The following is a 57,671-nucleotide window of genomic DNA, read 5'->3' on the forward strand; positions in this document are numbered from 1 at the left end:
TGGCTGATAACATTTTACAACGGCAATTTAAAGCAAATCGGCCAAATCAGAAATGGGCAACTGATGTAACGGAATTTAATGTGAATGGTGAAAAACTTTACCTATCCCCAATTATAGATTTATTTAATGGGGAAATTATTACGTTCCGAATCCAACGCAAACTCAATTATGAGTTAGTAAAAGAGATGCTCATTCATGCTTTGGCTAAACTTAAGCGACATGAAAAACCAATTCTCCATTCCGATCAAGGATGGCAATATCAAATGGCCCATTACCAGCAGCAATTAAAGCAACATGGTTTAATTCAGAGTATGTCTCGTAAGGGAAATTGTTTGGATAATGCTGTAATAGAAAGCTTCTTTGGAATATTAAAATCGGAATGCTTTCATGGTGAAAAATTTCAATCAATTGATGAATTAGAGAAAACTGTAAAAGAGTACATTCATTATTATAATCATGAGAGAATCAAAGTGAAGCTACAAGGTTTATCCCCTGTACAATATAGAAATCAGTTTTTAAAAACTGCTTAATTAACTGTCCAACTTTATGGGGTCAGATCACCCTACCGCTACGAAGGGGGACGAACGAGTTCGCCACCAAAAAATTGCTTTTTTGATGTGCTATACGCTCTCGGTCTGCTAAAACCGGCTGGCGATGTAGGCCAGCAGGCAAAGAATAATCGGCAGGGTTTAGAGTGTCAATGTGATATTGGCTAGAAATTGGTTAAATAATTATTGTTTTTCATTTAATTAGATACTTTAACTAATCATTAATTAAGCTGAATGTTAGTTCTGCTAAACATTTAAAAAAAATTTATTTTAAGATGCATATTTAACTGTATTTTTTATTTATTACAAGGCAGCATATTGCTGATTTTGATGGTTTTAAATAAATGGTAGCAGAGCAAAAGAGGGTTGACAGACTGGTTAGACTCCAGCACGCACAAGGCGTCCCTCTTCTACCCTACCATAACGAATATGAATTATATACATTTTAAAGTTTTAGAGTACCTCCATGAAAAATATTAATATTTTCAAATTTATAAACCTTGTGCTGGCCTTTTTATGGTTTTATCAAGGTCTCGTTCCTAAATTTCTTTTTCTTAATTCTGATGAAATCTTTGTGTGGCAATGGGTGGGATTGTCTTTAGAACATGCGAAACTTGCAGGCCACGCAAGTGGTATTGCCGAAATGATTTTTGGTTTATGTTTTCTCTTTACTGCACATAAATATATTCACTATTTAAGTATTTTGGGTTTGCTTGGACTGCTTCTTTTAATTGGTTTTTTAATACCCTCTACCCTGATCTTGCCCTACAACCCTATCGTAATGAATCTTTCGATGATAAGTTTATCTATTGTCTATCTCATCTTATTAAGTGAGCAAAATTAACTTACAGCCATTCATGTAACTATTTTTTTAAAGATTTTATATAGAGAGTGCAATGAGTTTACCCAAAACTGAAGTTTGCAGTGTGGTCATTACAGGCAGTACAAAAGGTATTGGTTTAGCCCTTGCCCATGCTTTTTTAGATCTTGGATGTTCTGTTGTCATTGCTGGACGTAACCCAGAGCACCTTAAGCATGCGCTTTCTCATTTAGAAACTCATTTCAATAAAGAAAAATTCATTGGTCTGTGTTGCGATGTGACTCAAGTGTCTGATATGCAAATCCTATGGGATGGTGCAATTGAGCATTTTGGGCAAGTCAATGTCTGGGTGAATAATGCAGGAAGCTGTCACCCAACCAAAGAGTTTGTTGACCTTCAACCAGAAGAGTTAAACGCGGCTGTTTCAACTAATATTTTAGGCACGATGTTGGGCTCACAAGTGGCTCTAAAGGGAATGCTTAAACAAGGTTATGGTCAAATCTTTAATATGGAAGGTTGGGGAAGCAACGGCGAATGGAGTGCAGGCATGACGCCTTATGCAACCACAAAACGGGCCGTAAGTTATTTTAGTAAAGCGCTTTATAAAGAGACAAAATCGACGCCCATTTTAACTGGCACACTCAGCCCCGGCATGGTTGCAACAGACCTTTTAGTTTCTTCGTGGACCAATGGAAACATCCAAAACTGGAAAAAGATGAAACGGTTATTTTTCTTTGTGATTGACCCGCCAGAAATTGTTTGTAGTTATTTAGCAAAACAAATGATTCAAAATAAAAAAGCCAACCGACGCATCGCTTGGATCACGCCGTGGAAGCTTTTTCTTAGATTTTTGCAGCCTTATTACTGGCGTAGAAACCCAGTTAAAGGCACAGCTTTAGAGCATTTGTAGTCGGGCTTATAATGTGACTAAAAATCTAATCTCACTCAGTTAAGATGGTTTGATTGATAGGCGCATCAGGTTTATTGTTCAGTAGAAGTTCTTCTAAACAGAACTTCTACTGAACTTTATACTCATCAAGAATCGTTATCTGAGCTATCTTCTTTATTTAAAATCCGCCCTTCCCGTTTTGGTCGAATCAATGGTGCTGTTGGTCGGGGATGCGTATGTGTATATTGCATACCAACTCCCGCATTTACGTCATCTGCTGCGATTTCAGTTTCAAAGCGTTCATTATCAAGATCTCGAATTTCTTCGGTAATTCTTTCTACTTCATCTTCATCCACACCAAGTTCTTGTAAAATAACACCACCAAACTTAATCGCAGATTCAAACGTTTCACGGATCATAAAGTCTACTTTTTGTTTGACTAAATGCAGTGAGTGCTCGCGATCATATGAACGGACTAATAATTTCGCTAAAGGAAATTCATGAGTGACGAGTTCTACAATTCTATTGGTTGTCTCTTTACTGTCTACACACACCACAATCGCTTGTGCTGTTGCAGCCCCAGAAGCATGCAAAATATCTAAACGACAGCCATCGCCATAATAAATTTTAAAACCAAATTTTTCAGCGTTTCGAATCATGTCCGTATTATTATCAATAATGGTGACATCTACCCCTCTTGCCAATAATAATTGACTGGTGACCTGTCCAAAGCGTCCAAATCCAATCATTAAAACGCTACCACTTAATCCCTCGGCAATATTGACGTTTTCTAATGAAACATTCGCTTTAAATTGAGTAAACCGTTTAAAAATAATACCGACAATTGGAGTCAACACCATTGAAAGCACAACAATAGCGGTAAGATTAGATTTAATTGTACCGTCAATGACTTGGGCACTTAGCGCGGCAGAGAAAAGTACAAAGGCAAACTCTCCGCCTTGAGCCATGAGTAAGGCGCGGTCCAACGCTTCAGTATGAGGACTTTTCGTTATTCGGGCGACAATATAAATCATAAGCGCTTTGGCAAACATTAGAGCAACTACACCACTGACAATGAGCTGCCAGTTTTGAGCAACCACTGATAAATCCAAGGACATGCCAACCCCAAGAAAAAACAGGCCCAGTAAAATTCCTCGGAATGGTTCAATATCAGCTTCAATTTGATGTCTAAAAGTCGATTCAGATAAAAGCACACCCGCTAAGAAAGCACCCATCGCCATAGACAAACCGCTGACTTGCATGAGTAACGCTGCACCCAACACCACCAATAATGCGGCAGCAGTCATTACTTCTCGGGCTTTAGCAGCCGCCAAGAGTCTAAATAATGGATTAAGTAACCAATAACCTGCGGCAATAAGACCTGCAATTGCGACTAAACCAATTCCTATATTTTCTAAACGTACAGATGTGCTTTCGACAACATGGTTAGGCGCCATAAAAGCGACAATAGCGAGCAATGGTACAATCAGTAAATCTTCAAATAATAAGATGGCTACAATTTTTTGCCCACGAGGCTGAGTCAAGTCACCCCGATCGCCCAATAACTGCATCACAATAGCAGTCGACGTTAATACAAATCCTGCTGCACCAATAAAAGCAACTTGCCACGTAAAGCCAAATAACAGTCCGACGCCAGTCAAAGCCAGTGCACAAATGATGATCTGTAGTGTGCCAAGGCCAAAAATCTCGCGTCTAAGGCTCCATAAATGTGACGGCTGCATTTCCAAACCAATCAGAAATAGGTACATCACAATTCCCAACTCGGCAATATGTAAAATTGCGGCAGAATCTTGAAAAAAAGCAAAACCGAATGGGCCAATAATTAGGCCTGCAATTAAATAACCTAATACCGAACCTAAACCAATACGTTTAAAAATAGGAACTGCAATTACAGCAGCCGCCAATAAAACCACGGGAGCAACTAAGCTAATTGAATGCGCTTCTGAGCTCATACATTTCTCATTTTATTTATCTGCAATTTATTCTATGTGAAACCATGTTTAAGGGCGATTATTAGTTTTGAGAAAAAGCATCCTAAAAATAAAAATTGAGCCTATATGTATGAACGAGATACCTCTTTATCTTAATACTCATAAATAGGCACTCATAAAAAAAGCCCTTACGGGCTTTTTTTGATTAAACAACGAATTTCAACATCAGCTGAATGACTGTCGCATTAATTAAATCGACAAAGAATGCACCACAAAGCGGAACAATTAAAAACGCCTTATGTGACGGTCCATACATGTTAGTAATGGCTTGCATATTTGCAACCGCCGTTGGCGTTGCCCCCATACCAAAACCGCAATGCCCTGCTGATAACACCGCTGCATCATAGTTTTTGCCCATCACACGGAAAGTCACAAATGCCGCATATAACGCCATTGTAATGGTTTGAGCACCCAAAATCACCACAAGAGGCCCAGCCAAATCTGCAAGTTGCCAAAGCTTTAATGAAAGCAATGCCATTGCTAAATAAAGTGACAATGAAGCGTTACCAAATACATCAATCGCACGGTCGAAAATATCAACTTTCAACACGCTTTCTAAGATGTTTCTTAAAATTACCCCGCCACCCAGCGCCCAGACGAAGGTTGGTAACTCAAACCAAGTTCCCTTACTAAAGCCTGTCATAAATTCAGCAAATGCCAAACACGCTGCAAACATACCTAGTGTAGTAATTGCATTATCGGCTGTAATTAAACGAACTTGATGTGGATTTTCAAACGGAGCAAGGTCATCAGAATTTTGCTCAACATGACCATCACGCTGTTGAATTTCAGCATTGGTTTTTGGTTGTGCAAGGCTATAACGATTAATGAGTAATTTCGCTAATGGACCACCAATCACACCACCAATAATCAAACCAAAAGTCGCACTCGCCATTCCTAAAGCTAGAGCACCCTGAATACCATGCTGAGTTTCTAGAATTTCCCCCCAAGCTCCTGCTGTACCATGACCACCTGTTAAGGTAATTGAACCCGCAATCAAGCCAATAAGTGGGTCAAGGCCAAGCAAAGTCGCAAGACTCATGCCTACCGCATTTTGCACAACAATGAAGGATGCTACACAGACTAAGAAGATAACCAAAGCCATACCGCCTTCTTTAAGCTTCATAAAATTGGCACTTAAGCCAATAGAAGCAAAGAATACGAGCATAAAACTGGTTTGTAATTCGCTACTAAAAACAATGCTATATCCCCATATGGTATGGACAAGTAGCGAGACGACCGCAGCAACTAAACCGCCTGCTACAGGTTCTGGAATATTGTAGCGTTTTAAAAAATCAATTCGATTAACAAGGAAGCGGCCCAATAAAAGGACAATGACCGCGGAAATTAGTGTATAAAAACCATTAAATACAAATTCCATATATACTACTTTCCAATTACATTCCCAAAGAATTGTAAAATAATTATATTTTATTTTTTAATATGTAAAAAAAACACAAACAAACTTTACAAAATTACTCTACCAATAAATTTTCACTATTCTTTTAAAAAGCTTAATTTTTTAAATATTTTATATAAAATGATTCAATAAAATTAATTTAATTATTAATTTCAAATATTTAACCTTAAATATTCTTAATTAGAAATAATTACCCCTTGATACCTTAAACAGAAAATCCTGTCTTTTAAGTCACTGAACTTAGCTGTCATTCCATTTAATATCCTTAAAAGACCAGCTCGTTATTGTTCTGGGCAACATCTTTATAGGTTTTATATTCAATGAGTTTATTGCTTAAAGTTCGACAGAACGTTCCACAGCTACAGTCCATTAAAAAATCTCTTCAGACAGGTGCTGGTCAAAAAATACCTCACATGCTGATTAATGCATCGGATCTATTTTTTAGAGGTCCTCAAATTGCCTTGTCAGGAAAAACGCCATTTGATGTGATTCATCAGCATGAAATTATTAGCTTAAGACATTATAGAAATGAGACGAATACTTCTGCGCAAAAACATCGCGTACCACTAGTTATTGTTCCGCCGTTAGCAGTCAACATGCTCATTTATGATTTGTTTCCTACGCGTAGTTTTGTCCGATTCTTTTTGGAGCAAGGGTTTGATGTCTATTTGATTGACTGGGGCATCCCCACCCGACATCAAGCAAAATACAATTTCGGCACCTACATTAAAGTTTTTATGCCTGAAATGTTAAAAGAGGTCCGCGCGCACAGTGGTCAACAACAGCTTTCTTTACATGGTTGGAGTTTGGGTGGTGCACTTTCGCTCTGCTATACCGCATTATTTAAAGATAAAGATATCAAAAACCTAATTATTTTAGCTTCCCCTATTGATACACATAAAGCTGGTTATATGGGTAAACTCTATGGCAGCTTAACCAAACCTGCACAATGGGTTCGCAAACATACGCCGTTTCGTATTCGCCACCATGTGCCAAGTAAGGCGTTTCATATTCATGGATGGCAAAACACTCTAGGCTTTAAATTAACCGATCCAATTGGAAATCTAAAAACGTATTGGGAACTTTTTAAAAATCTCGATAACCGAGAATTTATTGTCGACCATGCAACCGCAAGTTCATTTATCGATAACATGCTGGCTTATCCGGGTGGAGTCATGCGTGACATCATCCTTCGTTTCTGGATTGATAATGAACTATCGAATGGTATAGTGAAATTTGGTGAACTTACAGCCTATCTAAAAGATATTAAATGTTCGGTGTTAGCGCTGGGTGGTAGTACTGATATTATTGTGACCACTGAAGCGGTTAAACCTCTCATGGATTTAATTAGCAGCCAAGACAAAACGTTTAAGGTCGTACCAGGTGGTCACATGGGTGTCGTTTCTGGAAGCCAAGCACCTACGGCGGTCTGGCCTGAAATAAGTCATTGGTTAGTTGAGCGTTCAGGTTAGTTCGTTTAAATAATATTGAAGACCAGCGTAGCAAGCCATACGCTGGTTTTTATTATTGTGGTGATTAACTCTTAAACTTTAAATTAATAATTCCATATTCAAAGATGTTAAATATCCAGAACCAACTTATCCGAACGAGGCAAACTGTTACAGGTGGTAATTCGTAAATCTGGTTGTGCCTTGTATTGATCTAAAGTAGTAACGCCTTGTAGCTTATTACAGACACAAGCACGGCATAACCCTCTTTCACATCCCGATGGAATATTAACACCAGCCAAACGTGCAGCTTCTAATAACGTCGTTCCTCCATCAACCACAATATCAATACCACTCCGTGCAAAGTGGATAACATGATCTTTACCATCAGTTGGGTGCTCAACTACGGGAGGGGTAAAACTCTCTGTATGAAATTGGATTTCAGGTAATCCTAAATCCAGTAACATAGATTTTGAGGCAGCAATAAATCCTGATGGAGCACAAACATACACTTCATGTGCTGTTATGTCTGGAACAACTTTAGATAGTAACTCAGCACTTAGTTTCGCCTGATACATCTGCCCTGAAATTGGATAATTAGGGTCTATCTCATTACATATAAAATGCACATCAAAACCAGATAACTTGGCAACTTCACGTAATTCATGTTCAAAAATAATAGATCTCTCATTACGGTTAAAATAAAGTAACTTAACTTGACTATGTGGAGCTTCACGTCGTGCCTTACGTAACATACTCAAAATTGGTGTAATACCAACACCGCCCGCAAGAAAAACGATCTGTTTAGGTACTTCTTTCATTATAAAATCGGGAGAGGCCTGCGGTACTCCTACCAAAATCATATGTGAATTTTTCTTAATATGATCATTGATATAATTTGAAACACGTCCCGCCTCTACACGTTTGACGGCAATTTCCAAACAATGATCAGCCTCGTGACTGTCTCTTAACAAACTATATTGTCGAACCAGACTTTCATCTTCGACGTCAACCCGTACAGAAATAAATGCACCAGCTTCCCAAGTTACGCTCTCCCATCCTTGAGGTTTTTCAAAACGTATCATTAATGCCTGATTTCCTGCTTGCGGAAACGCAGCTAAAACCTTAACAGGTACATTGTAAAACTGAGGTTTAGTTAAATACGTCATGTTATCTGGCAGTTTATATTGGGCTCCATATACGACTCGACGTAATAATTCCTTAGGATTTTTTAGTATTTTTAAAAAATTTCCATTTTCTTGCTCGCCTACAGGACTCGCCAATTTGAGCACATTGACCATCATCTCTGGCACAACATCTTCAAGAGACATAACATTGTAAGGCAAGCCATGCTGCAAACAGATTTCTTTAACAAAGGGCTGGATTTCTCTTTGACGATTACATGGTAAATCTGGAAACAAATGATGCTCTAAGTGCGTGTCCAATCCACCATAAAACACATCAAATGCAGGTGGATTATCAAATTCAACCTCCTCTTCCAACAATGTTTTAAAATAATGATCAAGTTGGGCATAAGGCGTAAAATTACTTGTCGCTAAAATTTGACGGCGAAAATATTCTTCTTCTGTTTCACTCAATCCCGGGTCACTAAATAATTCAACATTGGGTGAATGGTGTTCCAAAAATAAGACTGCAACCGTCAAATCATAGCCCAAAACTGTACTCAGATAATTACCAAAAAATGTCGGCAATATCCGATGAGGAGAGACCGAAAGAGGATCTTTCCAAAAATGCTGAGCAATATATTTTTTTGTCAGTTTTAAAGTTTGTTCAATGGCTGTTCGACTAAATACTTTACGACCTTCTGTTTTAGCAGCTGATGCTCCAGTAAAAAGAGAAAATACAAGATTAGGTGCTGTCAATAATAAGCCCCACAACAGTGGAAGTTGCAGAGTATGGTGTCCATACCATGGCTGACCTGGCTTAATACGTAAAAAGGAATATCCCAAATCATGGTCTACGCCAACGATATTCGTAAAAGGATGGTGATTTTGATGGTGCATCACACGCCATTCATAAGGATCTACCATAAAATTCCAAACCCAACGTTCAGAATGGAAAGAACCTGCATTTGGCAAATGATCATAACTACCATGCATGATGTTATGACCAAGTTCAGAAAACTCAAGTAATGTATGCAATGCACCTAATATCGCGCCACGCATTATGGCGTTAGGTTTTCCACCTTGCTGGATCAACTCATTACTACGCGCCTTAATAGCTTGAGAGTAAGCGGCAACATTTCTGATATGTGCTAGGTCTGCATCACCAACTTTTGCTTTAGTTTGATCATATAAAGCTTTTAAGGCTGCCGTTAAACTTTCGTGTTTGCTATCTTTATCATTTAGCATTTTATATATCCCTATCGGATGTGACCTTATCCGAAAAGATATAAAGTTTTGAACATCAGCAGAATGACTTTATACTAACAAACTTGACATTTGATGACACCTAAAGCATGTCCATACAATTATATTGGGATTTCCCTCGTAGTCTTAGTGCTATTCGCATATTGCTTATGGTGGGTCAACAACATGGCCTAACGCCTGAGGTCTGTATAGAAAACACACATATTTCTTTAAATGATTTATCGCAACCTCACTTTGAGGTAAAAGCAGAACAAGAATTTTTAGTGATTCGAAATTTACTTAAATTGCTAGACCCTACACTTCCTCTAAGTATAGAAGCAGGTCTAAGGCACCATACAACCACATTTGGTGCATGGGGTTTTGCCATTCTTAGTAGTCAGACCATGAAAGAAGCCTTACATTTTGCTATGCGATACTTTCAACTTAGTTCCATTTTTTGCAATTTAGAAGTTATTCAGGAAGGTATCTATACGTTACTGATTTTTGACCATAGTCAATTACCTGATGACTTAGCCTGTTTTCTAGTTGAAAGAGATCTTATAACTGTTATATCAATTCAACGAGATGTCTTGCCTATCCAGTTTCCTGTAATGAGCATTAATGTTGCTTTACCAGCACCTGTGTATGCCGATAAATTTCCCGAATTGGCAGGTTATCCCATTCAATTTAATCAACCGCGTAGCTGCATTATCTTTGAAAGCCGTTTGCTTGATTTACCATTACCTCAAGCAGACCCATTTATTCGTGCACGATATGAAGAAGAATGCCAACAGCTTTGGACGCGAAGAAGTTCTCTAGGCAGCTACAGCCAAAAGATCAGGAATATTTTACTCCTACAACCCTCTCAAATGCCTAAAATTGATGAAATGGCAGCACATCTTAAGGTCAACCTTAGAACCTTACAACGCCATCTCGCAATTGAAGGAATTACCTATGAACAGCTTATTGACGACATTCGTAAAGACTTAGCCGAAGACCTACTCAAAACAACCAATTTAACCGTTGAAGAAGTTGCTATTCAATTGGGTTATTCCGAAGTTTCAGCATTTTCCAGAGCCTTTAAACGCTGGAAAGGCGTCTCACCACGAAATTTTAGGCTGCAAAAATAAGTTTAGATTCAATATTCTAACGTTTATCTACACCAGCTTCGGCAAGCAAACTGGTCGCAAAATTCATAATTAACAAGACTAAATTATTTGCTTTTTCTTCTGATTCAGCTAAGCGCCCTTCTAATAAAAGATGGGAAAGGCCATGCACAAGGCTGCAACTTAACATTGCTAATACTTCAACTTGAGCATCATTTTCATCTACACCTAATATTGAAGCGGTTAATTGATGTAATTGAGTATATGTACTATCTACGGCTTCTTTTAACTCAAGTCCTTCATTCTTTTGTAATTCAGGATTAAACATCAAAGCGAAAAGATTTCGATTATTTTTTGCAAAGTTGATATAGGCCAAACCAAATAGTTTCAAAGCCTCGGGCTGAGAATTAGCATATTGCAACGTTTGGCTTTGCTCCGTTTCTAATCTCTGAAACCCTTTTGCAGCCAGCGCTGTCAGAAAGCTATCTTTGTTTTCAAAATGCCGATATACCGCATTGGCACTTACTCCAATTTGTCTCGCCATTTCCCGAAAACTAAGACTCTCGGCATCATTATCTTTTAAGTGAACTAGTCCTGCATTTAATAATTCTTCACGTACATTTCCATGATGATAATTTGACTTTTGAGATTGTATAGACGACATGTTGACACCGCGCACATATTATAAGCATAATGTGTGCACTGAACACATTATGCTTTTACTGTAGTTTTATCCTCCCCAGAAGATAAATCCTATTTTTGTTCAGTAAGAATGCTTAAACAAAACAATTACCTAGAATCACACTCAAACAATAAGGCTGTGAAGCAAAGGATACTGGGCTCATAAAGTAAATTTTTAACTTTTCTCTTGAGCCTAATTATCTTTAAGCAAAGGAACTGATATGAACAATCTTAGAAGTATAAAACAGGCTTTGTTATTTACAATACCATTGATGTTGGTCAGTTCTCTTGTAAACGCCGAACTTAATCGCTTAGATGACAAAAGTTTATCTGGTGTAACGGGCCAAGCATTATTTAATCTAACCAATATTGCAGCTAATCAAAATGGTAATCCAAATACAGATGTAGGTTTTTATCGTCTCGGAATGGAAGCACAAGTAGAGTTAAATGCAAATATTAAACGTTTACAGCTAGGTTGCGGTGGGACTAAAGGAGTGGGTTGTGACATTGATATTGAAAATATTAGTTTAGCAGGTGTCCTCCCCGTAAATGGTAGCTATGCAGGATCAGATGCCGTTATTACTAATCCTTTTATCGAGTTTGCTATAAAATCGCCGAACAGTGCTTCTACTCGAGAAATTGTTGGCTTTCGCCTTGGAGCATTAGGAATATTAGGCAAACTTGGATTGGGATCAAATACAGATTTAACAACATTAGCTGATGACACAGCAGGAATTAACTCTTTATCTGGTGATTTGAATTTAACGCTTACTAATACTGTTCTGAAGAATGTAGTGATTGCAAATGGATTGATCTCTACAGAAGCACATATTAATGATTATAACAAACAGCTTATTCTTAACCGCGCTACATCAGCAACGCTGGATAATGTAGTAGCTAAAACTGGTCCTCTAAGTGTATTAGGTATCTTAGATCTACCTTTAGGTTTAACTCTAAGTAATGCCACATTAAAAGATTATCCTCTATCTGGTTTCCATGAAATTTTATTAGCCCAAGATGCAGCAGGAACAATCCCTACTAGTGACGCATCATTGTCCTTACAAAAAGAGGCCATCCGTTGGCAAAAAATAAGTACAGGAACTTTCGACAATACTGTAGCCGCTCAACCTGGATGGTGGCTTTCCTTACCTAAAGTTTTACTCACGGATATCGAAACACAACAGCGGATTGATGTAGGACTTGGCGAGGCACTCGGAGGGTTAGTTGGTAGAGAGTTAATTATTAATCCTATTGACTCTGGACAGATAGGTATTAAAAACTGCTACGGAAACCTGAAATTTTGTTAAGCAAAAAGTTTCATATAAAGCTTGATATGAGGCTTAAATTAAAACAACTCATGATTTTTATACCATTATTAGCAGGGCTGAATACATCCCAAGCTACTACAGTCTATAGGTCAATAAATATGTGCTCAGCTTCTGTTAAACATATACCTGATAATATCCAGAGTTCTATTTCTAAACTTAAAGTGGGCTCAATAGACTCAAATACTTCAAATATTTCTTTTATTCTTGCTTCAGCAGTTGCTGTAAAACACAATAAACCAATAGATATAGAACGTATTGCTGTTTATTTGCAAGCTCAACGAAATCAGCAAAATTTCTATTATTCATTACTTGATATCAAGAAAACTTTTGAAAATTTCAATATATCTGTTGAGGCCAAGAAAAATGCTTCACCTTTTGATATGTTAAAATTAACCAATGAAATTCTTATTGGTATTGATCAGCAAGATCAACTTTTTGCATTAGTTGGTTCATCACAAGAATATGTCTATTTAATTTATGGAATCATGAATCGAAAAGCATTAATCTGCCCTCTAAAAAAATCTTTATTTATTCAAAATTTTACGACCAATAAGTTTTTAATTCTTAGATAGTTACCACCAAATCCATTAAATAAAGGAATTTTTATTAATTCCAACAATTAGGCTTATTTAATCATTATAAAAAAATAAGCCTTTATATTGTTAAAATTAAGTTTTAGAAAATAATTCTTAAAAATTAATCGACTATTGGATTTAAATTTCGATTCATTTGCACAATATCCTGATGCGTTGGATTGGCTCCTAAGCTTGAGAAGAGTTCAGGTAAACGATCACGCTTTTTTTGAGCCTCTCCTTTTTGAGCAATAGTGAGTCCTTTACTCATCATTTGCTGATCATAATCACAGCAATATGCTGGCGTACATGGTTGTTGTCTCCAAGAATCCTCTAAATTCCCTGCATCTACAGAGTCAAAACCTATGTCGTTAACAAGGCTCATAACAATATTTTTTGAAGAGACACTATCTCCAGCAACCGCTATCGCTAATCTATTTTCACTTCCTTCAACTTGGCCTAATTCTGCAAGTGAATAAGCTAAAATATTATTAAAAGCTTTAATAACAGGACGATTAATCTGCTTAGATACCCAAACACTTTCTGTCATTCCATCACCAATTTCTTTAATATGCGGATCACGGAAATCAGGATAATAATTACTCGTATCTATAATGATTTTATCTGTAGGCGCTGAGTAAAATAAATCTGCCGGCAATTCTTTTATAGCTGGGAGAGGAATTGATAAAATAACAACATCTGAAGAATTAACAGCTCCATATATATCGACTGCTTCTACGTTTATTTCATCCGCAATTTTTCTTACACCGTCCACACCTTTAGAATTCGCAACATATATAGTATGGCCTGCTTCTTTTAAAAGACGTGCAAGGGTCTTTCCAATATTACCCACACCAATCATACCTATTTTCATATAACAACCTTTTTAGAAGTTTAATACAGTTAATACTTTTAAGTTTAAAGATAAGCTGAGATAATAGGAAGTACACACAAAAAAGTAAGTATATTCCTAAAAGGTAAGTATGAAAGCAGAACGTGACTGGAATTGTGAAGATCCTCAACAGCGGCTAGTATGGGCAAAAATCACCACTGAAGCCCTTAAAGCTATTGAAGGAAAATGGAAAATAATTATCCTTTGTCAACTTTTTGCAGCAAAACAACCCCTACGTTTCTCTGCATTAGAAAAACTTATCGAAGGCGTTAATCAAAAAATGCTGATTCAGCAACTTAAACAATTAGAACAGGATGGGATCATTAAACGGACCGTCTATCCACAAGTCCCCCCTAAAGTTGAATATGAACTTACTGAAATAGGGTTAGCACTAGGCCCTTCAATGGAAGCACTTATTGAATGGGCAGAATTTAAAAATCAAAAATTAAATAGCGACTCAAAATAATAAAAACTAAGCATAAAATTTATGCTTAGTTTTTATAAGATAAAAATAAGTTATTTCAAACCAAAAGTTTTTCTAATGCTTTTATCAACAGGGCCACTTGGCATGAAGCGACGTAACTTACTTAATAAAGATGCTTGTCCAGATGGTGTACGGCGCATTTGCCAATCATTCAGTGCCGCTGTAACGATCGTATCGGCAACACCATCCGGTTGGGAGGCATGATTAATCTGATTCGATATGGCCTGTGTAGCTAAGTTACGTTCATTGTCATATTCAGGAATTTTTGCACTTATCAACGGCGCATTTTTATCCAGATTGGTTTTAGTGAAAGAAGGTTGGACAACTGTCACGCGAATTCCAAATTGACGAAGTTCATGATCTAGAGATTCAGATAACCCTTCAACGGCATGTTTGGTTGCCGAATATAGCCCCATATAAGGTGAAGGAAGAAAACCCAATACCGAACTAATATTTATAATTCTTCCATAATGCTGTACTCGCATATAAGGCAATACCGCTTGTATGGTACGAAGAATACTAAATACATTCGTATTAAATAAAAATTCTGCTTCTTTTATCGAGGTTTCTTCTACTGCACCGATCAGGCTTGCTCCAGCATTATTAATTAAAATATCAATACGCCCAGCCTTATCAATAATAGAATGAATCCCAAGCTGGACAGAGTCTTCATCAGACACATCCATTTCAACGAGCTCAACCCCTTCTATAGGTTGGGCTTTTACTTTATTTCTGACTGTTCCAAATACTTTATGGCCTTTTTTAGCAAATTTTTCTGCTGTGACTTGACCAATTCCTGATGAAACACCGGTAATTACCACTACTTGTGAGTTTGACATACGAACTCCAATAATTTTTAAATTTGAGAATCTGACCATTAAACCGTTGGTTTAGTTCCGATTTTGAACCAGATCGAATACATAGCTGGCAGGAAAACTAACGTTAAAATCGTTCCAGCAAGCGTTCCACCAATCAGTGTGTAAGCCAGCGTTCCCCAAAACACTGAATGAGTCAGAGGAATGAAAGCCAAAATAGCAGCCAAGGCCGTTAATATGACGGGTCTGGCACGTTGTACTGTGGCCTCCACAACTGCATTAAACGGATCTAGTCCAGATTGTTTGTTATGTTGAATTTGCCCAATCAAAATGAGTGTGTTGCGCATCAAAATTCCAGACAATGCAATCAACCCAACCAATGCATTGATCCCAAATGGCTGCTGAAATAAAAGAAGTGTCGGTACTACACCGATTAATCCCAACGGGCTGGTGAGAAACACCATAATCATTGCAGCGATAGATCTCACTTGAAGAATGATAATGAGCAGAGTCATTGCCAACATGATCGGGAAAATAGGAAGCATCGCTTTAGTGGCTTTACCCGACTCTTCAATAGAACCTGCTTCAATAATGCGATAACCCTTCGGTAGATTTTTCATAACGGATTCAAGCTGTTTGGTAATTGCTGTAGATACATCTGGTGGTTGCAACCCTTCAGCAATATCTCCCCGAACAGTAATGGTTGGGACCCGATCTCGACGGCGTATGACAGGTTCTTCCATCCGTACTTCGATCTTGCCAATTTGTGCAAGTGGAATACGTTGTCCATTTGCCCCAGTGAGTGTGAAATCACCAATTTTTGCAGGATCCAGTCTTATATCACCTGCAGAACGGGCAACGACTTGTACTGTACGAATATCTTCGCGCACAGAGGTAATCGGAATACCTGTTAACAAAAACTGTAGTTGCTGTGCCACTGAGCTTGATGTCAGACCAACTGCTTGTAAGCGGTCTTGCTCCAAGGTGAAATGAAGTGCTGGTACACGTGTTCCCCAGTCGGTATTTACAGTTCTCATCATTGGGCTAGCATTCATAACATGCTGAACCTGAGCTGCAATTACACGTAATTTTTCTGGATCAGGACCTGAAACTCGGTAAGCCACTGGATATGGCGAATATGGCCCAAAGACAAGTTGTGTTACACGTAGCTGTGCTTCTGAAGCAAGTCCATTCGAAATAGCTTGTCTTAAACGATGTTTTAAGGCTTCACGTTCCTCTTGCGTATCAGTTCGTATCACAACCTTGGCAAAGGATGGGTCTGGTAACTCAGGTCCCATTGAGAAATAAAAACGAGGTGCACCTTGACCAATATACGAAGTCACGATCTTTGCTTCATTTTGCTTAGCTAACCAAGCTTCAACTTTGGCTGTAGCAGCGCTAGTCTGTGTAATGGACGTGCCATAAGGCATTTGTACTTCAACAAGGACTTCAGGACGGTCAGAGATTGGGAAAAATTGTTTTTTCACCAATGCCATTCCACCTACTGACAAAACAAATAATCCTATAACACTGCCGGCAACAAGCCATTTACGAGCAATTACACGTTCAAGAATTTGACGGAAACGGTTATATCGTGGAGTGTCATAAATTGCGTTGTGCCCACCTTCGACCTTTTTAAAATTAGGTAACATCTTCACACCCAAATAAGGTGTAAAAACTACAGCAACAATCCATGAGGCAATAAGTGCAATGCCGACAATCCAAAACATATTGCTGGTATATTCACCAGCCGTAGACCGAGCAAAGCCATTTGGCATAAATCCAACCGCTGTGACCAGCGTTCCAGAGAGCATTGGTGCCGCCGTGTGGCTCCATGCATAAGCAGACGCCGCGATACGACTAAAACCCTCTTCCATTTTTACGACCATCATTTCAATGGCAATAATGGCGTCATCAACCAAGAGTCCTAAGGCTAAAATAAGAGAGCCCAGTGTAATTCGGTCAAAGTTTTTACCCGTTGCCAACATCACCACAAAAACAATAGCTAATGTAAGTGGCACAGCCATAGCAACAACAACGCCAACGCGCCATCCCATGCTGATAAAACTTACAAACATGACCACAAGCAATGCTGCAAAGAACTTAAGCATGAACTCATCTACTGACGAGCTAATATTAACCGCTTGATCAGTGACTTTATTCAAACTAATGCCAAGAGGTAAATCTTCATTGATTGAGCCAACTTCGTTCTCTAAGGCTTTACCTAGATCTAATCCATTCCATCCTTCACGCATGACTACCCCTAACAGTAAGGTAGGTTCACCGCCATTGCGGATAATGAAAGTTGCTGGATCTTCAGAACCACGTTTAACAGTCGCAATATCTGACAATTTCAAAGTACGACCTTGGGCAGTTATCGGCGTATCACGAATCTTTTGTAGTTTGTCGAAAGCACCATCTAATCTGACAAAAACTTGAGGACCTTTGGTTTCAATGGAACCCGCGGGAGTAAGTACATTCTGATTATTCAGTGCAGCAAATACATCTTGTGGATTTACGCCTAATGTTGCCAAGCGCTCATGTGAAAATTCAATATAGATACGTTCAGATTGCTCACCAATAATATTGACCTTCTTTACACCAGGCACATGGAGCAATTGCTGTCTTATGGTTTCTGCATCACGCACCAATAATCTTTGTGCTTCATTTTTTGCCTTCAGAGCAAATAATGCAAAAGTTACATCTGCATATTCATCATTAACCAGCGGTCCAATTACACCAGCTGGTAAATTGCTCATTTCATCATTTACTTTCTTCCTCGCTTGATAAAACTCCTCCTGAACCTGAGAAGGTGGCGTACTATCAAGTAAGGTCAGTGTGGTAAAAGCCAGCCCTGGTCTGGTATAGGTTTCTGTTCGGTCATACCAACGCAGCTCCTGCATCCGTTTTTCGATTTTTTCAGCGACTTGATCTTGCATTTCTTGGGCAGTTGCACCGGGCCAAGCAGTCACAATGGTCATGACCTTCACTGTAAAAGCTGGGTCTTCAGCTCGACCCAATTTAAAAAAAGCAACGATGCCTGCAATTGAAATCAGAAAAATCAGGAATAGCGTGATACCCCGTTCACGGACAGCAAGAGCCGACAGATTAAAACCTTTCTCGCTCATGAGCGCCCTCCTTCATTTCTAACTGAAGGATTTTTTGCCTGTGATGTAGTAATACGGACTAACTCGCCTTCTCGAAGTAAATGTGCACCTAGAGCAACAATTTGATCTCCACTTTGAATATTGCCAGTTACATATGCATATTCATCATCAACCTGTTTAACCACAACAGAACGCCACGTTACTTTTTGAGTTTTTCCATTAATTACCCATACCCCAGCCCCTTTACCCTTATCAAGTAAGGAACCCACGGGCACTTGTAAAAAATGTTGTGGACTCTGATTTTTAGCTCCAATACGTACAGTGACGGTTGAACCTAAAGGAGCATTTGCTAAATCTCCGTCTAATACAAAACGTGCTTCAAAAGTTCGAGTGAGTTGATCTGCTGTATTTGATAACTGTCTAAGTTTAGCTGGGACACTTATATTTTCTTTACCAAAGAGAGTGGCTTGACCAATAGCTCCTATTGCAGGGCGTAAGGTCTCAGGAAGCTGAATAACCGCTTCTCTTTGACCAGAATGAGCTAAACGAATTACTGTTTGACCCGCGCTTACAACTTGCCCCGGCTCAACCAGTGTTTCCATAATTGTGCCATCACCATCGGCTGTTAAGTCGGCATAGTGACTGGCATTTAATGCAACTTTAGCTTGAGCTTGCGTTGAACTTAGCTGTGCTCTAGCCGTATCTGCTGCTGCCTTAATCTGATCATAGGCGGAAGCAGATATAGCCCCACTTCCACGCAAATCACGATATCGAGCTTCGTCTTTTTCTGCTTGTTCAGCACGTGCTTTAGCTGCGCCTACAGCTTCTTGCTGAGCTTTGGCAGCAAGTTCTAAATCAACCGGATCAATACGCATCAGTAACTGTCCGCGTTTTACCGTCTGACCTGCTTCAACAAACCGTTTGATTACTTTGCCAGAGACACGAAAACCAAGATCACTTTCTACCCGTGCGCCTATCGTGCCTGTAAATGCTCTTGAGTCAGAAGTAATTTCTTCTTGCACAGTTGCGACTCGTACTAAGGGTGCCGAAGTACGGGGGTCAGATTGTGTATTTTCAGCACAACCTAGCAAGAAAAAAGGAAATAAATATATTGCAGCAAATGGAATAAGGCGACGATAACGCATATTAGAGTCCCCCCCTTGAAGAAATTAATCAGGAGACTCATTTTTAATCAAGTGACCAATTTAGTCAATAGTCACAAATTTATTATGGCGATAAACTTCTCAGTACAAGACTAGAAAGCAGCACTGGAGCATCAGCGTTATATGAAATGCTATGTTGTAAAAGTAATGGATGTAGATAAGGTCTCATAACTAAATAAATAGCCTTAACTGCTTCATCAATTGGTGTTTTTCTTTCAAAATCAGCAGCTTGACGACCTTCTTGAATAATATTTTGTAGTACTTTAAGAATTCGATTTTCATAAGCAACTGTAGCATCCCATTTCTCAGAGGCGGCAGAAACTGCAATTTCATAGAGCTTACGATCTTGCGAAAATAAACGAAGACTCCCTTCCACAATTACTTTAAACAACACTCTTAATTTTTCAGCAGGATATTCAGCTTCTTGAATGGCAGCATTAACTTCATCTTCAATTTCACGCAAGCAATTAGCACATATCATCTCGCCAATAGCTTGTTTAGATTCAAAAAATTTATAAATATAAGCTTTAGAAAAGCCTATAGACTTTGCAAGATCAGAAACTGTAGTTTTCTCATAACCATAGCGGCTGAAATGCTCTGTAGCAGCAACCACGATTTGGTCCCTGACCTCATGATCTTCCGGTCCTCGCTTTGAAACAGGATAACTACTTTTTTCTTTACTCATATTTTCAATTCAAACCTTTGTGTGAAAGTCGTAGTTTAACTCTTGGCCCCTGATATTGACAACAAGTGACTAAATTGTATTATAGTCACAATTAAACCATTGTTCAAAATCTCGCCTTGGGGAAAATATGTTATCTAGATCTATCGTTTTCTTACCAATACTCACCAGCATTCTTGCTGCTTGTACTGTAGGTCCTAATTATAAACGTCCCAATATATCGCTACCCGAGCAATACATTGGCGCTCCATTAAACTCATCAAGTGACGAAACCAAAGCAGATATTGAAGTATGGTGGAAAAGCTTTAATGACCCTCAACTTACTCGATATGTCACATTAGCATTAAAACAAAATCTTGATCTGACCCAAGCATATACCCGTGTAACTCAAGCCCAAGCAGGCTTATCGGCAGTCAATGCTTCTTTACGCCCAATAGGTACTGTTGACGCGCAAGCAGCTAAAGTTTACCAATCCGTTGACACTCCACTGGGGCAAGTTTTAAATTCAATGCCTAATTTTGACCGACATGGTAGTTCTTATGAGACAAACCTCAGTGCCACTTGGGAATTAGATATTTTCGGAGGTCTTCGAAGAGACCGTGAAAGTGCTCTAGCAAACTATCAGGCTTCGAATGCAGGCGCATCAGCAGTCCGTTTAATGGTCGCAGCGCAAACAGCAAATCTTTATATTAATATTCGAGGATTACAATCTCGATTAGACATTGCCCAGCAACAATTACAAACGCAACAAAAACTTCTTTCAATTATTCAACTTTTATATAGCAAAGGATTGGCATCTGAATTTCAGGTCAAACAAGCTAAAGCGAATGTTGCTCAAGTTCAAGCTGTAGTTCCCGCACTTGGAATGAATCTAGACATTGCCATGAATGCACTCGACGTCATGCTTGGAACCGTACCAGGAACTCACCAAGCTGAACTAGCGGAAGTAAAACCAATTCCTGTTATTCCTAACATTACAGAAACAGGAACACCTCACGATCTTTTAAGTAGACGCCCAGATCTCATCATGGCTGAAAGACAATTGGCAGCTTCAAATGCACGTATTGGCAGTGCGATTGCAGAATACTATCCCAAGATTTCCTTAAGCGGCTTAATTGGTAGTTCAACCATAGCAAGTGGAAACCTATTTTCAAGTGGTGCCAATCAAGCTGCTGGCTTATTAGGCTTGCGTTGGCGCTTATTTGATTTTGGTCGAATTAATGCACAAATTCGCTTAGCTAAGGGGCAAGAAGCCGAAATGCTTGCAGCCTACCAGTTAGCCGTTTTACATGCAGCAGAAGATGTAGAAAACTCGCTATCAACCTTATCTAAACGACAAGAACAACTCGTAGCACTTCAAGATGGAGAAAATGCACTAAAGCACGCACAAAAAATCGCTTTAATTGCTTATCAAAAAGGAATTAACAGTCAAATAGAAGTATTACAAGCAAATTCGAGTGCTTTGCAATTTTCAGATAGAAAACTTCAAGCACAAACTGATTCAGCCCTTGCAGCTGTAGCAGTTTACAAATCACTGGGTGGTGGCTGGCAACCTCAAAAATTTTGAAGCATCCCTATTGCCTCTATGACAAGCAGTTTATAAAGCGAGAATTATTATGCGGGAACAATCAGTACGCCAGCCGTTAAATACACATGATTTAAATCATGCGATCTTAAACGGACCAATTCCCCAAGTAATGCTAAAACTGGCGTTACCCACCATAGCTGTTCTACTTGTACAAACCCTGATTGGATTACTAGAAACATATTTTGTTAGCTCCCTAGGAACGGATGTAATAGCTGGCGTAGCCGTAGTGTTTCCAATTCTTATGCTCATGCAAATGCTTGCGAATGGTGGATTTGGTGGAGGACTAGCTTCAGCAATTGCTCGGGCTTCTGGAGCAGGTCGATCAGAAGATGTCCAATCCCTTGTCTGGCATGGTGTAATTCTTGCTGGCATTTTGGGAGGAGTTTTTAGTATTGTTATGCTCACCTCAGCCCAGATGATATATCACTTAATGGGCGTTACTGGCTTAGCTTTAGATGCAGCCCTCAAATATTCCAATATTATTTTTATGGGTTCACCGCTCATCTGGGCTGTAGCCCTACTCTCAGCCGCATTACGCGGTGCAGGTGATACAAAAACTCCGGCCCGCATAACGCTTCTAGGTGGAGTACTACTTTTACCCCTGTCACCTATTTTCATTTTTGGTTGGGGATTCATTCCTGCATTTGGCGTCGCTGGAGCTGGGCTCTCTGTCTTAAGTTATTATATTTTTGCCATCATATGCTTAATTAGGCACATGCGAGCAACACATAGCATTATCAAATTATCGATCAAGCCTATCAACTTTCAGTTCTTCAAAGATATTCTTGGTATTGGCTCACTATCTGCTATTGGAATAATCCAACTCAATTTAACCGTTGTTATCATAACAACCTTAGTTGGTCAATTTGGTTCTGATGCAATCGCTGGGTACGGTATTGCTTCCCGACTAGACTACGTGCAAGTTCCGCTTATGTTCGGTATCGGCTCAGCAATCATGACCATGGTAGGTATTAATTATGGAGCTGGACAATTTCAAAGAGCACGTCATATCACATGGGTTGGGGTTTTCATTACATTTCTTATTACTGGCTCAATAGGACTTTTCTTTAGTATTTTTCCTTCCATTTGGCTTGGTTTTTTCAGTCATGATCCATCTGTTCTTCAGACTGGAACAAATTATTTGCAACATGTTGCGCCTTTTTACGGAGCAATAGGTATAGGTATGGCTCTTTATTTTGCAGGCCAAGGTTCAAAACGATTATTAGGCCCTATCTTAGCTGGTACCATCAGAATGATTATTGCAGCTGTTATCGGAAGTATCGCTGTTCTATATTTTGATGCAAGTTTATCAACTTTCTTTCAAGTTATTGGCCTGAGTGCTTTGATATTTGGTTTGGTGTCCTGCTTGGCAAATTTTATACATAGATGAAATGGCATTGAGTTCAAAAAATTGCTCAATTTTCTTAAAGATTTTGCACAAATCTTCTAGAACTACACTCACCTCTTTTGTACCGTTCTAAGGGCTAAACTTAAAAATTTATGGATAGATTGTTATGGGTAACTGGGTGGACATTTCAAAAGATACCAATACAGGTATTGAAACAATCCGTGCCCATTTTACTGGTCATGCTTATGATCCCCACTGGCATTCGAGCTATTTAATTGGTGTAACTGAATCCGGCATTCAACAGTTTCACTGTCGTAAAAAGCAAATCAATAGTCATGCTGGGCAAGTCTTTATGCTTGAACCAGAAGAAATCCATGATGGACATGCTCCTGCGTCTGATGGCTTTACCTACCAAATGCTCTACCTACATCCAGACTGGTTAAAACAACGAATCCAAGGTTTATTTCATAATAGCCCTGATCACTACGAGTTAGTGATTGATGCACCATTAAAGTCAGATGAACAGCTCGCTATTATTACTTCTCAAGCATTCCAACATCTGCACTACAAAGAAATGAATATTGTCAAAGATAATAGTCTAGACCTACTTATTCAGTATATCGCACAAGGAAAATGGCTAAAAAAAGCTCACCAATCGTCTTGTACTCATACGCCTCGAATCGCATACCAAATCCGAGATATTTTGCATGATTATCTATTTGAAGATATCGGACTTGAAGACATCGCTCGCATGATAGGCCTAGACAGATACCATATTCACCGCATTTTTAAAGCAACTTTTCACTTGGCACCTCATCAATACCTCATTCAACTTAGACTTACACGAGCGCGTGATTTACTCGCCAGAAGCATATCTCCCGCACAAGTTGCTTCAGATTTATGCTTTGCTGACCAAAGTCATTTAAGTCGCTGGTTTAAGCGCTGCTATGGTTTAACACCCGCAGCCTATAGAAAAATCTGCACAAATCTTCAAGATTAAAAATCTTAATTATTTCATCTTGTAGACCCCTATTCGCTAAAACAGACAAGATGGAAAACTTTATTGCATTTTCATTATTTGCTATTGTTGCCTCAATTACTCCCGGCCCAACTAATTTTATAATTTTAAGCTTAAGTAGCCGTTATAAAATTTCTAAAACGTTTCCTGTCATTTTAGGTTCTTGCATCGGGGCTGCCCTACTTGTGCTCATCGTTGGCATTGGGCTGGGTTCAAGCCTTCTGGCTTACCCAATTATTCAAAAAATTATGACACTCATTGGTTTAATCTGGCTCACCTCGTTGGCTTGGAAATTATATAATTACAACCCTATTATTCATTTAGAGCAAGACAAAGAAAAAGATCCGATTGGTTTTCTTACTGGCTTTTTTATGCAAGCAGTTAATCCTAAAACATGGATGATGGCTTTTGCAGTGATTAGTGTCTACACAAAACAGGGGCAAGATATCTGGGTGAATATCTCAATTTTATCCTTCATTTTTTTAGTTATAGCTATTCCTTGTCTTTACACATGGGCTTTAGCTGGCAGGCTAAGCAAACGATTATTTTCAAAACCAAAGCATATGAATATTTTTAATAAAATGATGGCGCTGACACTACTCATCTCTGTATGGTTACCAATCCTATCTAATTTTTAATGTATAAATTAGAGCATATAACTTTTAATTATTAATTTTCTAATATTAATAAATACTTATTCTGATAATTTCATAAAATAACTTTTTACTGAATATTCATTTAATGAACTCATACTTTTTTATTTTGAGAAATATATAGCTCAAAACATATGTTACTTTTTGTTATTTATGTAAAACCCATCTCAACAATAAAACCAAATAACCAATTGATATATAAAGTTTTAATGTAAATTTTATTTTGTAAAATTCGTCTATATTTTATACAATTGTAGGCAATTTCCTACAACCATGTAAGTCAAAACCTACAAATTAACTCATTGTTTTTATTATAATTAATTTCGGCACATATAAGCACTCTTTACTATTAAATAGAAAGCTGAATATTAATGAAGAGATCTGGAAAAAACGGTAACGTTATCTTTATTAATATAAAAATTCTTAATAATAGAAAAAGAATCTCAAAAAATTAATATGTACTATCTTTCCTCTGGAAGCAGAGGAAAGATATTTTTTAATCATCAGATAGGATATAAAAATGTTTATTGCAAAAAATATATTTGTATATTTACTATCAATGTTAGCTTTATGCTTACTGATTATTTTCTTTAACTACCTAGGAATGAATGAGACGACCAACCTTCTGCTCTCTTCAGCACTTTTTGGAATATTTATTACTTGGTATTTCAAAGGTAGTGGACTATGTCTCGCTTTATTTAGCTTTTTTTACTGGGCAATGTTTGTGATTAGCCAAAGTTTAGAAGTGATATGGATGCTCGCAAGTTCAGTCATTGTATATCTTGTTATGACTAAAATGATTCCTAAACTCAAGACTATCCATATCGGGGTGATAGCTAGAAAGGGTTCACCCCACGCTTAACCATACCTACTTTCTTACCTGTATTAATTTTGCTTTGCTCAGCAATTGATAATTCATTTAAGAAAATTTTTAAATTCTGCTCATCAAGACGAATGGGATTAAAACTAGTTTCTCCCATACTTAAAAAGAAAGATTCAATATTCGTATTACGTTGTACATATTTCATTGACCAACGTTGAAAAGAGTTCTTCTCAATGGAATATGTACACAGCCATTTAACATTGTAGTGCCTTTGATCATTTTTAATTTTTTCAAATAATTGTTCCACTAACTCTTGTTCACCTTCTAGGCATTGAAAGAAAGCATTATCAGCATAATAGAGCACGCCACAAATTTGATTCAAGTCATTGAAATTTCGAGCTTCTGTCAGGATATCACGTAAATCTTGCAATAAATCTTCATTTTTTTCGTTTCGTTGGCTGGCATAACACAGTCTAACGTTCATTAACAATTCCGTGAAATATAAAATTTCTTTATCTAAAGATTTTTCAATCTAGCACATATTTATTCCTGATCATTTATATTTTATACCTACACTAAATCTATGTTTAAAAAAAACAACCGATGAGTGATCGCGAAGATTTATTAGACATACGAACTATTAGACATAAAAAAAGCCCTCTTTAATAAGGCTTTTATAGTATTTAAAAGAACAACAGAATTTCTTTTAAAAGACTGAAATAAAAAAAAGCACTAAATAGTGCTTTTTTTCTTACTGAAATATTATTGTGGAATAATATTTACAGCATTTGGGCCTTTTTGCCCTTGAGTAACAGTAAACGTTACACGTTGACCTTCGTGCAAAGTTTTGAAGCCTGAGCCAGAAATTTCTTTGAAGTGAGCAAACACATCTGGACCATTATCTTGTTGAATGAAACCGAAACCTTTAGTTTCGTTAAACCATTTTACTGTACCACTTACTGTATTAGACATGATATATCCTACTGATTTCTAATATTTTAGTATCATCTTACAATGACGCTAACATAACTTTGAAAAAAGAATAACAAATTGAGTTAAGATCTTAAAAAACGAAGGATTATGACTAAAACTACGATACTTTAAAGAAGATTTACTAACAAGACTTTTTTCTAGTTAAGAGCATGATACATGAAATAAATTTCTATTCAAGCTTTTTATTAAAAAAATTTTATAAATTATAATAAAAAACAGAAAAACAATAACTTAATAGAGCAACTAAAATATTAATATATTCTCTACTTAACCAACGACTTAGATCTGATTAGATAAAATATCAAGGAACAGAAAGGTAATCGCTCATAACTTATTCAATGGCTGAATGAAAATATGAACGAAGGCATGAAATAATTTGAGCTTTAAAAAATCTAGGCAATAAAAAAACTCCTAAAAAGGAGCTTTTTTTTAAATCATTGGCAGAGGATCAAGGACTCGAACCTTGACGAACGGTTTTGGAGACCGTCATGCTACCATTACACCAATCCTCTATATGTACGATTAAATAGCTAATGATTTAATCATAAAAAAAGCAAGAACATCGTCTTGCTTCTTTTAATGGTGGGGGCGAAGAGACTCGAACTCTTACACCTTGCGGCGCTGGAACCTAAATCCAGTGCGTCTACCAATTTCGCCACGCCCCCATCTGGGACATTTATTTAAAATAAATGTGGCAGAGGATCAAGGACTCGAACCTTGACGAACGGTTTTGGAGACCGTCATGCTACCATTACACCAATCCTCTTCCAAAATATAGATGAATTAACATCTACATTAAACTTTAAGATTTAACTTAAAGTGGTGGGGGCGAAGAGACTCGAACTCTTACACCTTGCGGCGCTGGAACCTAAATCCAGTGCGTCTACCAATTTCGCCACGCCCCCGATGGCTGTGTATATTAGCGATAAGATCTAACAGTGACAAGTGTTTTTTTTCTAAATAAATCTGACCGTGTAAATTGTATACAGAAACTAGATCAATGATTTTTATCAGATTGAAACTGCTTTTAAGCAATTGATCGCTTCAGCAGCATTTGTAAATCGATTTTGCTGCTTTTTTTGCAATAAGCCTGAAAGTAATGGATAAAAACTCATAAACTGTGGGGGTAATTGAATAGTTAAATTTTGGCAATGCAATACTGCCCAATCATAGTAATTGCTTGCTTCTAAGCGAGTTTGGGTTAACCATTCATATAAAACAACACCAAATGCGTATAAATCGCTTTGTATATCCTTACACGCCCCTCCAAACAACTCTGGCGCCATATATCGTGGCGTAGCATCCATCCTTGAATCTGAACTTGATAAAAGTCGGGCTTTCTCAAAATCAATCAAATAAGAATTTTGCTGAAACTTTCGAAAATGCTCTTTCTTAATATCTCCATGAATCCAACCAAATCTATGAAGTTCTGCGAGCTTATCTAACGCGAACCAAATCGTATGATATATATCAGTTAAATCTGTCTTAGAAAGCAATGATCCAAACCACAAATCAGTATCAGGTAAAATTAAAACCCTGCCTAAAGAATGGTTCAACTGAGGAATGGCACTCACTTCGATTAATTTATGGGGTAAAAGCCACGCAGGTTTCTGATGATTAATTTCTTCGTAAAATAATTGTTCATGGATAAAATCTTGCTCACTTTGAACATGCGTTTTAGGCAAATGATATTTTAACCAATAATCTTTGTTATCTATGCTAAATGTCCATAGATACCGCCCTAAAGCGGCACTCGCAGGTTTTGTCACACTTTTTAAGTTCTCAATATGCGAAGCAAAATCATGCTTCAGCATAGTAAGACTCTGGCTGTTGTTGCTTTTCTTCAAAACGTAAAACTTCTAAGCAATGCTGAATCGTCTTGCCAATACGAGCATGGGTCTCAATTGAAGAAATTTTTGGCCAAGTCGCGCGTTCCCCTTCTCGTTGCAAACGTTTGAACAAATGTGGACGTGGATTTTGTAAAGTATAGGTATAGTGACTCAAGCCATATTTAGCAATAATATTAACATCGCCATAATAACGTTGCCCCATTACCCCATATCCATGATCTAACAATCTTCTGACTGGAGAAATAGAACCAAGTCTTTGACGGGTAAAATCCATAATTCCCATCGACAGTACTTTGCCTTGACGTCTTAAAATACGTTCGGGCCAGCTTAAAACATCCTTACGAAAACGGTCAGCGTCATTTTGCATAAATGGCACAATATGTGGGTTAACCTGACTGGCAATGGTGTAATTTAAATTATATAAACGCGCCATTCTTTCTTGCGGAAAATCATTTCTTACACTGCCATCTACCCATTTTGTGTTTGCCATATAAGGTGTATGTTCACCGTCATAACGTTTACTGGTTAAACGAACTGGCGGAAATAACACAGGTACAGCACATGAAGCCAATACAGCACTCCATACCAAAACGTTCGGAGTCATAATGGCATTCATGATCCGCGGGTTTTCTGTTGCATCATAGGGAGCAACCGCAACATTAATATTTAAACCAGATTTTTTGAAAGCTTCCTCAAAAGTAAGATCACCTAAGTTTTCAACAAGGAATTTTTTCAAATAATGCACATCGGCAATGCCACCATTTCCCTTAATGAGTTCACGAAGTTTTCTAAAATGAAAAGCATCGCTAAAGAATTGTTCTCCATTTAATAAATTTTGAACATCTTCACTGGCAGAAGTTCCGAGCATGCCTGTCATAATTGCCCCAGCGCTTGAGCCAGACAACACTTTAGGCATTAAATCTTGTTCAATTAAAGCTTTACACACCCCAGTGTGGAAAAGCCCTAAAGTCGCTCCACCTGAGAACATAAGAGCCGGTTGTCCATATGCTTTTTCACAATTTTCAAAAAACTCAATTTTTTCTTTTCGTTGGAAAGTAATACACTCACTTGAAGCAATATAGGCCAAGCTTTGGCTAACTTCTTCAATATAATCTTCAATTAGTTTTTTTGTGCCTACATGCGTTGCAGCAAAAAGCATTGGATGACCAATGTTTGCAATATCGTACGTTAAGCCTTCTTTGAGGAGATAGATTAAATCTAATGTTCGATGTTGCTGGCGGTATCTTTTCAGTAAGGTATATCGATAAGAAATAAGTTCCGCATCGAAATAAGGTGAACTATTATCAAATTTCCACTCTTGCACACCAGTTTCTTCATCTAGTTTTAATGCAAAAGACTTCCACTCTTCATAAGATTCAGCCATGTCTAATTGACGTTGTAATTTTTTGATACGGTAAGCCTGATGCGGATTCATATCACTTCGTATTTTTTCAAACATATTTCGTCCTCATCTTCACAGATGATTTTACTGAATAGACATGACAACACTATGCGCGGTCTGAAGATTTCAATCAATTGCAAAACCGATAAACTGTATAGCAACAACTTTTTTGTCAGCCTGTTATTTTCGGTGTTAGTATCTTAGTAAATTACTGTTTAACATGATTGACTTACCATGGCTACCATTGATTTACCAGACAATTTAGTTCAGACATTATCACTTGTATTAAATCAATTACAGCAAGTCTTACCTGAACCTAAACAAGAGACAGATTTTACTGCACCTGCATTTAGATGGGAAAATCAGCAGCTTAAAGCCATCTATACGCCCAAAAATATTTATTTAGATGACTTAAAAGGTATCGCCCGCCAAAAAGAAAAAATTATTCAAAATACTTTGCAATTTTTAAATGGTTTACCAGCAAATGATGTACTTTTAACAGGCTCACGTGGTACAGGTAAATCATCTATTGTGCGTGCTTTATTGACTGAATATGCAAATCAAGGGTTACGTTTAATTGAAATTGAGCGTGATGATTTAGCAGACTTACCTAAAATTCAAAAACTCATTCAAAACCGACCTGAAAAATATATCGTATATTGCGATGACTTAGCTTTTAATGCTGAAGATGAAAACTATCGTAGTTTAAAAAGTGTATTAGATGGCTCACTACAATCTGGTTCGAGTAATTTTATTATTTATGCAACCAGTAACCGTCGCCATTTGTTACCCGAATTCATGCATGAGAATACACCTGTAACTAGAGTTGATGTTCCACAATATACTGAATTACATCCACAAGAAGCCATTGAAGAAAAGATCTCTTTGTCAGATCGCTTTGGTTTATGGTTATCTTTTTATCCAATGGACCAGAGTTTATATTTAGAAATCGTAGAGCATTATATTCATAAAGCAAACATGACTTTTAGTGACGAAGTTCGTGCTGAAAGTTTACGTTGGTGCCAAATGCGTGGTCAACGCTCTGGACGTGCTGCTTACCAGTTCTCAAAGCACTGGATTGGTTTAAATGGGTTAAAACAGTTGTCTAACAATTAAACGAAATGTCCCGCAAAGCCCTGGCTTTGGCCTAAAAACCGCTTAGATTTGGCAGTTGTTTCTCATAATCTAAAACAAAGATAGTCCTATCCTTATTTAGGTTTATATATGAAAAAACAATTGCCCAAAATTTCTATAGGCAGCAAAGTTTTAGGTCAAAGCTTATTGCTCGCGCAAGGCGCCTTGGATCAAGCAGAAAAATACTCAACTATTCCTTTTACGCAGTCTCATATCATTCGCCCACGAGTTGATGAAAAATATTATAGCTGGACACATTACGGTATCTTTTTTCCCCTTTTACCCAAACCACATCGTTATCTAAATATTATGATTTTATTAGGCACACCTGGTGCGCTAGCCTTTGATCATGACGACATAATTAATGAAGACCCCAGAAAAACTGCCACTTTTTTTTCAAGTACCGCCGCAGTTGAGCAAGCTTTGCTTAAGGCTTACATCATTCCCAATGATACAAAAATTGATAAAGACGGAAGCTTGATAGAATTAGGCAAAGAAATTTCAATACAAGGGACATTTCCGCAAGTTCATATCCATGGACATTATGATGGACTTGATTTCGACTTTGATATTGATGTTACATCATATGTTTCGTGGTTTATAAAAACACCAATTTATGATCATTTTAGTTTATTGGCAAAGTTTAAAGGCTTTTTAATTTATCAAGCAGAACGCATTGAAAGTGAGGGACTCTGTACGTATGAATATGCACGAGCAGTTGGTCCACATAGTTTCATAAACAAACTACTTCCTGACGCTTATAAACTGCCGCTTGATTTTTTTACTTATCAAATTATTAATTTAAACGAGACTACTCAACTTCTTCTTACTAAAGCAGATATTGCTGGACAGACGGTCGCTTATACCCTGCATATTAGATATCTTGATCAGCCAGCTGAAATTTATACAGATGTTAGCTTTGACGTTATTTCCCATCAAGTCGATGACTATATCTCACCGACTGGGCAAAAGATGCGACTTCCTAAATTTTTTTCGTGGATTGCTCGAAATGAGAATAAACAAATTATTTTGAATATTCAGGCAGAAATTGATTGCCCACTCCGTTATGGTCATGGGCGAGGTTATGCCAGCGGCTATAAATTTACTGGTAATTACTTCGGCAATGAAGTTCAAGGCCGTGGTTATATCGAATACATTGATGTCGAAAACCAAAAAGCTTTTGAATAAAAATAGTTTTATTCAGGAATAGACAATTCGGTCATTGGCCAACGTGGTGTTGTGGTTACAGCTAAACCATCATGTTGACCTGCTTTTAAGCGCTGATAACCAGCAAAAGCAATCATTGCCCCGTTATCAGTACATAAGGCAGGTTCAGCATAGTAAACTTGTGCCTTAATTTTAGCTAATGAAGTTTCCAACTGTTCACGTAATCGTAAATTTGCGCTCACCCCACCCGCTATAACTAAACGTTTTAGTCCAGTTTGCTTTAGAGCTTTTACTGATTTTTTTACTAAGGTATCTACAATTGCTTCTTGGAATGAAGCTGCAATATCCGCGTCTCGATTTTCACCATTCAATTTTTTCAATTGCACAGAAACTGCGGTTTTTAAACCACTAAAAGAAAAATCTAAACCTTGATGAAGCATTGGGCGCGGAAATGCAAATGCTGACGGATTACCGCTTAAAGCTAATTTTGCAATATTTGGACCGCCTGGGTACGGCAAACTCATCATTTTTGCAACTTTATCAAAAGCTTCTCCAGCTGCATCATCAATAGACTCACCCAAGAGTTCATATTGACCAATACCGTGAGCGGCCATTAATTGTGTATGTCCACCTGAAACTAATAAAGCAACAAATGGAAATTCGGGTGGTTGACTTGAGAGTAGAGGTGCCAACATGTGCCCCTCCATATGATGAACACCAATTGCAGGTTTATTTAAAGAAAAAGCTAAAGTTCTTCCAAATAAAGCCCCTGTCATTAAGGCTCCCATTAAGCCAGGACCTCGCGTATAAGCAACCGCATCAATCTCTTGCTTTTTTATTCCGCTTTGGTCAAGCAATTGATTCATTAAAGGAATTAATTTACGAACATGGTCACGAGAAGCAAGTTCAGGTACTACTCCACCATATTCGGCATGAAGTTTAATCTGACTATAAAGAACCTGTCCCCGTAAGCCGAGTTCGCTATCATAAAGTGCCAACCCTGTTTCATCACAAGAAGTTTCCAAGCCTAAAACAATCATCAAAACTGCCTTTTATATGAGTCAAAATATTGCAATCGCTATTATAGACTTGTGATATGAGTTGTAAATGAGTAAAATACTGACCTTCACTTGTGATCCGGCACAATAGTGTGCTTGATCTTATCCATAATCTAGAGGATTTTACATGCCACAAGTTAAGTTGAAAGAAGGCGAACCAGTTGACGTAGCTATCCGTCGTTTCAAACGTTCATGCGAAAAAGCTGGTGTTTTAGCTGACGTTCGTAAACGCGAATTCTACGAAAAACCAACTCAAGAACGTAAGCGCAAAAAAGCTGCTGCAGTTAAACGCTACCAAAAGAAATTGGCTCGCGAATCTGTACGTACTACTCGCCTTTACTAATTAATTTGTGATTGACTGCTGAATTATGACTACTTTAAAAAACCAAATTACTGATGCATTAAAAACTTCTATGCGTGCCAAAGATATGGCAACAGTGACGGTTTTGCGTGGTCTACAAGCAGCAATTAAGCAAATCGAAGTCGATGAGCGCAAAGAGCTTGGCGACGCTCAGGTTCTTGCGGTCATTGAAAAGCAAATTAAACAACGTAAAGAATCGATCAAAGCCTTTGAAGGTGCTGGTCGTGATGATTTAGCTAGTAAAGAACAAGCCGAAGCTGAGATTTTATCTCAGTTTCTACCAGAAGCTATGACTGAGGAAGAGCTTGATTCTCTCATTGAGCAAACGATTTCTGCTCAAGAAGCAACTAGCATGAAAGATATGGGTAAGGTGATGAATTCTCTACGTCCGATCATAGCCGGGCGTGCCGATCCTTCTATAGTTTCAGCAAAAATTAAAGCTAAATTAGCTTAATTTCTTCTCTTAAATTTTATATTCCTTCAAACTAAAATTCCTTTTAGTTTATGCATATTTGTCTATCTGAAAATTTTGAAAGTTCTATCTTTAAATTTTCATTCTTCGCTCATCTTGCATTTGTTTTAATCTACTGTCTATTCTAGCCGACATTGCTTGGTTGTCTTTTGCTAAACGCTGAGCATGCAACATCGATTTAATTGCATTTTCTTCACTACCCGACCAATATTCAGCTTCTGCTCGATAGCGTAAAACGTTGACTGCCCTCAACGATCCTGCCTTGTCCAAATTAGCGGCTTGCTGTAAAAATTGCCAACCTTGTATATCTCTTGGGTTTTTATTAATAAATTGTTGAACAAGAGTTTGAACTTGTGCAAATTTTCCTTGACGTAATAGCACTTCAGCCAATTTATAGCTAAAAGCTCTATTTTCAGGCATAGTCATTTGTGTAGAAGCGATTGAAGAATAAGCTTGATCAAGTTTGTTTTGCCCCAGATAAATATCTGTCTGCAATAAGGCAACAAGGGGTTTTCCACTAGATTTCACTTGATCTAAGGTAGATTGTGCCTGTGCATAATCACCCTGTTTTGCATAAAAAGCTGTCAAACCAATAAGACCAGCAATATTTTTCTGAGAAGCCAAACTCTGTAGTTGGTTTTCAGTAGCCTGATTTGAAACCACCATTGTGTACCATTTTAAAATTTCAAAATCTGCATCATACATACGATTTTTGACTTTAGGCATTTGGTTTGCACGAAGCCGAGCTTCACTCATACGCTCGGTCGTCAATGGATGAGTCAGCCAAAAATCTGGTAAAAAACTTACCCGACTCGTCGCACGATGCATTGTTTCAAAATAATCCGCCATACTTTGAGGGTTATAACCCGCTGCATACATATATTGCATGCCAATACGGTCTGCTTCACGTTCCTGATTTCGACTATATGTTAACTGGCTATCCATTAGTGCAGCCTGTGTTCCCAACATCACTGCTGCGCCTGCATCTCCACCGCCCTGTGCAGCTATTGCCACACCTGCTAAAAGCCCAGCTAAACTTAATAAAGTTTGTCCCTTAAAGGCTTCCTCTGAACGGCTAAAATGTCTTTGTGATACATGGGCAATCTCATGCGCCATAACTCCAGCAATTTCATCAATATTGCGAGCTGAAGCAATAAGCCCAGTATTGAGTGCAAATAGGCCACCCGGAACAGCAAAAGCATTAATTTGTGGATCTTTAATAACAACTAGACCAATAGGCTGACCAAGCTGAGTCTCGCTCAGAATACTTGAAAATACCTGAAAAAATTGATCTTCGAGCCAGATATCTTGAATAACTGGCATTTGTTTATGAACTTCACGGAAAACTTTTTCACCAATAAATTTTTCTTTTTGTTGATCAAGCAAGCCTATCCCACTTCCAATATTTGGAATTTCCACCTGATTCACAGATGGCTGAGGGTCGAAAGACTGTGCATACGACACATTTGCTATAAAAGTCGCACTTAAAATAACTGGCAAAAATCTCAAAAGTTTTTCTCTATTAAAATTAAACCATAAAAAAAGCCTACTGATGTAAACCATAAAAAATGATGTTCAATCAATAGACTTTTACTATATCACTCGAAATCGACTAGTTTTGCAATGAAGTGTTATTAATCACTTATATAAAGTTTTGGTTTACCAGATATCTAGGAGTTTTATCCTCCAAAGCTTCAATCAGATTTTTATAGGCAAGATTTGCCATTTTTTTACGGGTTTCGGCAGTAGCTGAACCCACATGAGGCAAAGTGACTACGTTAGGCAATTTAAAAAGTGCTGAATCCTGTAAAGGCTCTTTTTCATACACATCTAAGCCAGCAGCAAAGATCTGATTTTGCTGCAAAGCTTCAATTAAAGCTTGCTCATCAACCACTGAACCACGCGCAATATTAATAAAAATAGCGTGTTTTTGCATAAGTTCAAACTGAGCTTTACCCATTAAAGCTTTCGATTCGTTATTTAAATCAACCGCAGTTACTACAAAATCAGACTGCTGGAGTAATTGATCCAAACCAAGATATTGTGCGTTTAATGGCTCAGCTAATTCAGGCTTTTCACGACGATTATGGTAAACAATATTCATGTTAAATCCATAAAAACCACGCCGTGCAATTGCAGCCCCAATATTACCAAGCCCAATAATCCCCAATGTCTTTCCAAAAACATCCAAACCGAATTGCTGAGGCCCTACTGTTCTTTTCCATTCACCTTGTTTAGTCCAATGATCAAGAAAAGGAACTTTTCTAGCAGCGCTTAGTAACAATGTAAAAGCAAGATCAGCTGTCGTTTCAGTTAAGACATGAGGGGTATTTGATAACCAGATTTTTCTTTGATTTAGATAAGCCAGATCATAATTGTCATAGCCCACCGTTACAGATGAAATAATTTTCAGTTTTTGAGCTGGTGCAAGATTACTTTCATTGAGTAACCGTCCTGCGCCAATCATTCCGTCAGCATCTATAACGTGTTGTCGTATTTGTTCATTAATATCACCCAATTTTGGGTTAAGAACTACAACATGATAATTCTGTTGTAATCGAGACAAAATTTCTTCATCAATTTGGCTAAATACTACAACTTTTTTCATGTAAATCCCTACTACTCGTTGTTATCTTGCATTAATTTCCATAACCTTTTTTTAAGGAGTGGTTTCTCCAGCATTTCTTTTAAACTTGCTAAATGAATAATATTGGCGTGTTGAATATAAGAACAGTCACCAAGACATAATATTTTCTTCTCCGCGGCGACAGCATCTAAAAAGCCTTGTATATATGAACCAGCACCCCGTTGATCTTGATAAGTCGCTAACGGAAAAGGCCATTTTAATTCAGCATACTGCCCTATTTTTGCTTTTTGTATGTTGGTCCAAAGCTGTTTTTCTTCTTCACTTAAATTCGTAACATCTAAAAAAATAACACATTTCTCAAGAGAAAAAGCCTGCAACTCAAATGATGCAATCTTAATTACAGGCGCTTGCACTTCATTGTGAGGTACTATAACGGGCTGGGCCTGTACTGAAACTGGTGCCACAATTTCAGGTTCAACTTTTGGAATATCGTTGATTTGTGGCTTTGTGGGCTGTTCAAAAACGACTGGTTCTACAGAAGGCAATATAATCGGTTCAGGTTCGTCAATAACATGATCTCGCCAAAGGCTTTGAGCATTATTTTTTTGGCACACCTGTGTCTTAGGAATCCATAAATCAATTCCTAAAGTTGCCAGTATATTTCTTTGCTGCCCAATCATGTTTGAATCAATACCTCTACTCAATCTACATTCTAACGGGCTTCAGTTTTTTTTTCAGTGTTTTATTTCGTTCAGTTGTTTTTATAATCGTAGATGTCTTTTAAATAATCATAACACTATTTCTTTTTTGCATTTGCTCAACAATTTCTTCTGTCTCAAAGCCGAAACGCCAATAAAGTAATTCAAGTACATCCAACTCATCTTGAGTAATAATGCGATCGCTCCACAAGCACATTTCCGCAATCGCTAAAATACTCAGACGGTCACGTAACAATAAACCCGCAATATCATTTAAAATTTCAGCAAGATCTAAAGGCTCATCCGAAATTTCATCATAAATATTCATCTCATCAGGATTGAGCAGAGAACGTAAAATACGATCACGGACTTCTAACTGATTTGGACTATTAATTTGTTGAACATGAAGTAAAGCATCAATCAAACGAACAATTTGAGGTTTTACTTCTTCAAATGCAGTTGGTAAATGCAGCGGCATCAAATTTAGTTCATATTTAACCCGCTCTAATAAAAGTGCATCTAGCAAACCAATCTCGCCATCTTCTTGAATAATGAGCGCCAGCTTAGTAAGAAATTGCCGCGCAATACTTGCTGGCATATGTCCAATGTTTTTACAAGCATCATGAAATATCTGAATATGAATACGACCATCAAGATTTAATAAGGCATCAATAATGGCATGACTTACTGGCGCATCTTTAGGGATGAATTCTCGATATTGACGAATCATCAAAATAGCGACCATTACCTCACGTGAACCCGTAGCAGTTTGTAGCGCACGCTGGATTAGCTCAGGGCGCTTCTTATTTCGACGCACATCACTATTAAGAGGCTTAATGGCATCATTTAATGCAAAACTAATGGGTGACAATCTTAATAAAGGCAGCGGTTGTGGAGATGACCACGGAACATAAATTTCTTTCTCAGATTCCTCTAAAAAATGAAATAAGCTAAATAACGGACGATTGCGGAGTTTTTTTAAATTTTCTAATTGCAAATCTTGTAGCAAAGTCGGGTTTAACTCATAAATACGTTCACGAATACTCGGGTGAATATTCATCCAGCTTTGAGGACTAAGTGAGTTAGCAAAACACATATGCGCAATTGATTCAGAATAAGCGCTATGAATTTGTGAACCGGAATGATGAACATAAATACGTAACAAAGTCTGAGTATTGGCACTATTTTTTAATAATCGTACCGTTTTTTGGTCATTACGAAATGTGCGTCCACTCAGAGTTAAATATTTAATGAAGCGGGTAATCAGTACACCTAGGCTTCCAGCCAACCAAATGACGCCACCCACCGCAACAAAGACGGTTTCAAACTTATGTTTATAACCTGGGCTATAGCGCTTAAAACCTTGTTTCGCCAATTTACTGCCCCACTGACTAAAAGTTGTTAATCCACTATATAAAATCTTTAATTTAGTATTCTCAACGGCTTCACCCGACAAAATTTGATTAAACTCATGGCCCAACAAACCATATAGTTCAAGTTTATCTAGATTTTGCAGAGCCCCCCAAGTCAAAATAATCACAATATCTTTAGGGTGAAAACCTGCCGTAAGGGCATTTACGCCTACTTCATCAGGTAAAACATATAAGGTTGGAACTTTAAGTGAAAAATTTTGCGCCAAATATTCAGTAATTTTTAATGCTTCAAGTTCTTCTGGTGTACTTTCTTCTTTTACTAACCGACGTGCTTTAAGCTGTTTTGCTAAAGAATGTCCACCTTTACGCAAGATATAAAGTTCAGTAACTACCGACCAAACCATAATAAAAAGTAAAAGCGCGACAAAATAAGGACTTAAAGTGTGCCACCAAATGGGCTGACTATAATCAAAAAAATGGACGAGTAAACCTAAAATTAAATTTAAAATAAAAATAGTAAGCAGCACAGCAACCAAACACATAGTGATGGACCATGCCATATTCTTATTTTCGATGAGATAGTGGCTTACTTCTTTCAATGTAAATATTCCCAATTACATTGTTAGTTTTCATCATAAAAGAAAAAAGCGGGAAATACCCGCTTTTTTCAGCTATTTCTATTCTTCTTTAATGCCTGTTAAATCTACAGAAGCTGCGTCAACATTAACATCAATGTAACCATCTTTTTTCTTTTTAGCAGAATCATTACGCTTCTGCTCCAAATTATTTAGATAAGTTCCATCGATATCACCTGTTACATAGATTCCATCAAAAACAGAGCAATCAAACTCAGTTAGATCAGGCACTTTGCTAGTGCGTACAGCATTTTTCAAGTCTTCCAATTCCTGGAAAACCAAACGATCAGCACCAATAATTTCTTGGATCTCTTCTACACTGCGTTCTGAAGCAATTAGCTCAGTTTTAGCAGGCATATCAATACCATAAACGTTTGGATACATAACCTGAGGTGCTGCTGATGCAAAGTATACTTTTTTTGCGCCAGAATCACGTGCCATCTGGATGATTTCGTTACAGGTTGTGCCACGAACAATTGAATCATCAACCAGTAAAACGTTCTTGCCTCTAAACTCAAGTTCTACAGGGTTTAATTTCTGACGTACTGATTTTTTACGCTGTTGCTGACCAGGCATAATGAAGGTACGACCGATATAACGGTTTTTCATAAAACCTTCACGGAACTTCACACCTAAAATATTTGCTAGTTCTAATGCTGAAGTACGGCTCGTATCCGGGATTGGAATAACCACATCAATATCATGGTCCTCGCCCCAGTCACGTAAAATTTTATGAGCAAGCTTTTCACCCATTTTTAAACGAGCTTTATAAACTGAAATTCCGTCAATGATGGCGTCAGGACGTGCAAAATAAACATATTCAAAAATACATGGGCGGTATTTTGGATTAGCTGCACATTGTCTTGTGAACAATTCACCATCAGCAGTGATAAAAATTGCTTCACCAGGTTCAATATCACGCTCAATTTTAAAACCAAGCGCTGTAATAGCAACTGATTCAGAAGCGATGATATATTCCATCTCGCCTTGTTCAGTCATACGTGAACCATAGATCAGTGGGCGAATACCGTTTGGATCGCGGAAACCCACTAAACCATGACCGGTAATCATCGCCACTACGCCATACGCACCTAGACAGCGCTCGTGTACACGAGTAACTGTGTGAAAAATATCATCTGGTGTAGGGTTTAAAGTACCGTTCTTCTGCAACTCATGCGCGAATACGTTCAAAAGAACTTCTGAGTCAGAATCAGTATTCATATGACGTAAATCTGTTTTAAACAGGTCATCATGAATATCTTCGGCATTGGTTAAGTTACCATTATGTGCGAGCGTAATACCGTAAGGTGAGTTCACATAAAATGGTTGTGCTTCAGCACTGCTAGCAGAACCAGCAGTTGGGTAACGTACATGGCCAATACCATAATTACCAAGTAATGCTCTCATATGACGAGTATGAAAAACATCACGCACCATACCGTTATCCTTACGAAGGAAAAGACGGCCTTCATGGCAGGTTACTATTCCAGCTGCATCTTGCCCACGATGTTGCAACATCGTTAAAGCATCAAACAACATTTGGTTCACTGGCGATTTACCGGCTATACCAACAACTCCACACATAGCAACCTCGCAGACAAGCTAGGAATTAATAAAAAGGATTTTTTGTCGAATGGTCGGATCGGTTTTCTAAATCTTCCGATTCGTCCATTGGTTTTGAAGGGGTGCTTGATGCACTACCCCCAGATGTTATTTGATGAAATGCCTCACTTGCTGCATCTTTAGACAACTCGGTCGCTAAAGGTGCATAAGGCAGTAAAAATTGTATAAGTCTGGACTGTTTCCAGTGTGGTGAACTTTCAACCCAAGGCCCTACGCCCTGCATTGTAATCAACACAACCAACAAGCCTTTTAAAGAACCAAAAGCACCACCTGCTAAACGATTTAATGGCCCCAATTTCAGACTTTTCAAGAGGCCATTTAAAAATGCAGTGACGATCCATGTTAAAACAATGATCATAAGTGCTATAAATGCGAAAGCTGCAATCTTTTGAACCACTGGATCATGACTTAAACCTGACATTGACGGCGCAAGAAGGACAGCATATTTTGCACCCATAATTAATGCAATGATCCATCCTACCAAGTTCGCAAAGGCTTTGATAAATCCTTGTCGCAAACCGTTTAGCCCCCCAATGAGCAAAAGTATCAGAATAATGATATCAATTGTGTTCATATTCACTTAAGTCATGGCTGCAACACATTGCTTTACAAGAGTAGGACCGGTATAAATCAGTCCACTATAGATCTGCACTAATGTTGCCCCAGCTTGCTGTTTGGCTACCGCTTGTTCACCTGATAAAATTCCACCGACACCAATTAATGGTATTTGGCCTTTTAACGTTTGAGCAAATAAGCGCAAGCATTCTGTACTTTTTTCAAAAACAGGTGCACCTGATAGGCCACCTGACTCATTACCATAGGGAAGGTTTTCTACACCTTCTCTCGATAAAGTCGTATTTGTAACGATTAGACCATCAATTTTAAATTGCAACAATTGTGCTGCAATAAACTCAACATCTTCTGCTGTTAAGTCAGGCGCAACTTTTAAAACCAAAGGAACATAATGGTTATATTGCTCAGCAAGCTCAAGTTGTCTTTCTTTTAATGTTTGCAATAATTCAGTTAATGCATCGCCACTTTGTAAACTTCTTAAGTTCTTAGTATTTGGAGATGAGATATTAACAGTAATATAAGAAGCGTAGTTATAAACCTTCTCAAGGCAAATCAGGTAATCATCCACAGCCTTTTCTACAGGCGTATCTGCATTCTTACCAATATTGATACCTAGAATTCCTTTAAATTTTGAAGCTTTGACATTCTCAACAAGCTTATCAACACCATCATTATTAAAACCCATGCGGTTAATAATGGCTTTCGCTTCAGGAATACGGAACAATCGTGGTTGTGGATTACCCGACTGAGGACGAGGTGTAATTGTACCAATTTCAATAAAACCGAAACCTAGTCCGGCTAAAGAATCAATATGTGCACCATTTTTATCAAGCCCAGCCGCTAAACCTACCGGATTTGGAAATTCAATTCCCATACAGGTTGTTGGTTTCGATTCTACGCTCTGGCGTAGCAGGCCGAACTTATGTGCTTTATCAAGCATAGATAATGTTAATTCATGGGCACGCTCTGGTGCTAAACTAAACAACATCGGGCGAGCAAGTGAATATAACATACCAATCACAGTCTACTGATTTTAGGTAGGCATATTATAGGCACAGGTAGCACAAAACACCATGCTTAAGAACAGCATATTTTAATATGTTATTGAACCGTCGCTGTTAATTTAATCTGTCCTTCACTTGAAACCATTTCCATTTTTTGAATACTTAAACCCATTTGCGCAAGTTGGGTTAAAAAGTTCGCTAAAATTGCATAATTCTGATGAGTAACAATAATTTGTAATTGCTCACCATTTTGTTGAGAAGTGACCGTTAAACCTTGTTGCTGAGCTACTCGTTGTATTTTTTCCGATTGGCCCAACTCAAGTTCACTCGCTGGTTTCATGGTAACTGCATTACTCTGCATCCAGACCATCAAATCTTTTAAATCATTTAAGCGCTGTTGTTGTTGCTCTGCCAAGGAATGCATTTTCCAAAGTGAAGCCCCTACAATAGTCACTACAAGAAAAATTGTAGTAAAGACCACCATAACCCGCTCACGCACAGTTAAACGATCTAAATATTGAGTGACTTGTTCAATCCACTGGTCAAAGCGGTTTTGCAATTGAGTTATCATTTTCATTATTGTATTTTCACCACCCCAATTGCCCCACCACCATCGGCTTGAACATTACCTAGCTCCGCTTTAAATCCTTGCTGGTTAAGTTGCTGAGTTAAAGCTTGCAAATCATCGGCTGACTTTGCTTTTAATGCCATCGTTAGTGTTGAAGCATCATAAGCTAACTGCTGAGCTAAAATTTGTCTTTGCATTAAAATAGGCCCAACACGGCTCAATAAAGAAAGCGCTTGCGTATCACCTTGCTTACTCATGCGTAAATGACTTTCAAATTGGCTTTTTATATTTTGTTCATTTACACGACTAGAAGCCCCAAACCAATATTTATATTGCTCGACCGTCTGTTCGGCGGTTTGATTGGCCACACTTTTTAACTTTACCCAACGCAACAAATCATAGCTAAACTGAACCACTATAATTGCTAAAACAACAGCAGCACACGCTTTCCAATAACCAGAAACCGCTTGCTCTTGCCCTTTAGCCTTAGGTAGCACATTAAAAGGATGCTGTTTAGGTTTATCTAAACCCTGAAATTGATAAATAAATTCTGAATGATGCTCGGCATCCGATGCTGCTACTAAGCTTTCGAGTTGCTCTGTTGTTAAACCACTATATTGATAATGAGTTTCAACTGGCTGGAACTCTAAAAACAAGGCTAAATCATCTAGTGAATTACCCACCCATTTACTTTCACGCACAAGTAGTTTCTGATCAATATTACATAAGACCACTCGCTGCTCTTGGGGTTCAGGTAAAATCAGAAATTCTGGCAGCAAAGCAACGAGTTTAATAGGCAGTAAAGCCATTGCATGTTGCCATGTTTCTACTGTTGTTTTTGCCACTCCCAATACGGTGAGTTGATCAGCATGAAAATGATGAACCACTTTCATATGATCAATAGGCAAAGTCACAAACTCTTCAAGCAAATATTTAACACCATCTGCCCCTAGTTGCTTGTAATGAGACTTTGCCATGTGCTGCTGGAGTACCTGAGCATGACGACTAGGGAAAAAGATGACAGCCTCTTTTCCTTGATGTAATTGCAGGTCTTGTATGAGTTGATCAAGACTTGCTGCCTGCAACCAGTTTTCTCCGTTAGACCAATGCCATATTCCATTGGTTTCAGGCATCCATAAATACAGCATAATGGGCTAAATGACCTTTTTAATTATATTGTGGGTATAAAACTATTTTTTTGTGTTGATAAACCAGTTGCAATAACAGCCTGATCATAAATTCGAGCTTCGGCAAGTGCAAATGGATTAAAGTTTTCATGTGTCAGTAATTCGGCAATATGCCCTACTACATTCATATGACACACGACTACAATTGACTCATAAGGAACCTGAGACAACCACTCAACTGCTTCTTTCGCATTATCATCCGGTTTAATTTTATCGCATAACAACACAGGAACATCTTTAAAATAAGTTTGAATATGCGCCAATGTCTCTTGAGCACGCAATAAAGGACTAACTACAAAAATATCAGGCTTAACAATATCTTTTAAAAATGTTGCTGTCTGCTCAGCTTGAGCATGTCCACGAGCGGTAAGCGGACGTTTAGTGTCATTACCATTCACTGGAGGAGCGGCTTCCCCATGACGAACCAATGTCAGTTGCATAAATATTCCTTGTTAATAATTCTTGCATTATAACCGTAATTTATGACATTTCTTCTTCAGACTTCATGATGAGGTAAAACAAACTCAACATCACTACGGTGTCCATTTTTCATCAGAGATAATGCAATATTTAAAGGTGGCGCACCTTCGAAAATAACCTCATATAAGGCATTTGTAATAGGCATATATACGTCTAGTTCTTCTGCTTTACCACGCACCTGAACAATCGTATTAATTCCTTCTGCGGTTTGCCCCAACTCTTTACTCGCTTGGTCAAGTGTTTTACCTGAACCCAACGCATAACCAATCTGATAATTACGGCTTAATGGACTATTACAAGTTGCAAATAAATCACCAACGCCAGATAAACCTAAGAACGTTAACGGATTTGCCCCTTGCTTGACTGCAAAACGGCTCATTTCGGCTAAAGCACGCGTTAAAATCATGCTCTTGGTATTTTCACCAATCTTGTAAGCAGCACCAATTCCCATTGCAACTGCATAAATATTTTTAAGTGCCCCACCTAGTTCAACACCATGCACATCATCACTACCAAACACTCGGAATAAAGCGCTATGAAGTGCATGCTGCACAGCATAACGAACTAATTCAGAATCACTGGCAATAACAGTACCAGATGGCATCCCCGCCATAATCTCCTTAGCGAGATTTGGGCCAGATAACACCCCATAAGGAACTTCTGGCAATTCTTCACGAATAATATCGCTCATGAAGCTAAAAGTTTTAGCCTCGACACCTTTCGTTAAAGAAACAACCGCCTGTGCAGTAATAAAAGGAGCAATTTGCTTTAATACATCACGAAATGAATGACTAGGAATTGCCACCAAAATAATATCTCGATCACACACTGCTTGTTCTAGATCAGACACAGCGCGTAAAGATGACTCTAAAACAAAGTCTGGCAAATACCGTTTATTAATATGGGTTTTATTAATTTCTTCTGCTGTATTAGCATCACGAATCCAGATCATGGTGTCACAACCATTACGTGCAGCTAAATTCGCCATAGCCGTACCAAAGCTGCCTCCACCTAACACAGTAATACGTAATGCCGTTTTTTTATCGACCTCAACAGGTTCCACTAAATCTGTAAACTTAAATTCAGCCATACTTTATTATCCTATTTCTTACTTCTACAGACTTTTATGCCTGCCAAACTTTTACGAATTCTTTACTTTCAATATCTGCACGCGGTGCAATCGCTTTAGCTGCTGTGCCCACATAAATAATACCTGAAATTAAATCATGTGGTTGCAATCCTAAATGCTGTTTTAACCAGTTTGATTCGACAACAGCCCCACTACGCCACATGGTGGAAAAACCTTGAACTTGTAAAGACAATAAAAGGTTTTGTACGGCAGCCCCAGTACTTAAAATCTGCTCAAAATGCGGAACCTTAGGATGATCTTGCAATTGCGTAAGCGCTAAAATGAGTAAAGGTGCGCGAAAAGGATGTTGCTTAACTCGCTCAAGTTGCGCTGAGTCAGTTTCACCTAAATCAGCCAGTGCTTTCGCTAAAACCTCACCAAATGCAGCACGCTGTTCAGCCTCGATAACAACAAAACGTGTGGGTTTAAGTCTATGATGGTCAGGAGCAGTTAAAGCCGCTTGAAAGGCCAATTCTAATTGATCTGCATTTGGTGCAGGCTCAATCAATTGACCAATAGATTGACGTTGGTGAATATTCTGATGAATTATCTGTGTTGCTGAATCCGTCATTAATATTGATCTAACTCAAAAAATTCAAAATAGATTAGCATAATCTACCGATAATCCACCATTGTATCTAGAACATAAAAATAACGAGTTCATATTTTGACATTTTGCTAAGACAAAACATCAAAACTAATACAACCTCTTCAAAATCAATTAGAAAACTTGTGTTCAAATAGTTAGATCTTTTGACGATTAAACATATTAGGTGAACCATGAAAAAAATAATTTTAGCGAGTGCATTGAGTAGTGTTGTTTTATTACTAGGGGCTTGTGCCACTACCCCTAAAAACACCTTAGCTGTTCAAAAAGAAAACAATCAATTTGAAGTCACGGGCATTGGTAAAACAAATCTAATTGCAAAAAATAATGCGATTACTGCCGCTCAAAAAACTTGTTCAAAAAATACTACGCCCGTTGTTGTAGATGAAAAAACAACATATAACGGCGTATTAAAAGATGTAGTAAGTGAGAAAACAGGCCAAATGGTTGAAGCAGCAGCTGGTGTGATTGGTACTTTAACTGGCAAAAATGCATCTCTAGCAAAAGATGATGACTACCAAACTACACTTACTTTCTATTGTAAAATTAATTAATCAAAAAAAAATCCCAATCAAATGATTGGGATTTTTTTATTAGCAATAACCCTCTATACGGGTTAATGGTAATTTCTTACCAATTGCTTTTTCAATTTCTGGCAAGTAAAAAGCATCATCTTCTGAAAGGAAACTAATACTTACACCTTGTGACCCAGCACGGCCTGTACGACCAATACGATGCACATAATCGTCTGATTGCTCAGGTAAAGTATAGTTGATCACATGAGATACGCCATCAACATGAATACCACGGCCTGCAACATCAGTTGCGATCATGATATTATTTTTACCCTGCTTAAACTGGTCTAACATTTTTAAACGTTTATCTTGAGCAATTTCACCTGAAAGCATCCCGACCCGATATCCATCTCTCTTTAAATGATCATAAAGACGGCGTACTTGATCACGTCGATTAGCAAAAATCATGACTTTATCGATAGGTTCTTCACGTAAAATATCTTGTAGCAAACGATATTTATCTTGTTTAGCTACGACATAAACACGTTGCTCAACATCGCTATTGGTTTTTTGCTCAGGTTCAATTTCAACAGTGATTGGCTCAAATAACCACTGTCTCGCCAAATTAAGCACGTCATAACTAAAAGTAGCCGAGAACATGAGGGTTTGGCGTTCTTCCTTACGCGGAGAATAACGCACGATACGTTTTACAGAAGGAATAAAACCCATGTCCAATAAGCGGTCAGCTTCATCAATGACTAGGAATTCAATTTGATCGAGCCAAACTTCTTTTTGTTCTACAAAATCAATTAGTCGTCCAGGAGTGGCAACTATGATATCTACAAAATTAGCATCTAGCTGTTTCTTTTGCTTATCAAAATCTACGCCACCTAACAGTGTCACGATGTGTAAATCTGAAAATTTTGTGAGTAACTTCGCATCGCTTTCAATTTGCAATGCCAATTCACGAGTAGGCGCTAAAATCAAGGCACGTGGCTCACCACGAAAACGCTGCTCTTGAATCGGGTTATGTAACAAGTCATTAATTACACTAATCAGGAAAGCAGCAGTTTTACCTGTTCCTGTTTGTGCTCTACCAATTGCATCATGCCCGCCCAACGTATATTTTAAAACCTTTTGCTGAATCGGGGTCATTTGCTTAAACCCTAAAGCATCAATCGCCTTTTTAAGTTGCGGATGTAAATTCAAGGTTTCAAAACCAGATGTCATAAATACATGCTCTAACAAACAATCTCTCTAATGAGAAGATCATTATAAACAAAAACGCCCCAATTCAAAAATTGGAGCGTCCGTGATTCATCAAAAGATGAATTAGTCTAAAGGCTGAACGTTTTCAGCTTGAAAACCTTTTTGACCTTGTACTACACTAAATTCTACGCGTTGGCCGTCACGTAAAGAACGGTGACCGTCACCAACGATTGCACGGAAATGAACGAATACGTCATCACCGCCGTTACGTTGAATAAAGCCAAAACCTTTAGTGTCGTTAAACCACTTTACTACGCCTTGTTCGCGAGCTGTCATAAGTCAATCCTCAGATGTTGAAAAAAGGACCTTCCGGTGTTGCAAACAGCAGAGCAAACAAGTTTTTAAAATATTTATAATCTTAAAGCTTGTAATCATTCTGTAAAACTATCAACAATTTCCGGTTACATCCATTTGTTATAGGGTTTTTAAACCATTTTAAGTGTGTGGTAAATCCTAAAACGGTTCGAGCTTACCATGGGTTTATGACAATTAATAGAATTTTTTTCAATTATCTCCCCTATTTTTAGTCCTTTTTTTAAACAGCTTATTACAATGTTTTTTATAGGTAATTGCATGTTTCTTCTTTTATAAAATGTGCCGTATTTATAAAAAATTTGTTAGAATAATTTTTTTAGTTGTTTTGATAATGAATGACCAACTCTTCTTTTACTACAGCAGTCATTGAAATTAATGCTTTGGGCCAACCCTGTCCGATGCCCCTGTTAATGCTAAAACGTGAACTCAAAAAAGTATCGGGTAAACAGCAATTCTTATTAAAATCTTCTGACCCTCATAGTGAAATAGATGTAACTCGTTACTGTGGGTTACATCATTTTATGTGTCAGACTACACATATATCCGAAAGAGAATTTCACTATTTAATTGAAACTCAATAATTCTTTGCTAAACTAAAAGATTAGAAATTGCATAAAATTTTACATTTTTCTACCCAATTTTCCTTAATTATGAAGCTGATTCAAATTAAGATGAATTTATTGGTTATCCCATCCGATCCTACAAGGAGAAATCATGAGTGACAGCAGCAATCAATTGATGCCCCTGTCATTGTCTGCGCCCGGTGTAAACCTTGGTGCATATATCAGTACTGTCAATCAGATTCCTATTTTAACGGCCGAGCAAGAAAAAGAACTTGCTGAACGTTATTATTATGACCAAGATCTTGATGCCGCAAAAATGCTGGTAATGTCGCATTTACGTTTCGTCGTTCACATTGCGCGCAGCTATGCAGGTTATGGCCTACCACAAGGCGACCTTATTCAAGAAGGTAATTTAGGCTTAATGAAAGCCGTGAAGCGTTTCGACCCAAATATGGGCGTGCGTCTTGTATCTTTTGCCGTCCACTGGATTAAAGCAGAAATTCACGAATACGTTATCCGTAACTGGCGTATTGTCAAAATTGCAACGACCAAAGCACAGCGTAAATTATTTTTCAATTTACGTAGTTTAAAAAAATCGAGTAAAAAATTAACGCTCGAAGAAGCTCAATCGATTGCGAATGACTTAAATGTAACGGCAGAGCAAGTTCTGGAGATGGAAGGTCGTTTGACCGCTTATGATGCTGCTTTCGAAGCTCAAGGCGACGACGATGATGACACCCCACATACTGCACCTGCATTGTATCTTGAAGATAACCGCTATGATCCAGCTCGTTTAGTCGAAAATGAAGACTGGGAAGAGCAAAGTACATCTGCTTTACATAATGCAATGGATCAGTTAGATGACCGTTCGCGTAACATTTTACAACGTCGTTGGTTAGATGATGATAAGTCTACTCTCCACGAGTTAGCGGCCGAATATAATGTATCAGCAGAACGTATTCGCCAGCTTGAAAAGAATGCAATGGAAAAAATTAAAATTGCTATGTCTGCAAGCTAAAATAAGTTTAAAAATAAAAGGGCGATTAGCCCTTTTGTTTTATCTGGCTATGTTTAGCCAACCCAATCTATGATAACGTTGCCTTTCATTATTCATTTGCGTTTTTTGTTATGTGGATTGCCATTTCAGCCCTTAATCTTGCCTTTGCAGTCATGTTGGGTGCTTTTGGAGCACATGGTCTTAAAGCTCACGCGAGTCCTGAGCAACTTGTTTGGTGGCATACTGCAACCGACTATTTTTTCTACCATGCTTTAGGTCTCTTAGCACTTGGTATTTTAAGCAAAGTCATCCTTACGTTTCCTATTAAATTGCCATTCATATTGATTCAGATCGGTATTTTATTCTTCTGTGGTTCTCTCTATATCATGGCGCTTGGATTACCGCGAATTTTAGGGGCAATTACCCCAATTGGTGGAGCATTTATGATAGCTGGATGGCTCGTTTTGGCTTGGAATGCTCTCAAATACGCAAAATAATTGGAATGTGATCATGCAAATTTATTTAAATGGCGAATTAACGGACACGCCTTGTCAAAACCTAATGCAGCTCATTCAGGCTTTGGCACTTGAAGGAAAAAGATTTGCGGTCGAATACAACCAGCAAATTATTCCAAAAAGCAAATTAGAGCAAATCACTATTGCTCAACATGACCGTATCGAAATTATTCACGCTGTTGGCGGCGGCTAAGTCGGAGTTATCCATGCAAGACACCCCTCTCATTATTGGTTCACGTTCTTTTCAATCTCGTTTATTGGTAGGAACTGGCAAATATAAAGACTTAAATGAAACAGATTTAGCCATTCAAGCAAGTGGTGCAGAAATCGTTACTGTTGCAATCCGCCGTGTGAATATTGGACAACATCCAGATCAGCCAAATTTACTGTCTGTCATTCCGCCAGAAAAGTATACAATTTTGCCAAATACCGCAGGTTGTTTTGATGCTGATAGCGCAGTACGTACTTGCATGTTAGCGCGTGAACTTCTAGACGGTCACAACTTGGTAAAACTTGAAGTTTTGGGTGACGAAAAGACATTATATCCAAATGTAACCGAGACTTTAAAAGCTGCACGCACTTTGATTGATGACGGTTTTGAAATTATGGTTTACACCTCTGATGACCCGATCATTGCTCAAGAACTTGAAAGTATGGGCTGTGTTGCAATTATGCCTTTAGGCAGTCTTATTGGTTCAGGTTTAGGTATTTTAAACCCGCATACTATTTCAATTATTAAAGAAAATGCAAAAGTGCCAGTTTTGGTAGATGCAGGCGTTGGCACAGCAAGTGATGCAGCTATTGCTATGGAACTTGGTTGTGACGGTGTGTTGATGAATACAGCGATTGCTGCGGCTCATAACCCTATTTTGATGGCTTCTGCAATGAAAAAAGCGGTTGAAGCAGGTCGTGAAGCATTTTTAGCAGGTCGCATGCCACGTAAACGCATGGCAAATGCAAGCTCACCAGAAACAGGTTATTTCTTTAAATAATTTATTTCTAAGGAATCACTGCTTTTTCAGTGATTCCTCTCTCTCCTCTTAGCCATTCCCACTTTTTAAAAAGTCTAAAAATCTATATCGCTCTACTCTACTTAATAGATCTAGATTCTTATATTTAGCTTAGGCTATATCTAATATGTGCTTTAAATTTTGCTTAGCTCTTAACTCAAAATTCTTTTGAAAATATGCAGTTTGATAAAGTGGCTTAGACTGATAAAAATGCCTTAAAACCTCTTTTCTTTTAGTTGAATATACTTGTGGATCAACCCAAGAATATTCCTGCTGAATCTGCTGTTCATATTCCGTAAAACGTTCAGGTGTTGCTGCCAAAATAGCTAAATCAATATCTAATAAAAACTGTAAATCTGGGACATCAGTCGACACATGCTTTTGGGTAGCAAGAATCCACTGCTTTATTTTCTGAACTGTATTTACTGGTAAATCTTGAGCCATATATTGCTCAAAGAGTTCAGCACTTTTAAGCTCATTGTCTTTGGCTTGTGGATCATAGATAACATCATGAAAATAAATTGCCAATGCCACTGCAGGCGCATCATTTAATTCTGCTCGAATTGACTCGAACAGAATTAAACATTCATATAAATGTTGAACAGTATGATAAGCCCGCTGCTTTTCACTATAAGCAGCGATGAGTATATCTAAGATTTTTTGCGGCCCAGATAAGTGATAATACTGATGCAGCTCAAACCAAACATGTTCCAATTTTGATAAATAAAGCTGCATCATAAAATACTATCCTTTCTTAGGATTATTGCTCATCTCGCTTAAATACCAGTTCTTTTGCTGATGAGTTTTCAGCATCAAAGTAGTATCCATCAGTATTAAACGCTTTAATATCCTCAGCTTTATTTAACTGGTTTTCAATCATAAAACGAGCCATTAAACCGCGTGCTTTTTTCGCATAGAAACTAATGACTTTATATTTGCCATTTTTCTGGTCAAGAAAAACAGGCTTAACAATTTCAGCCTTAATTTTCTTCTCGTTGACCGATTTGTAGTACTCATCTGAAGCTAGATTTACAAGTAATTCAGATTTAGTTTCATGCAAGTCTTCATTAATCTGGTTGGTGATAATCTCACCCCAGAATTCATACAAATTATGACCACGTAAATTTTTTAATTTAGTGCCCATTTCTAGACGATAAGGCATCATTAAATCTAAAGGACGTAATAAACCATATAAGCCAGATAGCATACGTAAATGCTGCTGTGCAAAATCAATATCTTTGTCTTTTAAATGATAAGCATCTAAACCTGTATATACATCACCTTTAAATGCATAGATCGCTTGACGAGCATTTGAAAAATCAAATTCGGGCTTCCAATCTCTAAAGCGATTAACATTAAGTGTGGCAATTTTCTCACTCACACTCATTAAACTCGCAATTTCCGATGCAGAAAGTTTGCAACACACATCAATTAATTGTGCTGAGTTCTCTAGCAATCGTGGTTGAGTAAATTCATCTGTGGGTAAAGCTGTTTCATAATCTAAAGTTTTTGCAGGAGAAATTAAAGCAAGCATAGACAACCTGAAAAAATTATTCTTAATCCCAACTATAACAGTAGATATTTTTTAATGCTAACTCGTGTTTTCAATGGCGACTATCGGTAAAATAGCATCACGTATTGTTATTTAGCGGTTCTTATATGTCTGAGCAAACTTTCATCCAGGGTCCAGTAGGTAAAATTGAACTTTTCGTTGACCGCCCTGAAGGTGAAATCAAAGGCTTTGCGGTTGTTTGCCATCCGCATCCATTGCAAGGTGGAACCCCTCAACATAAAGTCCCTGCCCTTTTAACCCAAATCTTTAATGAATATGGCTGTATTGTTTATCGCCCTAGTTTCCGTGGCTTAGGCGGCAGTGAAGGTATTCATGATGAAGGCCATGGTGAAACTGAAGATATCTTAGCTGTAATTGAACATGTTCGTAAACTTCATGAAGGTTTGCCATTTTATGCAGGTGGCTTTAGTTTCGGCTCACATGTTTTGGCAAAATGCTTTGCACAGCTTAATCCTCAATTACGACCTGTACAGTTAATTTTGTGTGGTTTACCAACGGCTACCGTTGTGGGTTTGCGCCACTATAAAACTCCAGAAATTCAAGGTGATATTCTACTCATTCATGGTGAGCAAGATGACATTACCTTGCTTTCAGATGCAATTACATGGGCAAAACCTCAAAAGCACCCAATTACGATTTTACCGGGCGCTAATCATTTCTTTACAGGCTATTTAAAACAGCTTCGCCAAATCATTACACGTTTTATTATCATGAAATAAATTGTGGTTTGATGGACATAGATTAAATCTACGTCCATCATTTTATAAGCCATGTAACGACTAAAAATTATTCCAACTTAATCCAAAACGGGCCAAATATTTTTTCACTCGATCACTATCGTTTGTTCGCTATAATTTCTATAAAATTTTATAAGTGTCTATAATATACAATACGCATTTGACTTAAAAATTCCAAGAATATGCTTCATTTTAATTTTTTAGGTACGTCATCGGGTGTACCCACTCTTTCACGCAATGTTTCAGGATTAGCGATTCGTAACAACAAAAATAAGGACTGGATTTTAATTGATGCTGGAGAAGGTACTCAGCACCGCATTCAACAGGCCAGACTTTCGCTACAAAACCTAATTGCCATTTGTATTACACACGTTCACGGCGACCATTGTTATGGTTTAGTTGGTTTACTGGCAAGTGCAGGCATGAATGCCCGTACAAAACCGTTAATAGTCATTGCACCAAAAGAAATTCAGCAATGGTTTGAAATCACTGCCCGACTTACGGATTTGCATTTACCCTACCCAATCAAATTTATTGATGTTAATGAAGCAATACAGCCACAACAGCTCACCGATGAATTCATCGTTCAGGCACATCCATTAAGCCATCGTGTTCCAAGTTTTGCTTTTAGCATTTACATAAAGTCTATGCAGAAAAAGTTAGATATCCAAACTTTAACTCAGCTTGGCGTACCTAAAGGCAAGATTTGGGGTGATTTAAAACAAGGCTACGATGTTGAGTTTGAGGGACAAATCTTAAAATCTAAAGACTTTATCAAAATTCAAAATCAGCAGATTCATGCAATTATAGGTGGTGATAATGATCAGCCTGAACTATTAGCCGATGCTTGCAAAGATGCTCAATTACTCATCCATGAATCAACGTATTTGCAAAAGGTTTTAGATAAAGTAGGCAAAGGACCAATGCACAGCTCTGCAAAAATGGTGGCTGAATTTGCAGAGCAGCAATCTTTGGATAATTTAATTCTGACGCATTTTAGCCCTAGGCATCAGGATAAAGCTGGACAGCAAGCTATTGCTGAAGAAGTCCGCCAGTTTTATAAAGGTCATTTTTATTTAGCAAATGATTTTGATGAGTTTACTTTAAACGAAGCCGGACAACTTTTAAAAATCGAATAAAAATCATATGAGTTATAAAATCGAATTTATCGAGTTAGGTACAAATCATTTTCATGTAAAGGTCAACGTTTAAGAAGCTCACTAATGAGCTTCTTATTTCTAAAAAATTACTTTACAGATGCTAAAGCCGTCACCAACAACTTCCAGCATTTCTCTACCGTATCTACTTTTACTCGCTCACCCGGTGCGTGTGCTCCTTGAATGTCCGGTCCAAATGAAACCATCTGCAAATCAGGATAATGCTCGGCAATAATCCCGCACTCTAGTCCAGCATGAATTACTTTGAGATTTGGCTCGATATTAAAAGCGGTCTGATAGGCTTGCTGTAAGCACTTTAAAGCAGCCGAATCAGGATTTGGTGTCCAACCTGAAACTAACGGTGTGAGTGTAGAGCCAATATTAAATTGACTAAAATGTGCCTGAATTTTCTTTGCAAAATCTTCAGCTTCTTGATTTACCATTGAGCGAACCATTAAAACAGCTTTTCCACCCTCTCGATTTAGTTTTACAACCCCAAGATTATTTGAAGTTTCAACCACGTCTGGTAGAGCCTGACTCATACTTGCAACACCATATGGGCTTGTTGCCAAAGCTTGCAACCATTCGTTTTGCTGTTGCTGAGTAATCACTCCCGTCACGTCAGCGCTATTCGGTTGAATAGTTAATTGCAGATTATCATCAATACCCTGTAGCTGTTTTTTCCATGTCGTTTGATATTCAGCAAGTAACTTTTCTAGTTCTGGTAACTGATTAGGCGAAATTGCAATAGTGGCAACTGCTTCTCTAGGCAACGCATTACGAGCTGAACCACCACTAAACTCAACAAGATGTCCGCCAAATTGTGCTAAATACTCATTTAAAAAGCGAGCTAAAATAACGTTGGCATTGCCACGTCCTAAATGAATATCTACACCAGAATGACCACCTTTGAGGCCTGCAACCTGAATGTTTACAATGGTCAAATTTTCAGGGATTTTTTCATAATTAAGTAGCTGTTCCATTTCAACATCAATACTACCAGCACATCCGAGATATAACTCGCCCCACTCTTCTGTATCAATATTAAACAACCATTTCCCTTTTAGCACACCTGCCTGTAAAAGCCGTGCGCCACTCATGCCAGCTTCTTCATCAACCGTTAAAAGAACTTCAATTGGCCCATGAGCAATATCATTTGAATCTAAAACTGCCAAAGCCAATGCCACCCCAATGCCATTATCTGCACCCAAAGTGGTGTCTTTAGCAATTAACCAGCCATCCTCAAGAACTGGGCGAATCGGGTCTTTAAAGAAGTCGTGTACTGTGCCAGTGTTGGCTTGTGTGACCATATCTAAATGGCCTTGAAGAATCACTCCAGGCACATGCTCTTTACCCGTAGTTGCATTCTTACGAACAATTAAATTTCCTACTTCATCTACGTAAGTTTCTAAATTTCGACTTTCTGCCCAATCTTGCAAATATTGGCGAAGTCGCTGTTCATGTTTTGATGGACGAGGAATTGTGCAAAGTGTTTGAAAATGTTGCCAAACGACTTGAGGAGATAACGCTGCAATATCAACCTGTGTCATGAAAACCACGCTCTAATTATGTAAATATCGTAATAATTTCAATATACACAACACATTAAAGATAGGTAGGGATTTCAGGAAAGATTTTGTATTTTTATATTTAATTTAAATAAAAAATACGGCTTCGTTAAAAAGCCGTATTTAATCGTAGAAACTTATCAATTGTTTTATTTAGCTTTTCCACTCAAATGCTGAAAAGCTTTGATCAGCTTTCAGACTATTTTCAACTGCCTGTGCAAGCTGACGAATGATGCTTTGTGTTTCAATTTTCTCAAACCAATCTTGCTCTTCATCGGGATTGGCAGAAATTTCACACATCAAATGCCCATCATGGTCTGTTTTTTGACAAGTAATAGACAAGGGTAAAAGATGATTATCAATACTGACTTCTACTTTTTCATGTTCATGCACAATATGCTGCGCATCAAAACCATAATGTTCCAATTGTTTAAATAATAAAGCCGCGACATATTCTTGGGTGATATGGCATTCATTTGGTGGATGATCAAGCACCCCATGTTGTGGGCAACTGGCAATAAATTGTAATTTTTTCATCCTTTGTCCTAACACTTTTATCATTATCTGCACTTAGCATAAGCAATAAACAAACAGCAGCCAAGCATTTAGCCCGCTGCTGCCGTTGCTATTGTGTTAGCAATTATAAAATGTGTTAGGTAAAAAGTTATTGGCTAACTTCAATCGTTAAGCCTGCACGATTCGCCAACTCAGTAAAAGTTGGGAAGCTTGTCGCAACTGTTTCCGTACCCTGAATCGTAATCGGACCAGAATTACGAAGGCCTGCC

58 protein-coding genes and 4 tRNA genes (1 of these 62 running past the window's edge) are annotated in these 57,671 nt (G+C 38.0%); 25 read left to right on the plus strand and 37 right to left on the minus strand.

Features of this window, described 5'->3' with window-relative positions; translation table 11 throughout:
- From MSG66_RS13465 to MSG66_RS13475, 3 genes are all read left to right on the plus strand, one after another.
- Positions 1-530, plus strand: a 530-nt coding sequence (locus tag MSG66_RS13465; protein ID WP_324654376.1) for an IS3 family transposase, incomplete at its 5' end; no start/stop codon positions are given.
- Positions 531-1,014: 484 nt separating this feature from the next.
- Complete coding sequence (locus MSG66_RS13470) at positions 1,015-1,392, plus strand: DoxX-like family protein (RefSeq protein ID WP_192454124.1); 378 nt, start codon at positions 1,015-1,017, stop codon at positions 1,390-1,392.
- A 52-nt stretch (positions 1,393-1,444) separates the two neighbouring features.
- Entirely contained in the window at positions 1,445-2,278 is an 834-nt protein-coding gene (locus tag MSG66_RS13475) for an SDR family oxidoreductase (protein ID WP_324654377.1), read from the plus strand.
- A 125-nt stretch (positions 2,279-2,403) separates the two neighbouring features.
- Here MSG66_RS13475 and MSG66_RS13480 read toward each other — a convergent pair whose 3' ends face one another.
- Positions 2,404-4,230 (minus strand): monovalent cation:proton antiporter-2 (CPA2) family protein, encoded by a 1,827-nt coding sequence (locus MSG66_RS13480; protein WP_324654378.1) that lies wholly within the window; start codon positions 4,228-4,230, stop codon positions 2,404-2,406.
- 184 nt (positions 4,231-4,414) lie between these two features.
- Entirely contained in the window at positions 4,415-5,650 is a 1,236-nt protein-coding gene (gene gltS / locus MSG66_RS13485; protein ID WP_133972622.1) for a sodium/glutamate symporter, read from the minus strand.
- A 359-nt stretch (positions 5,651-6,009) separates the two neighbouring features.
- On the opposite strand from gltS, the gene MSG66_RS13490 reads away from it, so the two are divergent.
- A complete protein-coding gene (locus MSG66_RS13490; RefSeq protein WP_324654379.1) occupies positions 6,010-7,161 on the plus strand; it encodes an alpha/beta fold hydrolase in 1,152 nt (383 codons plus the stop codon).
- A 107-nt stretch (positions 7,162-7,268) separates the two neighbouring features.
- Here MSG66_RS13490 and MSG66_RS13495 read toward each other — a convergent pair whose 3' ends face one another.
- Positions 7,269-9,509: a fatty acid desaturase gene (locus tag MSG66_RS13495; protein ID WP_324654380.1), complete on the minus strand. Its 2,241-nt coding sequence runs from the start codon at positions 9,507-9,509 to the stop codon at positions 7,269-7,271.
- Between the two features lie 107 nt (positions 9,510-9,616).
- Between MSG66_RS13495 and MSG66_RS13500 the strand changes: the two genes are divergently transcribed.
- Entirely contained in the window at positions 9,617-10,636 is a 1,020-nt protein-coding gene (locus MSG66_RS13500) for an AraC family transcriptional regulator (RefSeq protein ID WP_324654381.1), read from the plus strand.
- 16 nt (positions 10,637-10,652) lie between these two features.
- Here the strand turns inward: MSG66_RS13500 and MSG66_RS13505 are convergent, their stop codons facing one another.
- Positions 10,653-11,276 (minus strand): TetR/AcrR family transcriptional regulator, encoded by a 624-nt coding sequence (locus MSG66_RS13505; protein ID WP_324654382.1) that lies wholly within the window; start codon positions 11,274-11,276, stop codon positions 10,653-10,655.
- 238 nt (positions 11,277-11,514) lie between these two features.
- On the opposite strand from MSG66_RS13505, the gene MSG66_RS13510 reads away from it, so the two are divergent.
- Both MSG66_RS13510 and MSG66_RS13515 read left to right on the plus strand, forming a co-directional pair.
- Positions 11,515-12,600: a hypothetical protein gene (locus tag MSG66_RS13510; RefSeq protein ID WP_202741612.1), complete on the plus strand. Its 1,086-nt coding sequence runs from the start codon at positions 11,515-11,517 to the stop codon at positions 12,598-12,600.
- A gap of 119 nt (positions 12,601-12,719) precedes the next feature.
- On the plus strand, positions 12,720-13,193 hold the full coding sequence (locus tag MSG66_RS13515; RefSeq protein WP_324654545.1) for a hypothetical protein: 474 nt from the start codon (positions 12,720-12,722) through the stop codon (positions 13,191-13,193).
- A gap of 124 nt (positions 13,194-13,317) precedes the next feature.
- On the opposite strand, the gene MSG66_RS13520 is transcribed toward MSG66_RS13515, so the two are convergent.
- A complete protein-coding gene (locus tag MSG66_RS13520; RefSeq protein ID WP_324654383.1) occupies positions 13,318-14,067 on the minus strand; it encodes an NADPH-dependent F420 reductase in 750 nt (249 codons plus the stop codon).
- A 109-nt stretch (positions 14,068-14,176) separates the two neighbouring features.
- Here MSG66_RS13520 and MSG66_RS13525 point away from each other — a divergent pair, with 109 nt between their 5' ends.
- The gene (locus MSG66_RS13525) at positions 14,177-14,551 is read left to right on the plus strand and encodes a winged helix-turn-helix transcriptional regulator (RefSeq protein ID WP_262472447.1); all 375 of its coding nucleotides are present in this window, start codon (positions 14,177-14,179) and stop codon (positions 14,549-14,551) included.
- A gap of 50 nt (positions 14,552-14,601) precedes the next feature.
- On the opposite strand, the gene MSG66_RS13530 is transcribed toward MSG66_RS13525, so the two are convergent.
- The 4 genes from MSG66_RS13530 to MSG66_RS13545 all read right to left on the minus strand — a co-directional run bounded on the left by MSG66_RS13530 (position 14,602) and on the right by MSG66_RS13545 (position 20,339).
- The gene (locus MSG66_RS13530; protein WP_324654384.1) at positions 14,602-15,408 is read right to left on the minus strand and encodes an oxidoreductase; all 807 of its coding nucleotides are present in this window, start codon (positions 15,406-15,408) and stop codon (positions 14,602-14,604) included.
- A 38-nt stretch (positions 15,409-15,446) separates the two neighbouring features.
- Positions 15,447-18,512, minus strand: a complete 3,066-nt coding sequence (locus MSG66_RS13535; protein WP_324654385.1) for an efflux RND transporter permease subunit — start codon at positions 18,510-18,512, stop codon at positions 15,447-15,449.
- Positions 18,509-19,636 (minus strand): efflux RND transporter periplasmic adaptor subunit, encoded by a 1,128-nt coding sequence (locus MSG66_RS13540; RefSeq protein WP_324654386.1) that lies wholly within the window; start codon positions 19,634-19,636, stop codon positions 18,509-18,511. The genes MSG66_RS13535 and MSG66_RS13540 overlap by 4 nt, the downstream gene beginning before the upstream one ends.
- An 82-nt stretch (positions 19,637-19,718) precedes the next feature.
- Positions 19,719-20,339: a TetR/AcrR family transcriptional regulator gene (locus MSG66_RS13545; RefSeq protein WP_324654387.1), complete on the minus strand. Its 621-nt coding sequence runs from the start codon at positions 20,337-20,339 to the stop codon at positions 19,719-19,721.
- 127 nt (positions 20,340-20,466) lie between these two features.
- Here MSG66_RS13545 and MSG66_RS13550 point away from each other — a divergent pair, with 127 nt between their 5' ends.
- From MSG66_RS13550 to MSG66_RS13570, 5 genes are all read left to right on the plus strand, one after another.
- Positions 20,467-21,903, plus strand: coding sequence for a TolC family protein (locus MSG66_RS13550; RefSeq protein WP_324654388.1), 1,437 nt, complete (start codon positions 20,467-20,469; stop codon positions 21,901-21,903).
- Positions 21,904-21,952: 49 nt separating this feature from the next.
- Complete coding sequence (locus tag MSG66_RS13555; protein WP_324654389.1) at positions 21,953-23,314, plus strand: MATE family efflux transporter; 1,362 nt, start codon at positions 21,953-21,955, stop codon at positions 23,312-23,314.
- Positions 23,315-23,438: 124 nt separating this feature from the next.
- Entirely contained in the window at positions 23,439-24,272 is an 834-nt protein-coding gene (locus tag MSG66_RS13560; RefSeq protein ID WP_324654390.1) for an AraC family transcriptional regulator, read from the plus strand.
- Positions 24,273-24,322: 50 nt separating this feature from the next.
- Entirely contained in the window at positions 24,323-24,928 is a 606-nt protein-coding gene (locus MSG66_RS13565; protein WP_324654391.1) for a LysE family translocator, read from the plus strand.
- A gap of 535 nt (positions 24,929-25,463) precedes the next feature.
- Complete coding sequence (locus MSG66_RS13570) at positions 25,464-25,805, plus strand: hypothetical protein (RefSeq protein WP_042897118.1); 342 nt, start codon at positions 25,464-25,466, stop codon at positions 25,803-25,805.
- On the opposite strand, the gene MSG66_RS13575 is transcribed toward MSG66_RS13570, so the two are convergent.
- From MSG66_RS13575 to MSG66_RS13610, 8 genes are all read right to left on the minus strand, one after another.
- A complete protein-coding gene (locus MSG66_RS13575) occupies positions 25,780-26,250 on the minus strand; it encodes an AnBLUF65 family BLUF photoreceptors (RefSeq protein WP_324654392.1) in 471 nt (156 codons plus the stop codon). The two genes, MSG66_RS13570 and MSG66_RS13575, sit on opposite strands and share 26 nt — an antisense overlap.
- 278 nt (positions 26,251-26,528) lie before the next feature.
- Positions 26,529-26,738 carry a cold-shock protein gene (locus MSG66_RS13580; RefSeq protein WP_003650775.1) on the minus strand — a complete coding sequence of 70 codons (210 nt, stop codon included), beginning with the start codon at positions 26,736-26,738 and terminating at the stop codon, positions 26,529-26,531.
- A 459-nt stretch (positions 26,739-27,197) separates the two neighbouring features.
- Positions 27,198-27,271, minus strand: a tRNA-Trp gene (locus MSG66_RS13585).
- Positions 27,272-27,339: 68 nt separating this feature from the next.
- A tRNA-Leu gene (locus MSG66_RS13590) sits at positions 27,340-27,424 on the minus strand.
- 27 nt (positions 27,425-27,451) lie between these two features.
- Positions 27,452-27,525: transfer RNA gene (locus tag MSG66_RS13595), tRNA-Trp, on the minus strand.
- Between the two features lie 54 nt (positions 27,526-27,579).
- A tRNA-Leu gene (locus MSG66_RS13600) sits at positions 27,580-27,664 on the minus strand.
- A gap of 105 nt (positions 27,665-27,769) precedes the next feature.
- Positions 27,770-28,573, minus strand: coding sequence for a protein kinase domain-containing protein (locus tag MSG66_RS13605; RefSeq protein ID WP_324654546.1), 804 nt, complete (start codon positions 28,571-28,573; stop codon positions 27,770-27,772).
- Entirely contained in the window at positions 28,560-30,068 is a 1,509-nt protein-coding gene (locus MSG66_RS13610; protein ID WP_133972589.1) for a DUF3336 domain-containing protein, read from the minus strand. The genes MSG66_RS13605 and MSG66_RS13610 overlap by 14 nt, the downstream gene beginning before the upstream one ends.
- A gap of 177 nt (positions 30,069-30,245) precedes the next feature.
- Between MSG66_RS13610 and MSG66_RS13615 the strand changes: the two genes are divergently transcribed.
- Together MSG66_RS13615 and MSG66_RS13620 are read left to right on the plus strand one after the other, a co-directional pair.
- Positions 30,246-31,127 (plus strand): ATP-binding protein, encoded by an 882-nt coding sequence (locus tag MSG66_RS13615; protein WP_133972587.1) that lies wholly within the window; start codon positions 30,246-30,248, stop codon positions 31,125-31,127.
- Between the two features lie 108 nt (positions 31,128-31,235).
- A complete protein-coding gene (locus MSG66_RS13620; protein ID WP_324654393.1) occupies positions 31,236-32,333 on the plus strand; it encodes a DUF6670 family protein in 1,098 nt (365 codons plus the stop codon).
- Between the two features lie 8 nt (positions 32,334-32,341).
- Here MSG66_RS13620 and tsaD read toward each other — a convergent pair whose 3' ends face one another.
- Positions 32,342-33,352, minus strand: coding sequence for a tRNA (adenosine(37)-N6)-threonylcarbamoyltransferase complex transferase subunit TsaD (tsaD, locus tag MSG66_RS13625; protein WP_133972583.1), 1,011 nt, complete (start codon positions 33,350-33,352; stop codon positions 32,342-32,344).
- 145 nt (positions 33,353-33,497) lie between these two features.
- On the opposite strand from tsaD, the gene rpsU reads away from it, so the two are divergent.
- Together rpsU and MSG66_RS13635 are read left to right on the plus strand one after the other, a co-directional pair.
- Positions 33,498-33,713 carry a 30S ribosomal protein S21 gene (gene rpsU / locus MSG66_RS13630; protein ID WP_001136722.1) on the plus strand — a complete coding sequence of 72 codons (216 nt, stop codon included), beginning with the start codon at positions 33,498-33,500 and terminating at the stop codon, positions 33,711-33,713.
- A 25-nt stretch (positions 33,714-33,738) separates the two neighbouring features.
- Complete coding sequence (locus MSG66_RS13635; protein WP_042897124.1) at positions 33,739-34,185, plus strand: GatB/YqeY domain-containing protein; 447 nt, start codon at positions 33,739-33,741, stop codon at positions 34,183-34,185.
- A 90-nt stretch (positions 34,186-34,275) separates the two neighbouring features.
- Here MSG66_RS13635 and MSG66_RS13640 read toward each other — a convergent pair whose 3' ends face one another.
- From MSG66_RS13640 to MSG66_RS13695, 12 genes are all read right to left on the minus strand, one after another.
- Positions 34,276-35,703 carry a M48 family metalloprotease gene (locus MSG66_RS13640; RefSeq protein WP_324654547.1) on the minus strand — a complete coding sequence of 476 codons (1,428 nt, stop codon included), beginning with the start codon at positions 35,701-35,703 and terminating at the stop codon, positions 34,276-34,278.
- Positions 35,704-35,845: 142 nt separating this feature from the next.
- A complete protein-coding gene (locus MSG66_RS13645; protein WP_324654394.1) occupies positions 35,846-36,811 on the minus strand; it encodes a D-glycerate dehydrogenase in 966 nt (321 codons plus the stop codon).
- A gap of 11 nt (positions 36,812-36,822) precedes the next feature.
- Complete coding sequence (locus tag MSG66_RS13650; protein WP_324654395.1) at positions 36,823-37,470, minus strand: hypothetical protein; 648 nt, start codon at positions 37,468-37,470, stop codon at positions 36,823-36,825.
- Between the two features lie 100 nt (positions 37,471-37,570).
- On the minus strand, positions 37,571-39,460 hold the full coding sequence (locus tag MSG66_RS13655; protein ID WP_324654396.1) for a M48 family metalloprotease: 1,890 nt from the start codon (positions 39,458-39,460) through the stop codon (positions 37,571-37,573).
- 78 nt (positions 39,461-39,538) lie between these two features.
- Positions 39,539-41,080: an amidophosphoribosyltransferase gene (purF, locus tag MSG66_RS13660; RefSeq protein ID WP_202741596.1), complete on the minus strand. Its 1,542-nt coding sequence runs from the start codon at positions 41,078-41,080 to the stop codon at positions 39,539-39,541.
- A gap of 25 nt (positions 41,081-41,105) precedes the next feature.
- The gene (locus MSG66_RS13665) at positions 41,106-41,693 is read right to left on the minus strand and encodes a CvpA family protein (protein WP_324654397.1); all 588 of its coding nucleotides are present in this window, start codon (positions 41,691-41,693) and stop codon (positions 41,106-41,108) included.
- A gap of 6 nt (positions 41,694-41,699) precedes the next feature.
- A complete protein-coding gene (locus MSG66_RS13670; RefSeq protein ID WP_324654398.1) occupies positions 41,700-42,704 on the minus strand; it encodes a quinone-dependent dihydroorotate dehydrogenase in 1,005 nt (334 codons plus the stop codon).
- A gap of 89 nt (positions 42,705-42,793) precedes the next feature.
- Complete coding sequence (gene gspM / locus MSG66_RS13675; RefSeq protein WP_133972571.1) at positions 42,794-43,273, minus strand: type II secretion system protein GspM; 480 nt, start codon at positions 43,271-43,273, stop codon at positions 42,794-42,796.
- Complete coding sequence (gspL, locus tag MSG66_RS13680; protein WP_324654399.1) at positions 43,273-44,412, minus strand: type II secretion system protein GspL; 1,140 nt, start codon at positions 44,410-44,412, stop codon at positions 43,273-43,275. The genes gspM and gspL overlap by 1 nt, the downstream gene beginning before the upstream one ends.
- A gap of 23 nt (positions 44,413-44,435) precedes the next feature.
- Entirely contained in the window at positions 44,436-44,891 is a 456-nt protein-coding gene (locus MSG66_RS13685) for a SixA phosphatase family protein (protein ID WP_042897139.1), read from the minus strand.
- A gap of 56 nt (positions 44,892-44,947) precedes the next feature.
- Positions 44,948-46,021 (minus strand): NAD(P)H-dependent glycerol-3-phosphate dehydrogenase, encoded by a 1,074-nt coding sequence (locus MSG66_RS13690; RefSeq protein WP_202741592.1) that lies wholly within the window; start codon positions 46,019-46,021, stop codon positions 44,948-44,950.
- A 34-nt stretch (positions 46,022-46,055) separates the two neighbouring features.
- A complete protein-coding gene (locus tag MSG66_RS13695; RefSeq protein WP_324654400.1) occupies positions 46,056-46,631 on the minus strand; it encodes a nitroreductase family protein in 576 nt (191 codons plus the stop codon).
- 209 nt (positions 46,632-46,840) lie between these two features.
- Between MSG66_RS13695 and MSG66_RS13700 the strand changes: the two genes are divergently transcribed.
- On the plus strand, positions 46,841-47,221 hold the full coding sequence (locus MSG66_RS13700) for a hypothetical protein (protein ID WP_005046134.1): 381 nt from the start codon (positions 46,841-46,843) through the stop codon (positions 47,219-47,221).
- Between the two features lie 39 nt (positions 47,222-47,260).
- Here MSG66_RS13700 and rhlB read toward each other — a convergent pair whose 3' ends face one another.
- Both rhlB and MSG66_RS13710 read right to left on the minus strand, forming a co-directional pair.
- The gene (gene rhlB, locus MSG66_RS13705) at positions 47,261-48,412 is read right to left on the minus strand and encodes an ATP-dependent RNA helicase RhlB (protein WP_197730994.1); all 1,152 of its coding nucleotides are present in this window, start codon (positions 48,410-48,412) and stop codon (positions 47,261-47,263) included.
- 102 nt (positions 48,413-48,514) lie between these two features.
- Positions 48,515-48,727: a cold-shock protein gene (locus MSG66_RS13710; RefSeq protein WP_000126912.1), complete on the minus strand. Its 213-nt coding sequence runs from the start codon at positions 48,725-48,727 to the stop codon at positions 48,515-48,517.
- 374 nt (positions 48,728-49,101) lie between these two features.
- On the opposite strand from MSG66_RS13710, the gene MSG66_RS13715 reads away from it, so the two are divergent.
- The 5 genes from MSG66_RS13715 (at position 49,102) to MSG66_RS13735 (ending at position 51,833) form a co-directional block, all read left to right on the plus strand.
- Entirely contained in the window at positions 49,102-49,347 is a 246-nt protein-coding gene (locus MSG66_RS13715; protein WP_042897147.1) for a sulfurtransferase TusA family protein, read from the plus strand.
- Between the two features lie 133 nt (positions 49,348-49,480).
- Complete coding sequence (gene rpoH, locus MSG66_RS13720; protein WP_003650733.1) at positions 49,481-50,347, plus strand: RNA polymerase sigma factor RpoH; 867 nt, start codon at positions 49,481-49,483, stop codon at positions 50,345-50,347.
- Between the two features lie 110 nt (positions 50,348-50,457).
- Entirely contained in the window at positions 50,458-50,823 is a 366-nt protein-coding gene (locus MSG66_RS13725) for a DUF423 domain-containing protein (RefSeq protein WP_004643452.1), read from the plus strand.
- Positions 50,824-50,836: 13 nt separating this feature from the next.
- Positions 50,837-51,034: a sulfur carrier protein ThiS gene (gene thiS / locus MSG66_RS13730; RefSeq protein ID WP_042897149.1), complete on the plus strand. Its 198-nt coding sequence runs from the start codon at positions 50,837-50,839 to the stop codon at positions 51,032-51,034.
- A 13-nt stretch (positions 51,035-51,047) separates the two neighbouring features.
- A complete protein-coding gene (locus MSG66_RS13735; RefSeq protein WP_202741590.1) occupies positions 51,048-51,833 on the plus strand; it encodes a thiazole synthase in 786 nt (261 codons plus the stop codon).
- Positions 51,834-51,962: 129 nt separating this feature from the next.
- Here the strand turns inward: MSG66_RS13735 and MSG66_RS13740 are convergent, their stop codons facing one another.
- Together MSG66_RS13740 and yaaA are read right to left on the minus strand one after the other, a co-directional pair.
- The gene (locus MSG66_RS13740) at positions 51,963-52,589 is read right to left on the minus strand and encodes a metal-dependent hydrolase (protein WP_202741589.1); all 627 of its coding nucleotides are present in this window, start codon (positions 52,587-52,589) and stop codon (positions 51,963-51,965) included.
- Between the two features lie 22 nt (positions 52,590-52,611).
- Complete coding sequence (gene yaaA, locus MSG66_RS13745; protein WP_133972557.1) at positions 52,612-53,385, minus strand: peroxide stress protein YaaA; 774 nt, start codon at positions 53,383-53,385, stop codon at positions 52,612-52,614.
- 125 nt (positions 53,386-53,510) lie between these two features.
- On the opposite strand from yaaA, the gene MSG66_RS13750 reads away from it, so the two are divergent.
- Together MSG66_RS13750 and MSG66_RS13755 are read left to right on the plus strand one after the other, a co-directional pair.
- The gene (locus MSG66_RS13750; protein WP_324654402.1) at positions 53,511-54,143 is read left to right on the plus strand and encodes a hydrolase; all 633 of its coding nucleotides are present in this window, start codon (positions 53,511-53,513) and stop codon (positions 54,141-54,143) included.
- Between the two features lie 200 nt (positions 54,144-54,343).
- Positions 54,344-55,300 carry a ribonuclease Z gene (locus MSG66_RS13755; protein ID WP_133972553.1) on the plus strand — a complete coding sequence of 319 codons (957 nt, stop codon included), beginning with the start codon at positions 54,344-54,346 and terminating at the stop codon, positions 55,298-55,300.
- A gap of 107 nt (positions 55,301-55,407) precedes the next feature.
- Here the strand turns inward: MSG66_RS13755 and MSG66_RS13760 are convergent, their stop codons facing one another.
- The 3 genes from MSG66_RS13760 to MSG66_RS13770 form a co-directional block, all read right to left on the minus strand.
- On the minus strand, positions 55,408-56,868 hold the full coding sequence (locus MSG66_RS13760; protein WP_324654403.1) for an aminoacyl-histidine dipeptidase: 1,461 nt from the start codon (positions 56,866-56,868) through the stop codon (positions 55,408-55,410).
- Between the two features lie 171 nt (positions 56,869-57,039).
- Complete coding sequence (locus MSG66_RS13765; protein ID WP_042897158.1) at positions 57,040-57,423, minus strand: hypothetical protein; 384 nt, start codon at positions 57,421-57,423, stop codon at positions 57,040-57,042.
- A 127-nt stretch (positions 57,424-57,550) separates the two neighbouring features.
- Positions 57,551-57,671, minus strand: the final stretch of a protein-coding gene (locus tag MSG66_RS13770; protein WP_197730993.1) for a bifunctional prephenate dehydrogenase/3-phosphoshikimate 1-carboxyvinyltransferase. 2,126 nt of this gene lie beyond the right edge of the window; only the last 121 of its 2,247 coding nucleotides appear in the window; its start codon lies off the right edge, out of view — the gene reads right to left on this strand; its stop codon occupies positions 57,551-57,553.

Source organism: Acinetobacter sp. IK31 (assembly GCF_035615195.1).
Classification (GTDB): Bacteria; Pseudomonadota; Gammaproteobacteria; order Pseudomonadales; family Moraxellaceae; genus Acinetobacter; species Acinetobacter calcoaceticus_C.

Excerpts from the sequence above, each read along its gene's own strand:
- MSG66_RS13470 (WP_192454124.1), top strand. The coding sequence starts at position 1,015 with ATGAAAAATATTAATATTTTCAAATTTATAAACCTTGTGCTGGCCTTT.
- MSG66_RS13475 (WP_324654377.1), top strand. The coding sequence starts at position 1,445 with ATGAGTTTACCCAAAACTGAAGTTTGCAGTGTGGTCATTACAGGCAGT.
- MSG66_RS13480 (WP_324654378.1), bottom strand. The coding sequence starts at position 4,230 with ATGAGCTCAGAAGCGCATTCAATTAGCTTAGTTGCTCCCGTGGTTTTA.
- gltS (WP_133972622.1), bottom strand. The coding sequence starts at position 5,650 with ATGGAATTTGTATTTAATGGTTTTTATACACTAATTTCCGCGGTCATT.
- MSG66_RS13490 (WP_324654379.1), top strand. The coding sequence starts at position 6,010 with ATGAGTTTATTGCTTAAAGTTCGACAGAACGTTCCACAGCTACAGTCC.
- MSG66_RS13495 (WP_324654380.1), bottom strand. The coding sequence starts at position 9,509 with ATGCTAAATGATAAAGATAGCAAACACGAAAGTTTAACGGCAGCCTTA.
- MSG66_RS13500 (WP_324654381.1), top strand. The coding sequence starts at position 9,617 with ATGTCCATACAATTATATTGGGATTTCCCTCGTAGTCTTAGTGCTATT.
- MSG66_RS13505 (WP_324654382.1), bottom strand. The coding sequence starts at position 11,276 with ATGTCGTCTATACAATCTCAAAAGTCAAATTATCATCATGGAAATGTA.
- MSG66_RS13510 (WP_202741612.1), top strand. The coding sequence starts at position 11,515 with ATGAACAATCTTAGAAGTATAAAACAGGCTTTGTTATTTACAATACCA.
- MSG66_RS13515 (WP_324654545.1), top strand. The coding sequence starts at position 12,720 with ATGTGCTCAGCTTCTGTTAAACATATACCTGATAATATCCAGAGTTCT.
- MSG66_RS13520 (WP_324654383.1), bottom strand. The coding sequence starts at position 14,067 with ATGAAAATAGGTATGATTGGTGTGGGTAATATTGGAAAGACCCTTGCA.
- MSG66_RS13525 (WP_262472447.1), top strand. The coding sequence starts at position 14,177 with ATGAAAGCAGAACGTGACTGGAATTGTGAAGATCCTCAACAGCGGCTA.
- MSG66_RS13530 (WP_324654384.1), bottom strand. The coding sequence starts at position 15,408 with ATGTCAAACTCACAAGTAGTGGTAATTACCGGTGTTTCATCAGGAATT.
- MSG66_RS13535 (WP_324654385.1), bottom strand. The coding sequence starts at position 18,512 with ATGAGCGAGAAAGGTTTTAATCTGTCGGCTCTTGCTGTCCGTGAACGG.
- MSG66_RS13540 (WP_324654386.1), bottom strand. The coding sequence starts at position 19,636 with ATGCGTTATCGTCGCCTTATTCCATTTGCTGCAATATATTTATTTCCT.
- MSG66_RS13545 (WP_324654387.1), bottom strand. The coding sequence starts at position 20,339 with ATGAGTAAAGAAAAAAGTAGTTATCCTGTTTCAAAGCGAGGACCGGAA.
- MSG66_RS13550 (WP_324654388.1), top strand. The coding sequence starts at position 20,467 with ATGTTATCTAGATCTATCGTTTTCTTACCAATACTCACCAGCATTCTT.
- MSG66_RS13555 (WP_324654389.1), top strand. The coding sequence starts at position 21,953 with ATGCGGGAACAATCAGTACGCCAGCCGTTAAATACACATGATTTAAAT.
- MSG66_RS13560 (WP_324654390.1), top strand. The coding sequence starts at position 23,439 with ATGGGTAACTGGGTGGACATTTCAAAAGATACCAATACAGGTATTGAA.
- MSG66_RS13565 (WP_324654391.1), top strand. The coding sequence starts at position 24,323 with ATGGAAAACTTTATTGCATTTTCATTATTTGCTATTGTTGCCTCAATT.
- MSG66_RS13570 (WP_042897118.1), top strand. The coding sequence starts at position 25,464 with ATGTTTATTGCAAAAAATATATTTGTATATTTACTATCAATGTTAGCT.
- MSG66_RS13575 (WP_324654392.1), bottom strand. The coding sequence starts at position 26,250 with ATGAACGTTAGACTGTGTTATGCCAGCCAACGAAACGAAAAAAATGAA.
- MSG66_RS13580 (WP_003650775.1), bottom strand. The coding sequence starts at position 26,738 with ATGTCTAATACAGTAAGTGGTACAGTAAAATGGTTTAACGAAACTAAA.
- MSG66_RS13605 (WP_324654546.1), bottom strand. The coding sequence starts at position 28,573 with ATGCTGAAGCATGATTTTGCTTCGCATATTGAGAACTTAAAAAGTGTG.
- MSG66_RS13610 (WP_133972589.1), bottom strand. The coding sequence starts at position 30,068 with ATGTTTGAAAAAATACGAAGTGATATGAATCCGCATCAGGCTTACCGT.
- MSG66_RS13615 (WP_133972587.1), top strand. The coding sequence starts at position 30,246 with ATGGCTACCATTGATTTACCAGACAATTTAGTTCAGACATTATCACTT.
- MSG66_RS13620 (WP_324654393.1), top strand. The coding sequence starts at position 31,236 with ATGAAAAAACAATTGCCCAAAATTTCTATAGGCAGCAAAGTTTTAGGT.
- tsaD (WP_133972583.1), bottom strand. The coding sequence starts at position 33,352 with ATGATTGTTTTAGGCTTGGAAACTTCTTGTGATGAAACAGGGTTGGCA.
- rpsU (WP_001136722.1), top strand. The coding sequence starts at position 33,498 with ATGCCACAAGTTAAGTTGAAAGAAGGCGAACCAGTTGACGTAGCTATC.
- MSG66_RS13635 (WP_042897124.1), top strand. The coding sequence starts at position 33,739 with ATGACTACTTTAAAAAACCAAATTACTGATGCATTAAAAACTTCTATG.
- MSG66_RS13645 (WP_324654394.1), bottom strand. The coding sequence starts at position 36,811 with ATGAAAAAAGTTGTAGTATTTAGCCAAATTGATGAAGAAATTTTGTCT.
- MSG66_RS13650 (WP_324654395.1), bottom strand. The coding sequence starts at position 37,470 with ATGATTGGGCAGCAAAGAAATATACTGGCAACTTTAGGAATTGATTTA.
- purF (WP_202741596.1), bottom strand. The coding sequence starts at position 41,080 with ATGTGTGGAGTTGTTGGTATAGCCGGTAAATCGCCAGTGAACCAAATG.
- MSG66_RS13665 (WP_324654397.1), bottom strand. The coding sequence starts at position 41,693 with ATGAACACAATTGATATCATTATTCTGATACTTTTGCTCATTGGGGGG.
- MSG66_RS13670 (WP_324654398.1), bottom strand. The coding sequence starts at position 42,704 with ATGTTATATTCACTTGCTCGCCCGATGTTGTTTAGTTTAGCACCAGAG.
- gspM (WP_133972571.1), bottom strand. The coding sequence starts at position 43,273 with ATGAAAATGATAACTCAATTGCAAAACCGCTTTGACCAGTGGATTGAA.
- gspL (WP_324654399.1), bottom strand. The coding sequence starts at position 44,412 with ATGCTGTATTTATGGATGCCTGAAACCAATGGAATATGGCATTGGTCT.
- MSG66_RS13685 (WP_042897139.1), bottom strand. The coding sequence starts at position 44,891 with ATGCAACTGACATTGGTTCGTCATGGGGAAGCCGCTCCTCCAGTGAAT.
- MSG66_RS13690 (WP_202741592.1), bottom strand. The coding sequence starts at position 46,021 with ATGGCTGAATTTAAGTTTACAGATTTAGTGGAACCTGTTGAGGTCGAT.
- MSG66_RS13695 (WP_324654400.1), bottom strand. The coding sequence starts at position 46,631 with ATGACGGATTCAGCAACACAGATAATTCATCAGAATATTCACCAACGT.
- MSG66_RS13700 (WP_005046134.1), top strand. The coding sequence starts at position 46,841 with ATGAAAAAAATAATTTTAGCGAGTGCATTGAGTAGTGTTGTTTTATTA.
- rhlB (WP_197730994.1), bottom strand. The coding sequence starts at position 48,412 with ATGACATCTGGTTTTGAAACCTTGAATTTACATCCGCAACTTAAAAAG.
- MSG66_RS13710 (WP_000126912.1), bottom strand. The coding sequence starts at position 48,727 with ATGACAGCTCGCGAACAAGGCGTAGTAAAGTGGTTTAACGACACTAAA.
- MSG66_RS13715 (WP_042897147.1), top strand. The coding sequence starts at position 49,102 with ATGACCAACTCTTCTTTTACTACAGCAGTCATTGAAATTAATGCTTTG.
- rpoH (WP_003650733.1), top strand. The coding sequence starts at position 49,481 with ATGAGTGACAGCAGCAATCAATTGATGCCCCTGTCATTGTCTGCGCCC.
- MSG66_RS13725 (WP_004643452.1), top strand. The coding sequence starts at position 50,458 with ATGTGGATTGCCATTTCAGCCCTTAATCTTGCCTTTGCAGTCATGTTG.
- thiS (WP_042897149.1), top strand. The coding sequence starts at position 50,837 with ATGCAAATTTATTTAAATGGCGAATTAACGGACACGCCTTGTCAAAAC.
- MSG66_RS13735 (WP_202741590.1), top strand. The coding sequence starts at position 51,048 with ATGCAAGACACCCCTCTCATTATTGGTTCACGTTCTTTTCAATCTCGT.
- MSG66_RS13740 (WP_202741589.1), bottom strand. The coding sequence starts at position 52,589 with ATGATGCAGCTTTATTTATCAAAATTGGAACATGTTTGGTTTGAGCTG.
- yaaA (WP_133972557.1), bottom strand. The coding sequence starts at position 53,385 with ATGCTTGCTTTAATTTCTCCTGCAAAAACTTTAGATTATGAAACAGCT.
- MSG66_RS13750 (WP_324654402.1), top strand. The coding sequence starts at position 53,511 with ATGTCTGAGCAAACTTTCATCCAGGGTCCAGTAGGTAAAATTGAACTT.
- MSG66_RS13755 (WP_133972553.1), top strand. The coding sequence starts at position 54,344 with ATGCTTCATTTTAATTTTTTAGGTACGTCATCGGGTGTACCCACTCTT.
- MSG66_RS13760 (WP_324654403.1), bottom strand. The coding sequence starts at position 56,868 with ATGACACAGGTTGATATTGCAGCGTTATCTCCTCAAGTCGTTTGGCAA.
- MSG66_RS13765 (WP_042897158.1), bottom strand. The coding sequence starts at position 57,423 with ATGAAAAAATTACAATTTATTGCCAGTTGCCCACAACATGGGGTGCTT.